General features: G+C 35.4%; 56 protein-coding genes, 1 tRNA gene, 1 other RNA gene and 1 riboswitch (2 of these 59 running past the window's edge). Of the genes, 18 read left to right on the top strand and 40 right to left on the bottom strand.

Annotated elements, in window-relative coordinates; translation table 11 throughout:
- Positions 1 to 898 carry the final stretch of a beta-galactosidase gene (locus ACGH46_RS00810; protein WP_411603490.1) on the top strand. It extends 2,192 nt beyond the left edge of the window, so only the last 898 of its 3,090 coding nucleotides appear in the window; the start codon falls outside the window, past its left edge; its stop codon occupies positions 896 to 898.
- Positions 899 to 1,034: 136 nt separating this feature from the next.
- Here the strand turns inward: ACGH46_RS00810 and recB are convergent, their stop codons facing one another.
- The 11 genes from recB to prmB all read right to left on the bottom strand — a co-directional run bounded on the left by recB (position 1,035) and on the right by prmB (position 15,651).
- Entirely contained in the window at positions 1,035 to 4,496 is a 3,462-nt protein-coding gene (gene recB, locus ACGH46_RS00805) for an exodeoxyribonuclease V subunit beta (RefSeq protein ID WP_411603487.1), read from the bottom strand.
- Positions 4,475 to 4,930 (bottom strand): phosphohistidine phosphatase SixA, encoded by a 456-nt coding sequence (gene sixA / locus ACGH46_RS00800; protein ID WP_411603484.1) that lies wholly within the window; start codon positions 4,928 to 4,930, stop codon positions 4,475 to 4,477. Before sixA ends, recB begins: the two co-directional genes overlap by 22 nt.
- Positions 4,931 to 4,940: 10 nt before the next feature.
- Positions 4,941 to 5,237, bottom strand: a complete 297-nt coding sequence (locus ACGH46_RS00795) for a YfcZ/YiiS family protein (protein WP_267350625.1) — start codon at positions 5,235 to 5,237, stop codon at positions 4,941 to 4,943.
- Positions 5,238 to 5,688: 451 nt separating this feature from the next.
- The gene (locus ACGH46_RS00790) at positions 5,689 to 7,455 is read right to left on the bottom strand and encodes a DEAD/DEAH family ATP-dependent RNA helicase (RefSeq protein ID WP_267379150.1); all 1,767 of its coding nucleotides are present in this window, start codon (positions 7,453 to 7,455) and stop codon (positions 5,689 to 5,691) included.
- Between the two features lie 376 nt (positions 7,456 to 7,831).
- A complete protein-coding gene (gene nlpI, locus ACGH46_RS00785) occupies positions 7,832 to 8,683 on the bottom strand; it encodes a lipoprotein NlpI (protein WP_267350629.1) in 852 nt (283 codons plus the stop codon).
- 25 nt (positions 8,684 to 8,708) lie between these two features.
- Positions 8,709 to 10,823, bottom strand: coding sequence for a polyribonucleotide nucleotidyltransferase (gene pnp, locus ACGH46_RS00780; protein WP_411597146.1), 2,115 nt, complete (start codon positions 10,821 to 10,823; stop codon positions 8,709 to 8,711).
- A gap of 307 nt (positions 10,824 to 11,130) precedes the next feature.
- Positions 11,131 to 11,400 carry a 30S ribosomal protein S15 gene (rpsO, locus tag ACGH46_RS00775; protein WP_065559597.1) on the bottom strand — a complete coding sequence of 90 codons (270 nt, stop codon included), beginning with the start codon at positions 11,398 to 11,400 and terminating at the stop codon, positions 11,131 to 11,133.
- Between the two features lie 140 nt (positions 11,401 to 11,540).
- A complete protein-coding gene (locus ACGH46_RS00770) occupies positions 11,541 to 12,464 on the bottom strand; it encodes a LysR family transcriptional regulator (RefSeq protein ID WP_065559598.1) in 924 nt (307 codons plus the stop codon).
- Between the two features lie 424 nt (positions 12,465 to 12,888).
- Complete coding sequence (locus tag ACGH46_RS00765; protein ID WP_411599129.1) at positions 12,889 to 13,644, bottom strand: TSUP family transporter; 756 nt, start codon at positions 13,642 to 13,644, stop codon at positions 12,889 to 12,891.
- Positions 13,645 to 13,657: 13 nt separating this feature from the next.
- The gene (gene aroC, locus ACGH46_RS00760; RefSeq protein ID WP_411603480.1) at positions 13,658 to 14,728 is read right to left on the bottom strand and encodes a chorismate synthase; all 1,071 of its coding nucleotides are present in this window, start codon (positions 14,726 to 14,728) and stop codon (positions 13,658 to 13,660) included.
- 29 nt (positions 14,729 to 14,757) lie between these two features.
- Entirely contained in the window at positions 14,758 to 15,651 is an 894-nt protein-coding gene (prmB, locus tag ACGH46_RS00755; RefSeq protein WP_411599127.1) for a 50S ribosomal protein L3 N(5)-glutamine methyltransferase, read from the bottom strand.
- A 386-nt stretch (positions 15,652 to 16,037) separates the two neighbouring features.
- Between prmB and ACGH46_RS00750 the strand changes: the two genes are divergently transcribed.
- Both ACGH46_RS00750 and ACGH46_RS00745 read left to right on the top strand, forming a co-directional pair.
- Entirely contained in the window at positions 16,038 to 16,193 is a 156-nt protein-coding gene (locus tag ACGH46_RS00750; protein ID WP_411603477.1) for a hypothetical protein, read from the top strand.
- Positions 16,194 to 16,922, top strand: coding sequence for a tyrosine-type recombinase/integrase (locus ACGH46_RS00745; protein WP_411603782.1), 729 nt, complete (start codon positions 16,194 to 16,196; stop codon positions 16,920 to 16,922).
- An 87-nt stretch (positions 16,923 to 17,009) separates the two neighbouring features.
- Here the strand turns inward: ACGH46_RS00745 and ACGH46_RS00740 are convergent, their stop codons facing one another.
- From ACGH46_RS00740 to ACGH46_RS00670, 15 genes are all read right to left on the bottom strand, one after another.
- On the bottom strand, positions 17,010 to 17,219 hold the full coding sequence (locus tag ACGH46_RS00740; protein WP_267361129.1) for a hypothetical protein: 210 nt from the start codon (positions 17,217 to 17,219) through the stop codon (positions 17,010 to 17,012).
- A gap of 133 nt (positions 17,220 to 17,352) precedes the next feature.
- Positions 17,353 to 21,087 carry a phage tail tip protein gene (locus ACGH46_RS00735; RefSeq protein ID WP_267361131.1) on the bottom strand — a complete coding sequence of 1,245 codons (3,735 nt, stop codon included), beginning with the start codon at positions 21,085 to 21,087 and terminating at the stop codon, positions 17,353 to 17,355.
- A gap of 7 nt (positions 21,088 to 21,094) precedes the next feature.
- The gene (locus ACGH46_RS00730) at positions 21,095 to 21,712 is read right to left on the bottom strand and encodes a tail assembly protein (protein WP_411603473.1); all 618 of its coding nucleotides are present in this window, start codon (positions 21,710 to 21,712) and stop codon (positions 21,095 to 21,097) included.
- Entirely contained in the window at positions 21,702 to 22,424 is a 723-nt protein-coding gene (locus ACGH46_RS00725) for a C40 family peptidase (protein ID WP_411603470.1), read from the bottom strand. Before ACGH46_RS00725 ends, ACGH46_RS00730 begins: the two co-directional genes overlap by 11 nt.
- Before the next feature lies 1 nt (position 22,425).
- Positions 22,426 to 23,160 (bottom strand): phage minor tail protein L, encoded by a 735-nt coding sequence (locus tag ACGH46_RS00720; RefSeq protein WP_267361137.1) that lies wholly within the window; start codon positions 23,158 to 23,160, stop codon positions 22,426 to 22,428.
- A 62-nt stretch (positions 23,161 to 23,222) separates the two neighbouring features.
- Positions 23,223 to 23,564, bottom strand: coding sequence for a phage tail protein (locus tag ACGH46_RS00715; RefSeq protein WP_220215504.1), 342 nt, complete (start codon positions 23,562 to 23,564; stop codon positions 23,223 to 23,225).
- A gap of 304 nt (positions 23,565 to 23,868) precedes the next feature.
- Positions 23,869 to 26,439: a phage tail tape measure protein gene (locus ACGH46_RS00710; RefSeq protein WP_267361139.1), complete on the bottom strand. Its 2,571-nt coding sequence runs from the start codon at positions 26,437 to 26,439 to the stop codon at positions 23,869 to 23,871.
- 35 nt (positions 26,440 to 26,474) lie between these two features.
- The gene (locus ACGH46_RS00705) at positions 26,475 to 26,780 is read right to left on the bottom strand and encodes a DUF1799 domain-containing protein (RefSeq protein WP_081299198.1); all 306 of its coding nucleotides are present in this window, start codon (positions 26,778 to 26,780) and stop codon (positions 26,475 to 26,477) included.
- Entirely contained in the window at positions 26,777 to 27,091 is a 315-nt protein-coding gene (locus ACGH46_RS00700) for a phage tail assembly chaperone (RefSeq protein WP_267350661.1), read from the bottom strand. Before ACGH46_RS00700 ends, ACGH46_RS00705 begins: the two co-directional genes overlap by 4 nt.
- Before the next feature lie 16 nt (positions 27,092 to 27,107).
- Positions 27,108 to 27,764 carry a phage tail protein gene (locus tag ACGH46_RS00695; protein WP_267361141.1) on the bottom strand — a complete coding sequence of 219 codons (657 nt, stop codon included), beginning with the start codon at positions 27,762 to 27,764 and terminating at the stop codon, positions 27,108 to 27,110.
- Between the two features lie 25 nt (positions 27,765 to 27,789).
- Positions 27,790 to 28,197, bottom strand: a complete 408-nt coding sequence (locus tag ACGH46_RS00690) for a phage tail terminator-like protein (RefSeq protein ID WP_081299199.1) — start codon at positions 28,195 to 28,197, stop codon at positions 27,790 to 27,792.
- A 150-nt stretch (positions 28,198 to 28,347) separates the two neighbouring features.
- Complete coding sequence (locus ACGH46_RS00685; protein ID WP_411603467.1) at positions 28,348 to 28,824, bottom strand: lysis system i-spanin subunit Rz; 477 nt, start codon at positions 28,822 to 28,824, stop codon at positions 28,348 to 28,350.
- Positions 28,824 to 29,264 carry a D-Ala-D-Ala carboxypeptidase family metallohydrolase gene (locus ACGH46_RS00680; RefSeq protein ID WP_411590077.1) on the bottom strand — a complete coding sequence of 147 codons (441 nt, stop codon included), beginning with the start codon at positions 29,262 to 29,264 and terminating at the stop codon, positions 28,824 to 28,826. Before ACGH46_RS00680 ends, ACGH46_RS00685 begins: the two co-directional genes overlap by 1 nt.
- Before the next feature lie 11 nt (positions 29,265 to 29,275).
- On the bottom strand, positions 29,276 to 29,602 hold the full coding sequence (locus tag ACGH46_RS00675; protein WP_411603464.1) for a phage holin family protein: 327 nt from the start codon (positions 29,600 to 29,602) through the stop codon (positions 29,276 to 29,278).
- A 358-nt stretch (positions 29,603 to 29,960) separates the two neighbouring features.
- The gene (locus ACGH46_RS00670) at positions 29,961 to 30,497 is read right to left on the bottom strand and encodes an antiterminator Q family protein (protein ID WP_267369569.1); all 537 of its coding nucleotides are present in this window, start codon (positions 30,495 to 30,497) and stop codon (positions 29,961 to 29,963) included.
- Positions 30,498 to 30,784: 287 nt separating this feature from the next.
- Here ACGH46_RS00670 and ACGH46_RS00665 point away from each other — a divergent pair, with 287 nt between their 5' ends.
- Together ACGH46_RS00665 and ACGH46_RS00660 are read left to right on the top strand one after the other, a co-directional pair.
- Complete coding sequence (locus tag ACGH46_RS00665) at positions 30,785 to 31,480, top strand: XRE family transcriptional regulator (RefSeq protein ID WP_411603463.1); 696 nt, start codon at positions 30,785 to 30,787, stop codon at positions 31,478 to 31,480.
- A gap of 522 nt (positions 31,481 to 32,002) precedes the next feature.
- Complete coding sequence (locus ACGH46_RS00660; RefSeq protein ID WP_267359487.1) at positions 32,003 to 32,284, top strand: hypothetical protein; 282 nt, start codon at positions 32,003 to 32,005, stop codon at positions 32,282 to 32,284.
- A 96-nt stretch (positions 32,285 to 32,380) separates the two neighbouring features.
- Here ACGH46_RS00660 and ACGH46_RS00655 read toward each other — a convergent pair.
- From ACGH46_RS00655 to ACGH46_RS00635, 5 genes are all read right to left on the bottom strand, one after another.
- Positions 32,381 to 32,468: transfer RNA gene (locus ACGH46_RS00655), tRNA-Ser, on the bottom strand.
- A gap of 71 nt (positions 32,469 to 32,539) precedes the next feature.
- Positions 32,540 to 32,629 (bottom strand): YnhF family membrane protein, encoded by a 90-nt coding sequence (locus tag ACGH46_RS00650; protein WP_143425968.1) that lies wholly within the window; start codon positions 32,627 to 32,629, stop codon positions 32,540 to 32,542.
- A gap of 25 nt (positions 32,630 to 32,654) precedes the next feature.
- On the bottom strand, positions 32,655 to 34,745 hold the full coding sequence (gene prc / locus ACGH46_RS00645; protein WP_267349685.1) for a carboxy terminal-processing peptidase: 2,091 nt from the start codon (positions 34,743 to 34,745) through the stop codon (positions 32,655 to 32,657).
- Between the two features lie 9 nt (positions 34,746 to 34,754).
- Positions 34,755 to 35,717: an RNA chaperone ProQ gene (proQ, locus tag ACGH46_RS00640; protein WP_267380782.1), complete on the bottom strand. Its 963-nt coding sequence runs from the start codon at positions 35,715 to 35,717 to the stop codon at positions 34,755 to 34,757.
- Between the two features lie 63 nt (positions 35,718 to 35,780).
- The gene (locus ACGH46_RS00635; RefSeq protein ID WP_065558735.1) at positions 35,781 to 36,137 is read right to left on the bottom strand and encodes a DNA-binding protein; all 357 of its coding nucleotides are present in this window, start codon (positions 36,135 to 36,137) and stop codon (positions 35,781 to 35,783) included.
- Between the two features lie 177 nt (positions 36,138 to 36,314).
- On the opposite strand from ACGH46_RS00635, the gene ACGH46_RS00630 reads away from it, so the two are divergent.
- Positions 36,315 to 36,656 carry a helix-turn-helix domain-containing protein gene (locus ACGH46_RS00630; RefSeq protein ID WP_411590973.1) on the top strand — a complete coding sequence of 114 codons (342 nt, stop codon included), beginning with the start codon at positions 36,315 to 36,317 and terminating at the stop codon, positions 36,654 to 36,656.
- Positions 36,657 to 37,012: 356 nt separating this feature from the next.
- Positions 37,013 to 37,401: RNase P RNA component class A (gene rnpB / locus ACGH46_RS00625), an RNA gene on the top strand.
- Here rnpB and ACGH46_RS00620 read toward each other — a convergent pair.
- The 6 genes from ACGH46_RS00620 to ACGH46_RS00595 all read right to left on the bottom strand — a co-directional run bounded on the left by ACGH46_RS00620 (position 37,396) and on the right by ACGH46_RS00595 (position 43,685).
- Positions 37,396 to 38,100 (bottom strand): DedA family protein, encoded by a 705-nt coding sequence (locus ACGH46_RS00620; protein WP_267349689.1) that lies wholly within the window; start codon positions 38,098 to 38,100, stop codon positions 37,396 to 37,398. The two genes, rnpB and ACGH46_RS00620, sit on opposite strands and share 6 nt — an antisense overlap.
- 26 nt (positions 38,101 to 38,126) lie before the next feature.
- A complete protein-coding gene (gene tldD, locus ACGH46_RS00615) occupies positions 38,127 to 39,587 on the bottom strand; it encodes a metalloprotease TldD (RefSeq protein WP_411603460.1) in 1,461 nt (486 codons plus the stop codon).
- A 94-nt stretch (positions 39,588 to 39,681) separates the two neighbouring features.
- Positions 39,682 to 41,157 (bottom strand): ribonuclease G, encoded by a 1,476-nt coding sequence (gene rng, locus ACGH46_RS00610; RefSeq protein WP_267349692.1) that lies wholly within the window; start codon positions 41,155 to 41,157, stop codon positions 39,682 to 39,684.
- A 27-nt stretch (positions 41,158 to 41,184) separates the two neighbouring features.
- Positions 41,185 to 41,670, bottom strand: a complete 486-nt coding sequence (gene mreD / locus ACGH46_RS00605) for a rod shape-determining protein MreD (RefSeq protein WP_267349693.1) — start codon at positions 41,668 to 41,670, stop codon at positions 41,185 to 41,187.
- Complete coding sequence (gene mreC / locus ACGH46_RS00600) at positions 41,657 to 42,499, bottom strand: rod shape-determining protein MreC (protein ID WP_411603458.1); 843 nt, start codon at positions 42,497 to 42,499, stop codon at positions 41,657 to 41,659. The genes mreD and mreC overlap by 14 nt, the downstream gene beginning before the upstream one ends.
- A 142-nt stretch (positions 42,500 to 42,641) precedes the next feature.
- Positions 42,642 to 43,685: a rod shape-determining protein gene (locus ACGH46_RS00595; RefSeq protein WP_065558742.1), complete on the bottom strand. Its 1,044-nt coding sequence runs from the start codon at positions 43,683 to 43,685 to the stop codon at positions 42,642 to 42,644.
- 363 nt (positions 43,686 to 44,048) lie between these two features.
- Here ACGH46_RS00595 and accB point away from each other — a divergent pair, with 363 nt between their 5' ends.
- Both accB and accC read left to right on the top strand, forming a co-directional pair.
- Positions 44,049 to 44,513: an acetyl-CoA carboxylase biotin carboxyl carrier protein gene (gene accB / locus ACGH46_RS00590; protein ID WP_065558743.1), complete on the top strand. Its 465-nt coding sequence runs from the start codon at positions 44,049 to 44,051 to the stop codon at positions 44,511 to 44,513.
- Between the two features lie 41 nt (positions 44,514 to 44,554).
- Positions 44,555 to 45,901 (top strand): acetyl-CoA carboxylase biotin carboxylase subunit, encoded by a 1,347-nt coding sequence (gene accC / locus ACGH46_RS00585; protein ID WP_065558744.1) that lies wholly within the window; start codon positions 44,555 to 44,557, stop codon positions 45,899 to 45,901.
- 132 nt (positions 45,902 to 46,033) lie between these two features.
- On the opposite strand, the gene ACGH46_RS00580 is transcribed toward accC, so the two are convergent.
- Both ACGH46_RS00580 and ACGH46_RS00575 read right to left on the bottom strand, forming a co-directional pair.
- Positions 46,034 to 46,804, bottom strand: coding sequence for an ABC transporter permease (locus ACGH46_RS00580; RefSeq protein WP_411603455.1), 771 nt, complete (start codon positions 46,802 to 46,804; stop codon positions 46,034 to 46,036).
- A complete protein-coding gene (locus ACGH46_RS00575) occupies positions 46,797 to 47,741 on the bottom strand; it encodes an ABC transporter ATP-binding protein (protein ID WP_267349700.1) in 945 nt (314 codons plus the stop codon). The genes ACGH46_RS00580 and ACGH46_RS00575 overlap by 8 nt, the downstream gene beginning before the upstream one ends.
- Positions 47,742 to 47,973: 232 nt before the next feature.
- On the opposite strand from ACGH46_RS00575, the gene mog reads away from it, so the two are divergent.
- From mog to cysS, 5 genes are all read left to right on the top strand, one after another.
- Positions 47,974 to 48,543: a molybdopterin adenylyltransferase gene (mog, locus tag ACGH46_RS00570; protein ID WP_267359471.1), complete on the top strand. Its 570-nt coding sequence runs from the start codon at positions 47,974 to 47,976 to the stop codon at positions 48,541 to 48,543.
- 205 nt (positions 48,544 to 48,748) lie between these two features.
- Positions 48,749 to 49,207 (top strand): transcriptional regulator ArgR, encoded by a 459-nt coding sequence (argR, locus tag ACGH46_RS00565; RefSeq protein WP_065558748.1) that lies wholly within the window; start codon positions 48,749 to 48,751, stop codon positions 49,205 to 49,207.
- 110 nt (positions 49,208 to 49,317) lie between these two features.
- A riboswitch (Lysine riboswitch) is annotated at positions 49,318 to 49,492 on the top strand.
- Between the two features lie 81 nt (positions 49,493 to 49,573).
- Positions 49,574 to 50,935, top strand: coding sequence for a lysine-sensitive aspartokinase 3 (lysC, locus tag ACGH46_RS00560; RefSeq protein ID WP_267359467.1), 1,362 nt, complete (start codon positions 49,574 to 49,576; stop codon positions 50,933 to 50,935).
- A gap of 310 nt (positions 50,936 to 51,245) precedes the next feature.
- The gene (locus tag ACGH46_RS00555) at positions 51,246 to 51,488 is read left to right on the top strand and encodes a GlsB/YeaQ/YmgE family stress response membrane protein (protein WP_065558750.1); all 243 of its coding nucleotides are present in this window, start codon (positions 51,246 to 51,248) and stop codon (positions 51,486 to 51,488) included.
- Between the two features lie 282 nt (positions 51,489 to 51,770).
- Positions 51,771 to 53,162: a cysteine--tRNA ligase gene (gene cysS, locus ACGH46_RS00550; protein WP_411603452.1), complete on the top strand. Its 1,392-nt coding sequence runs from the start codon at positions 51,771 to 51,773 to the stop codon at positions 53,160 to 53,162.
- Positions 53,163 to 53,208: 46 nt separating this feature from the next.
- Here cysS and trmJ read toward each other — a convergent pair whose 3' ends face one another.
- The gene (gene trmJ, locus ACGH46_RS00545; protein ID WP_411603780.1) at positions 53,209 to 53,895 is read right to left on the bottom strand and encodes a tRNA (cytosine(32)/uridine(32)-2'-O)-methyltransferase TrmJ; all 687 of its coding nucleotides are present in this window, start codon (positions 53,893 to 53,895) and stop codon (positions 53,209 to 53,211) included.
- A 332-nt stretch (positions 53,896 to 54,227) separates the two neighbouring features.
- Here trmJ and raiA point away from each other — a divergent pair, with 332 nt between their 5' ends.
- The 4 genes from raiA to ACGH46_RS00525 all read left to right on the top strand — a co-directional run.
- Positions 54,228 to 54,560: a ribosome-associated translation inhibitor RaiA gene (gene raiA / locus ACGH46_RS00540; protein ID WP_065558752.1), complete on the top strand. Its 333-nt coding sequence runs from the start codon at positions 54,228 to 54,230 to the stop codon at positions 54,558 to 54,560.
- A gap of 101 nt (positions 54,561 to 54,661) precedes the next feature.
- Positions 54,662 to 55,813 carry a bifunctional chorismate mutase/prephenate dehydratase gene (gene pheA, locus ACGH46_RS00535; protein WP_411603449.1) on the top strand — a complete coding sequence of 384 codons (1,152 nt, stop codon included), beginning with the start codon at positions 54,662 to 54,664 and terminating at the stop codon, positions 55,811 to 55,813.
- A gap of 15 nt (positions 55,814 to 55,828) precedes the next feature.
- The gene (gene mutY / locus ACGH46_RS00530; protein ID WP_411603446.1) at positions 55,829 to 56,866 is read left to right on the top strand and encodes an A/G-specific adenine glycosylase; all 1,038 of its coding nucleotides are present in this window, start codon (positions 55,829 to 55,831) and stop codon (positions 56,864 to 56,866) included.
- A gap of 125 nt (positions 56,867 to 56,991) precedes the next feature.
- Positions 56,992 to 57,671, top strand: partial view of an NADH:flavin oxidoreductase/NADH oxidase gene (locus tag ACGH46_RS00525; RefSeq protein ID WP_411603444.1) — the 5' portion only. It continues 361 nt past the right edge of the window; 680 of the gene's 1,041 nt are visible here — the first part of the coding sequence; its start codon is at positions 56,992 to 56,994; its stop codon lies beyond the right edge, outside the window.

Genomic DNA, 57,671 nt, shown 5'->3' with positions numbered 1-57,671 from the left:
TCTTAAGCTTAACAAGCTTAAAACCCCCATGACATTAAAGGAAAATAAAAATAATTATTTAATTTCTCATCAAAATCAAAATTGGTTATTTGATAAAACTACTGGTTTTCTAAATCAATGGACTAAAGAGGATAAACCATTATTGGCTTCGCCGTTTTGTGATCAATTTATTCGAGCGCCAATTGATAACGATATTGGAATTAGTGGTGACTATGATAGCAATAACAATCCATTTGCCTGGGTTGAACAGTGGAAAGCAGCAGGTTATTTTGATTTAACCCATAAATGTCTTGGAATACAAGCTTCACAATCATCCAGCACTATCATTATCGAAGCGTTGCATGGTTATTTTTATGAAGGTCAAAGAGTGATTCAAAGCAAATGGATTTATCAATTTGATCAGCAAGGCTATTTAACGCTAACGGTTGATGTTGATATTGCCAACAATATGCCAGCACCTGCGCGTATTGGTTTAACATATCAACTTAACGAAATCCCAGAAAAAGTTAAATGGCTAGGTTTAGGGCCGCACGAAAATTATCCAGACCGCAAACACTCTGCCATTTTTTGTAAATGGTCATTACCTTTTTCTGAACTCTATACACCTTATATCTATCCTTGTGAAAATGGTTTACGCTGTGATGTAAAGAAATTAATACTGGATGAAATGACGATCACCGGTCAGCAATTTCAATTTAACATCAACCAATATGGTACTCAACAGTTAATGGCGGTCACACATCGTCACCTTTTAGTGGCGGAACCTTGTGCTTATGTGAGTATTGATGCTTTCCATATGGGGATTGGTGGTGATGATTCATGGACACCAAATGTCCATTCTGAATTTTTATTAACTAAAAAACATTATCGTTATCAATTAACCTTCGAGGTTAACTAAAAGTTACGATGCTAAAAAAAGAACAACGATAAGGCATAATAAATTTATGCTTTATCGTAATTTGCTCAACATGCAATTAAAGTTATCGATTCAAATATCAAAAATTCAGTTTGAGGTACAACAACTAGCAATGTATTTAACTAACACCATCAAATAGCTTATCTAACTCTTCAATAAAAGCTTGTTTAGGAAGATGATAAAAAATACCATGGTCAGGCATACCTCGTAGAAAAAGATAATAAACTCCCCCAAAATGGGTTTGATATTGATAATTGGGTAAGCGGCTTTTCAAAAAACGATGTAACGCTAGACTATAAAGTTGATATTGCAATTCATAACGATGCTCACACATCACCTGTTCTAAGGCTTTTTGCCCATAATCTTCAGCTGAATAACCTAACCAATTTGATTTATAATCAACAATATAATACTTCCCTTGATATTCAAAAACCAAATCGATAAATCCTTTAAGCATGCCTTGTACTGTTTCAAAATCAAGTGTTGGACATTGATTAGATAAGCTGTCATAGGTTTTACAAATGCTATCAAGTTGTTCACAACGTATTGCTTCACGAATCGGAAAATAAAATTGTAATTCATTAATGCATCGTCCAGTTAATACCTGTGATAACACCAAACCTTGTTGATCAAGCGTTGTGGACAACACTTGTTGTAACCAATGCAATAAAATAGCTTGCCAGGTTGGATCTAAATTAAGTTTTGTTATTGTTTCATTACACAAGGTTTCGATATTCTTATTAGAAACATTTTCCATTATCTTATGCAGCAAAGTCCCCACATACGCCCCTTTGGGAAAATGGTGAATATCATAGGTTAATTCGTTCTGCAAAGCGGCTTGGGATTCTGGTGTCTGTTCATCCCAATCGCTGATAATTTCTGGATTGAACGTTAAAACAGCATGATGTTTTTGTAGTTCCGTATAACTGGTTACACGCCACTGATGACAAAGTTTCCGTTTAAATACATTAGCCGTTAAAGATTGATTTAGCTGACAATGAGCGGTGTAATTATCATTTTCAAGGGGTAGTTCCACATTAATAAGATCCGCCATTGCTGCTATATTGTTTAACTCACCCTTTAAAAGATAATGAATAGCTGATTGGTCTTTCTTCATAGTGGCAAGACCAATACTACAATGATAAACCGATCGTGTCATAGCAACATACAATAAACGTAAGTCTTCCGCCATGCGTTCATCTTCAATTTGCTGTTTTATTTCATCTGTTAACATCCATGCATAAGTTTGTTGAAAATCGTTATTTTTATCATGATAAAATTGTGTATCAGACACACGATATTGGCAAATAAAAGGTAACCAAACGATTGGAAACTCTAAACCTTTTGATTTATGAATGGTGATAATCTTGACTAGATTTTCATCACTTTCAAGACGCTGCTCATGATTTTCGATATTAAAATCAGGATTAACAATCTGTTTGGTTAACCAACGTATTAAAGCATGTGGACTATCTAAATCATCTGCCGCTTCTTGTAATAACTCACTTAAATGCATAAAGTTAGTTAAAATACGCTCTCCATCTTGTCGAGCAAGAATATTTTCCGCTAGCTGACGTTTTTTCATCATTCGACGTAACATCACCAATACGCCATAATATTGCCATATAACCTGATACTGCTTAAATTCTTCTACTAAGCTTTCCCATTTATCTTGATCATCAGTGATTTGTTCAAGTTCAGACATCGTCTGTCCTAATAACGCCGTCATCATAGCCAAACGTAAAGCGGCTTCATTTTCTGGCATCAATACCGCTTGCAGAAGACAAAGCACATCCTTAGCCTCATCTGATTCAAATACGCTATTACGATTGGATAAATAGACACTTTTGATACCACAAACGGCCAATTTTTGCTGAATAATTTCAGCTTCTCTACCTGTTCGTACTAAAATGGCTATATCTGACGTCGTTATTGCGCGACAACCCTTGCTATCATTAATTAATATTGAAGAGTCCGATAACCATTTGACTATTTGCTTGGCACAGCAATTTGCCATCTGCTCTTGATAATCAGCTTTGGTTGTTACTTCTTCTGGCAATAAATAAGCTGTTAAAGCATTGCTTTCTTGATCATTAATTAGCAATGATTTTTGCTTATTTTTTTCAGCGCAATTCATTGGTAAAAAGGGAATATCATTAAAAACAAACGGATTTTCATGATGGGCGAATAATTGATTTACCGCATTTACCATAGCTGATGAGGAACGGTGATTCACATCCATGGTAAAATAGTTATCACCGGTTGAACGTTTCGCCTTAAGATAAGTAAAAATATCGGCGCCACGAAAACTATAAATAGCTTGTTTCGGATCGCCGATAAATATTAGTCCGATATCAGATCGTTTGCTATCATAAATACGATCAAAGATTTGGTATTGAATCGGGTCAGTATCTTGAAATTCATCAATTAACGCAACCGGATATTTCGTTGATATACTTTGTGCTAATCGTTTTCCTGTTCGTGTCACTAACGCCCGATTAAGCTGCCAAAGCAAGTCATTAAAACTTATCTCAGTGCGTTTAATTTTTTCATCATAAATGCCTTTTTGGATTATGGTTACAATATCCATTAAAATATGGCTTCGCAAATCCAGTTTACACTTATAGAGTGTATCAATTTCAGTAAAAACAGAATGACTTGGAACGATTTTTCCTTCTTTTGTTTTGCTTGCCAGAACTGATTGACAAAATTTTTCAAGCTCATTAGGTAATGCAAACGTAAGCGTTGCACTGTTAGCCCATTGTGAAACTTTTGAAAGCCAATTAGGTAGATATCGGCTACTATAAGATTGTTTACTGACACCCGATTGATTAATAATATCCGCTAATTGATCAACATGCTTTAACCATGCTTTTTTTACCGTTTCAATCATGTTAAAATTTTGCTGATAAAACTCAGCTATTGCTTCGGTAATATTGGGGTTTAATTCAGTTTTCTCATTAAAGGTATTGGATAAATAAGGGGTAATATCGGCTAATAATTCTGCCGGCTCTTTCCAACAGTCTCGAACTAAATAAGCATACGATTTTTCAAGAGGTGTAAAATAGTATCGCCAGAAATCTTGCACGACTTGCAATTGCAATTGATACTCGTCAGTAATTAATTTTTGTTCGAACAACACGCCAGACTCAAACGCGTGACTAGTTAGTATTCTTTGACAGAAACTATGAATCGTGTAAATTGCTGCATCATCCATTGATTGTTGGGCTTCAGTAAGTCGTTGAATCGCTTGTCGACGATCAACAATCAATGCCATTAATTGCTGATAAATAGGATCATCATGTTCACCGTTTAATAATGCCAATCTTAATTCTTGTATGTTTTGTCGTATACGTGAACGTAACTCTTGAGTGGCCGCTTTGGTAAACGTCACCACTAAAATTTGGCTAACATCAAGCGGTGTAGAATAGCTATTTTCACCAATGCCAAGCAGTAACCTTAAATATATAAAGGCAAGCGAATAGGTTTTACCCGTACCTGCCGATGCTTCAATCAGTGTTCGGCCTGTTAACGGTAAATCAAAAAGATTGAGTTTTTTTATTCCGCCTGATGAAACCATTCAAGCTTACCAGTAGTTGATGTTAACTCAATGCATGCAATTGATGCAGTCGGAAACATAGGCGGAGAGATATCAGGACAAAGCTCATTTACCAAATATCCAACTAAAGGAAGATGCGAAACTATAATCACTTGCTCAATACCTTGAGAAGGATATGTCGATAACAAATTGGCAATATATTCAGGATTACCGCCAGGTACTAACAGTTTATCTGTTTCTACTGTTGAAACAGAAACTTGTGACGATAACTCTGCTAATGTTTGCTGAGCACGTAAATATGGGCTAACTAAACCAATATTAAATTGAAAATTTTGTTGTTTAAGCCACTGCCCAGCTTGAATTGCTTGTCGAATTCCGTAAGACGTAAGGGATCGACTTGAATCGGATGAAGCAGAAAAGCCTGCTTCACCATGCCTCATAATACAAACTTTCATTACTCTCCAATTAGCGTAATTTTAATTGAAAAATCAAGCATTCAGCGCCACAACAAAAGGTAAATTTTGCCGTTAATTTGAAACCACCGTCAACCTTATCAACACTGCTATTAATTTCGCAAGGCTCAGTTGCCACATCTTTTGCTGCTTGAGTTAAAGATGCTAATTTAGCTTGTGCTTCTGACTCTGTCGCAAAGACATGCTCGTACTCAGCGGTGCAATCTTCATTATCTATGATTGTGCCAACATCTACGCAACAACACGCCGGAGTATCATTTGCTTTACATTTATTTAAAGAATCTGTCATGCCATACCTCTGTTTTACCGATTAAATTGACAGTAGTATACTCTCAATCATATCTAAGGGCAAAATTCTCATCAGGATTTATTTAGAATAGCTTTACTTTGATAACATTCTTTGAAAGATAAAACGACATTGTTATTGACTAAACGGAATCAAGAATCCGAGTTGTAATTTGAGTTTTTTGAAATTGAGAAAATTAAAATAAATCTTGTCGATATGTCAGTAACGTTCACCAACAAATCAACGATTCAATTTGTAGTTAACTCAATGCCCCTTTTTCAGTTCTGTTAAGGTATTCTTTTATTATGAATCCAAATCCGTTTAACCAGAAAGTCGTTCAATTTAGGTTATTGCGATTGAATTTAATTGAGATAGTTAATGTTTTGGTAATCTTAAAAAGATTTAGATCACAAAAAAGTAAAAAAACCTCTACCAAATGGTAGAGGTTATATGATTAAAATTTAGGTGCAGATGAACGACCTCGTTTTTTTGCAAAACTTTTATCGTTCGATTCTGTTCGGTTACTTTTACGTCCCCGTTTAGCATCTGACTGAGCACCACTGACCAAGCTCATTTTCATTGGTTGATTCAGTACCCGTACTTTTTCTAAATGTTTAAGGATATTCTTTGGCATTCCTTTTGGTAACTCAACCGTTGAATGGGTTTCATAAAGTTTGATGTTACCAATATAACGACTACTAATATCCGCTTCATTAGCAATAGCACCAACAATATGCCGAACTTCAATACCGTTCTCTTTACCAATTTCAATACGATACATATCCATGTCACCCACATCACGACGTTCCCGACGTTTTGGCGACTCTCGATTATCGCCTCGTAGTCGACGTTCACCACCACGATTATCACGATCACGACCTTCACGAGATGGTTTGAATACTGGATCAGGCGGTAGAATTAATGGGCGCTCACCTTGTGCAAGTTTTAATAAAGCAGTTGCAATCGTTTCAAGATCCGCACCACTTTCAGTTTGGATTTGGCTCAGTATTGCTTGATATTGATCTAAATCATTACTTTCTAGCTGTTGTTGAACTTGCTGATTGAACTTAACTAAACGACGTTTTTCTAATAATTCTTTAGAAGGTAAGCCCACTTCTGGGATTGGTTTTTTAATTGTTTGTTCAATATTTTTTAGTAAACGACGTTCACGGCTATCAACAAATAAAATTGCACGACCTGCACGGCCTGCACGACCTGTTCGCCCAATACGGTGAACATAGGATTCTGAGTCTAAGGTAATATCATAGTTGATAACTAAACTAATACGTTCAACATCTAATCCGCGCGCTGCCACATCAGTTGCAATTAAAATATCTAAACGACCATTACGTAATCGATCAAGTGTTTGTTCTCTTAATTGCTGCGTCATATCTCCATTTAATGCAGCACAACTGTACCCGTGTTTTTCAAGCACTTCGGCAACATCAAGCGTTGCTGTTTTTGTTCGTACAAATATAATTGCAGCATCAAAATCTTCTGCTTCAAGAAAACGTATTATTGCCTCATTTTTACGCATTCCACGCACTAACCAATAACTTTGATCGATATCAGGCGCTGCTTGATTAGTCCCTTTTATCTGTACTTCTTTTGGATTATGCATAAATCGTTTAGTGATACGGCGAATTGGCGCAGGCATTGTTGCTGAAAATAGCGCTGTTTGATGATCTTCGGGAATGGCAGCCATAATATTTTCAACATCATCAATAAAGCCCATTCTTAGCATTTCATCGGCTTCATCAAGAACTAAACCTTTAAGATTTGAAAGATCTAATGTTTTACGATTTAAATGATCTAATAAACGTCCAGGCGTGCCAACTACAATTTGCGGTCCTTGTTTTAACGCTCGCAATTGCACATCATAACGCTGACCACCATATAGGGCTAATACATTCACCCCTTTCATATATTTCGAATATTCTGAACAGGCATCAGCAACTTGTATTGCAAGCTCACGTGTTGGTGCTAACACTAATAGTTGTGGCGCTTTTAAGCTGGCATCAATGTTCATTAAAAATGGAATGGAGAAAGCCGCTGTTTTTCCACTTCCAGTTTGCGCCATACCAAGCACATCTTTTCCATCTAATAATAGTGGAATACATTCAGCTTGAATGGGTGATGGTTTGCTAAAACCAAGATCATTTAATGCGTTAAGGATGTCCTCGGATAAACCAAGGTCAATAAAAGAAACTTCATTTGTCATGTAAACTCGCTTATAAATTTATCATATATATAAACTTTCTATTTTAATTGCTAAACAATTAAGCTTAATGAAATAAAGTAATTCATCTCAATATAGTTAAATGTTTAATTGCATTTCCTTGAAAAGAAAGCTATATATAAATTTATGCCAGCTCACTAAATTGAAAATTTACGATTCACATCAAAAATTAATTACTGATACTATAATTGATTATTGTTGTGAATGTTATATGGACAAATATCACATTTGCGCAATACTCTGATCCGATTAAGGATATAACTAATTAACGACTCATCAATAACTTGAACAAGTATTAATAGTCAATCAGAACTAAACTATAACAATATTTTCACTTTTAAAACTGGCATGACCCATGTTACTTTTCCTCAAGTAACTTCATTTCGTAGAGTGCCTGTTGATGTTCAACAAAGTTATAAATATTATTAGCTAAAGCATATTTAAATAACATTTTGGCACGCTCATTATCACCTTTATTCTGATAATATTTACCCAAATAAAAGTAGGTTTCACAAAGACGCTCAGCTAATTGCCGATTATTTTCAACGCCTTCTTGAAGATTTTGCATCAATTTAGATTCATTAATTTTACCTAAATAAAATGCAACAATATGGCTACTATAAATCGATTTATCATTTAACCGATTATAACGGTCTTGTAGCATATTTAATGCTGTTTTCTTATCAATCTCATTTTCAATTAGATAAAGCCATAATAATCTAATTGGCTCATTCACATCATATTGATAAAACTGAAGTGCATCTCGGTTAGCAGATTGATAATGACCTGTACGATACAACGTGATTGCTCGATTCAGATATGCATAAGCATAAGCTGGATCGATTTCTAAAGTTGTATTAAAAGACATTAAGGCAACATCAAAGTCACCTTCTCTTAAAGCATAAGTCCCTAAAAAGTTATAAATATCTGGAATGTCAGCGCTATAACCTAATAAGGTAGAAAAATCAATTTGCGCAAATGCTTTAAAACCTAATGAATCATAAACAATTCCCCTTTCAAAAATAAGCTGCATTCGGGTTACAGTATCAATATTTTTTTGGGATAATTGTTGGCTAATCTGAGCAATTTTCAATTCATCATTATACGAAACTTGCTCAGGAACAGCCAAAAGGAGCGGTGAACTTGAACAACCTGACAATAGAATAACAGCTATAAGTAAGCAGACAATCCTCAGGTTGAAAAGTTTCATTTTAAAACCCCTAATGATTAATTTTTTATTCAGTAATTGGTGAATGTTCCGTTGTTGGTTCAATTGCATCTTTCATACTTAAACGAATTCGACCTTGACGATCAATTTCAAGGACTTTCACATTGACTTCTTGTCCTACTTTTAAGTAATCAGCTACTTTTTCGACACGGTGATCAGCGATTTGAGAAACATGAACCAATCCTTCTTTACCACCAATAATAGAAACAAACGCACCAAAATCAACAATTCGAGTGACTTTACCAGTATAAATTTTACCAATTTCAACATCAGCAACTAAATTATTGATACGCTCCATAGCATCTTTAGCTTTGTTCGCATCTGATGCTGCAATTTTAACTGTGCCATCGTCAGAGATTTCAATGGTTGTGCCTGTTTCTTCAGTTAATGCACGAATCGTTGCGCCACCTTTACCGATAATATCACGGATTTTATCCGGATTAACGTTCATTGTATAAATACGTGGGGCAAACTCAGATATTTCTTGACGCGGTTTATTAATCGCTTGGTCCATTACCGTTAAAATATGCAATCTGGCACCTTTCGCTTGATTAAGGGCAACTTGCATGATTTCTTTGGTGATACCTTCAATTTTGATATCCATTTGTAATGCACTCACACCTTCACGAGTTCCGGCTACTTTAAAGTCCATATCGCCAAGATGATCTTCATCACCTAAAATATCTGATAATACGACAAATTTATCGCCTTCTTTAACTAATCCCATTGCAATACCTGCAACTGATGATTTGATTGGCACACCGGCAACCATTAAGGCAAGTGAAGCACCACAAACAGAAGCCATAGACGATGAACCATTTGATTCGGTAATTTCAGATACGACACGTACGGTATAAGGGAACTCTTCTTGGCTAGGCATGACCGCAGCTACACCACGTTTAGCTAAACGCCCATGACCAATTTCACGACGTTTAGGTGATCCAACCATACCTGTTTCACCGACAGAATATGGCGGAAAGTTATAATGCAATAAGAAACGTTCAGTATATTCGCCAGTTAATTCATCAATAATCTGAGCATCGCGTTCAGTCCCTAATGTTGCTGTGACTAACGCTTGAGTTTCACCACGTGTGAATAAGGCGCTACCATGTGCTCTTGGTAATAAATTGGTACGGATATCCAGTGCCCGAACCATATCTTTTTCACGACCATCAATACGCGGTTCACCAGCGATAACGCGCTGACGAACAATTTGGCTTTCCAAATCAATAATAATGTTCATCACTTCGTTTTCATCAAGTTCTTCATCTTGCGCTTTTAAAGAGGTTAGCACATCTTCTTTAATCAGATCAATTTGCGCATAACGAGCTTGTTTTTCTGTGATACGGTAAGCTTCACCTAGACGATCTTTCGCTAATTCAGAAACAGCATTATATAATGCTTCATTTTTAACTGGTGGAACCCAATCCCATTTTTCACGATTCGCTTTCGCCACAAATTCATTAATGTTATCAATGACCACTTGTTGTTGCTCATGACCTAATACGACTGCAGCTAACATTTGTTCTTCACTTAATAAATCAGCTTCCGACTCAACCATCAATACCGCACTTTTCGTACCAGCAACCACTAAATCCAAACGGCTATTTTGTAGTTCTTTTACTGAAGGGTTCAATACAAATTCATCGTTAATTAAACCAACTCGAGCAGCACCAATTGGACCATGAAAAGGCACACCTGATAAGCAAAGTGCAGCGGAAGCACCTATCATTGCAACTAAATCTGGACTAACATCCGGATTGACTGACACGACTGTTGCAATGATTTGAATTTCATTAACAAATCCTTCTGGAAATAATGGACGTAATGGACGGTCAATTAAACGTGCAATTAACGTTTCGCCTTCGCTTGGACGACCTTCACGTTTAAAAAATCCACCCGGAATACGACCGGCAGCATAAGTACGTTCTTGATAATTAACTGTTAATGGGAAAAAGTCTTGTCCTTCTTTGACTTTTTTATTAGCAACTACCGTAACAAATACAGCGGTATCGTCCATATTAACCATGACCGCAGCTGATGCTTGACGTGCTAAAATACCTGTTTCTAAAGTAACAGTGTGGCGTCCATATTGAAATTTTTGATATGTTGGATTAAACAAAATAATATCCTCTTGTTAATAATGCTGTTGAAATGAAAAGCTCGACAGGCAGTAGTTTTAAGTACAACTTATTGATTTTTTATTTCAACAATGTAGGGTCATCAACAAAAGATTATTTCACTGTCACGACTAATGACAGATCTATAAATTATAGAGCTCTCATTAGTCGCGCGAAACATGAGATACAATCTTTTAATGTGTTGATTTACAAAAACGAATTAATTTTACTTTCGAGCTGAGCATTATAGCAAAGCTCAAATTTTTAACAACGAAAAAGAGGCCTAAGCCTCTTTCAAGTAGATTTTGATTAGCGACGTAAGCCTAATTTTTGAATCAATTGGTTGTAACGTTCGATATCTTTACGGCGTAAATAGTCTAATAATTTACGACGGCTAGAGACCATGCGTAATAAACCACGACGGCTGTGGTGATCTTTTTTATGCTCAGAAAAATGACCTTGTAAATCATTAATACGCGCAGTTAAAAGAGCAACTTGAACTTCAGTTGAACCTGTATCGTTAGTTCCACGACCATATTCAGCTACGATTTTCGCTTTAGCTTCTACAGTTAGAGACATAATAAACCTCATAAAATTAGTATAAAACATGGCATGTCCGATCTCTAATTCAGACAACCTCGGTATTCATATAAATATGAATTGGGCGCAATTATACTGAATTTTATTAAAATAGCAATTTGATTTACGTAACTATAAGTTTACTTAAGTTCAAAGCCATACTCTTCTTGAATCAATTTTTTCAATGCTTCAATATAATTTTGTGCAGACAGGCTTAATTGGGCTTTTTGCGAAGTAATCCAACCTATCAAAATTTTTTCATTAACTTCAAGTGGTATGGATAAAATATCAGACCCATTTAAATCCGTACTTAATACGCCAGTACTAATCGTATAACCATTTAACCCATGCAACAAATTAAACAAGGTGGCTCTATCACTCACATGAATACTTTTTTTATGGTAAACAGTACTTAAAATCTCTTCAGAAAAATAAAATGAATTATATTCTCCCTGTTCGAAAGACAAATAAGGGTAATTTTCAAGATCACTTAACGTTAACGATTTCATTGATGATAAAGGATGATTGGTGCTGATAAATACGTGTGGGTGGGCTTCAAATAGCGGATGAAATGTCAATCGATGTTCTTTCAGTAAGCGTAGAATCACTTTTTGATTAAAATCTGTTAAATATAAAATCCCAACTTCACTTCGTAAATTAGCCACATCGGTAATGATATCGTAAGTTCTGGTTTCTCGGAGAGTAAACTCATATTCATCAGTATGATTTTTTTTGATGAGATTCACAAATGCATTGACAGCAAATGCATAGTGTTGAGTGGAAATGCTACAAAGTTGTTTTGAAGGGACTTTTTTTGAATAATGTTGTTCTAATAATTCAGCTTGATCTAAAACTTGTTTCGCATAGCCTAAAAATTCAACGCCATCAGTGGATAATGAAACTCCTTTAGACGTTCGTACAAAAATTTCAATACCAAATTCTGCTTCTAATTCTTTAACTGCTGTGGATAAGCTTGGTTGGGTAATATAGAGATTTTTTGCAGCTTCATTAATTGAACCTGAACGAGCAATTTCTAAAATATAGCGTAATTGTTGTAGTTTCATAGCGTCACTTATTTAGTCGTATAAGCCCATTACGGGATAATGTCTTATTAACTATATACCAAAAATTAGCAGATGTGCACTAACTGATTGTTTAAAATTAAATCTGACATACAGGCACAATACTATTTAATTTATTTGTTTACCAAATGAAATGTAATTGGGATAGTTAAATGAATGAGGAGTTGAAAATCTAGACTAACAGGTTTTATAAGTGATGGGTGAAAGGAGTAAATGAAAGGATTAATTTTGCAACGTAATTGCGTGTGTTAATGAATAGAGCCAATTGATTCTACCGATTTAAAATTGTCTAGCTGACCAGTTATAGCCTCTTTTTGATTCCATAAAGATGTATATGAATCATGATAATTACCTATTAATCGACCTTGAACAAAGTTGACTTATCCTTGTTCCTATCTATTTGCCATTAAATAAAAAAATTTTCGTAGATTAGTTTGATGCTCATAATGGTCGAAACGGTGATTAACATAGGTCTGATTAATTTGCGCCCTTTAGTGATTACCATTTTAGCGCCTACCCTTGCTCCAATAAATTGACCTAATAACATAATCAGACCAATTGACCAAACAACTTCGCCACCTAAAATAAAAAAGATTAGACCAGCTAAATTTGAGGTGAAGTTTAAAACTTTAGTATTTGCCGTTGCTTTTGTGAGATTAAAACCTGCAAGGGTGATATAAGCCACAGCGTAAAATGAACCAGCACCGGGGCCAAAAAATCCGTCATAAAAACCGATTCCCAAAGCAGGTATAAGTGCAAATTGAATAATAGAGAAACGACTTTTACGATCATCTTCGCCAACTTTTGGCGTAAGTAAAAAATAAATGCCTACGCTAATAGTTAGTATGGGTAGTAAAAGTTTTAAAAATTCAGCTTGAACATGGATGACTGAAATCGTACCTATAGCAGAACCAATAAAGGCAAATGCAATCGCCCACTTTTGCTGTTTTAAATCAACCATGCGTTGACGAATAAAATAGAGACTAGCTGAAAAAGATCCACCACAACTTTGTAACTTATTTGTTGCTAACGCACTAGCGGGTGGCAATCCAACAGCTAATAAAGCTGGCACAGTTAATAGGCCTCCACCACCAGCGATGGAATCAATAAAGCCAGCTACAACGGCGATAGCAAATAATAATACGAGTATTTCATCACTCATAAATGATTGCTCATCATAATTTCACATCGCTGCATTGAGCTCGATAACGAAGATAATGATCCATCAGCACTATAGCCACCATTGCCTCAGCTATCGGAACCGCACGAATCCCCACACATGGGTCATGTCGCCCATGCGTAGAGACGTCAACCGATTCACCAAATACATTTATCGAACGACCTGATATTTCAATACTTGGCGTGGGTTTAAGGGCAATATTGGCGATTATCGTTTGTCCGGAACTTATCCCGCCTAAGATACCACCAGCATGGTTAGATAAAAAACCATTTGGTGTGATTTCATCTCGATTTTCGCTTCCTCGTTTAGTGACAACCGCAAATCCGTCGCCAATCTCTACCCCTTTTACCGCATTAATGCTCATTAAAGCATGGGCGAGTTCAGCATCTAACTTATCAAAAACAGGTTCGCCCAATCCTACAGGAACATTTTCAGCCACAATGCAAACTTTAGCACCAATCGAATCTCCCTCTTTTCGTAACGATCTGAGTAGCTGATCGAGCGACGCGAGTTTTGATTCATCTGCACAAAAAAATGGATTTTGTTCAACTTGCTGCCAATCTTTTAATTCGCACTCAATATCCCCCATTTGTGCTAAATAACCACGAATTTGAATACCCAGTTTTTCGTGTAGATATTTTTTAGCTATTGCTCCTGCCGCTACGCGCATCGCAGTTTCACGAGCAGAAGAACGTCCTCCCCCTCGATAATCTCTTATCCCATATTTGTTGTGATAAGTGTAATCTGCATGGCTAGGTCGAAAAATATCTTTTATTTGGCTATAGTCTTGTGAACGTTGATCGGTATTTTCAATCATTAATCCAATACTGGTTCCGGTTGTTACCCCTTCAAATACTCCAGATAATATTTTAACTTGATCAGGTTCTCGGCGTTGGGTGGTATAACGAGAGGCGCCTGGGCGACGGCGATCTAAATCTATTTGTAAGTCTGATTCAGTTAATGCTAATCCCGGTGGTACACCGTCAACAATACATCCTAATGCAACACCATGCGATTCACCAAACGTTGTGACTTTAAATAATTTTCCGATTGAGTTTCCAGACATAATAACCTTATCCCGATTAATGCATAAATTTATTTAAAATAGTGATGATATTTCACCAAATCTTGCTGTGTGATTGAAAATACCCCGAATCCACCACGCTCAAAGTCAATCCAATTGAAAGGAACATCTGGATACTGTTCTTGCAAACTAACCCAACTATTTCCTACTTCACAAACAAGGACACCGTCGGGAGTTAAGTAATTAATCGCATCATGCAAAATTCGTTTTACTAAATCCAATCCATCAAATCCGGCTTCCAGCGCCAGTTTTGGTTCGTATAAATATTCTTCTGGTAAATCATTCATATCTTCTTCATCGACATAAGGCGGATTGGAGACAATAAGATCGTATTGTTTAACCGGCAAATCATTAAAGAGATCCGACAAGATAGGAGTAACTTGAAAGTTCATTTCATGCAAGTCGATATTAGTTTGAGCAACATCGATTGCCTCAAGCGAAATATCAGTGATATCAACATGCGCTTTAGGAAAAGCATAAGCACAAGCAATACCAATACAACCACTACCTGTACAAAGATCTAAAATATGTCCAGGCGGTGTGGTAAGTAGCGTTTTGAAATGATCATCAATTAATTCACCAATCGGTGAACGAGGTATTAAAACTCGTTCATCAACATAAAAACTATGTCCACAAAACCACGCTTGATTCGTTAAATAAGGAGTTGGAACCCGATCGTCAATTCGCTTTTGAATAATATCAAACAAAAACTGTCTTTCTTCTTCCGTCAGATTGGCCGCGTAAAATTCGGGAGGAATAGATAATGATAACCCCAAACTGGCTAAGATAAGTTGTTTTGATTCATCGATAGGATTATCCGTTCCATGTCCTAAATAAATATCTGATTGACTGAGTTGTGAAGTTGTCCAGCGAATAAAGTCCTGAACGGTACTTAAGTTTTCCATAATGGCTCCAAAAGATCGAGGAGAGGAAGATATCATTCGTCAATGAAGGTCATCTTATTCTCAATAAATATCGCAAATCGAGTGTTTAAACAAACCGTTAAAATTGTATCACTCATTTATTTCAACAATTTAATTATTCGCAATATAGGGTGAAGAAAGTAAGTTAAATAAATTAAATATATTCATTATGATAATCTATCATTTTAGAATTAATTTTAATTCATTTATGAATTTTTTAACTACGCGAAATATTATCAAAGTATTTTATTATATTCAATTATTCATTCTCAATCATAATAGTGAGTCATGGAGAGTATTTTTTAATAATGACTTGATAAATATAAATTTAACAGATATAAAAAACATTTTAGCTTAATGAGGCAATCATGTTTTTTCTTTCTAAATTATTTAAACCCCAAAATACTCATCCAAAATCCGTTAACAATTGGCTTGATGAATATATTACAATTCTTGCCGAACGTAATTTAAAACCCAAAACAATCGAAATAAAAACGTATTTGCTAAAAGTTATCCGTCAGTAAATAGGCGCTAAACCGATCTCCCAAATAACACCACCCGATATTGCAAAAATTATCAAAATCTATACAGATCAAGATAAAGCTCCGTCCGCTAAGTGCATGTACCACTTACTTAAAGATATCTTCCGAGAAGCATACGCACAGGGCTGGAATGACAGGAACCCCGCCGAACCAATAAAATGTCCTAAAGTTACTGTGAAACGTTCACGAATGACATTTGTTGAGTTTAAGAAAATTTTAAATGAGGCGGAAAAAACAGGAAATAAAATAATGCATGATGCTATGACGCTTGCGCTAGTTACAGGGCAACGCCGTTCTGATATAGTAGAAATGAAAAAATCAAATATTAAACGAAATTATTTATTAATAGATCAATATAAAAGAGGTGCAAAAATCGCACTACCGATAAAATTGGAATGTAAAAAAATAAGCACTAGTTTACGAGACATTATTGAATCAACTGATAATGACTATTTAATATGTCTCAACAATGAAAAAATAAAATTAGACGATATAACGCGTCAGTTTTCACGGTTACGTGATAGAGTTTATAGCCGAAATTACTGGAACGGAACACCTACCACATTTCACGAAATCAGATCACTATCAGAACGTTTATATAGAGAACAACGCATTGACACCATGACATTATTGGGTCACAAATCCCAGCAAATGACTGATAAATATAATGATAGTCGAGGTCGTGAGTATAAAAAACTGAGAATAAATTAAACCTATTCGACAAATAGGTAAGCCGTTCACATCTTTTTTAACAGCAGGAATAGTACCAATATCATCAGCCGTTGGTTTATTGTTAGGCTAGTAAACACAAACATCATTTTCTTTTAGCGTTTTAACATTAAATGAGCCATTAATTGACTGACTATCTACACCCAATTTTTTAATGAAAATTGTAGTATTTATTGAAGTTGTGGCATTTTTAGCGTCCTCTTCTGATTTTTTGGCATTTTGTTCAGCGTAGACCTTAATCTGTTCCAGTAGTTTGGTGAGTTCATTTGACCAGCACAAATATCAATTAATGAATTTGTCCATTTAGTACCAACTCCCGTTACTATTTTACCTCCATTTGTTACTGCTATCGTACCTGTATTATACCTCGACATAAATTCCCTCTAATTTGATTGAATACTTTGAGATTTTTTTATTGCAAATCGATTATAAAACCATCTGAGTTTTTCATTAAAAATACTAGCGTATTGAAACAAAACAAATATACTGGTTTACCTCCACCTGATTTATCAATTGTGATCGAAATATTCACTTTTTCACCATAAGTAAATGGCGGAATGTATAAACATAAATTTCGAAGCCTATTTTTAGTGTAAATTTTTTTTAAATCCATTGGGTATTGATTATTAAATAAAATTTTAGGATTACCTCGAAAATTTTCTAAAATTTCAAATGTTGCTGTAGTAAATCCTCTCCGATAATTAGATTTAACAATGATTTCATTAGCAAAACATAGTTTTTGCCATTGTCCATTTGCAATAACACTCATTATATGTACGTTTTGATTCGGATTTAACTCTTGCAATTTGACATCTTTCACAAATGAAACAGCCGAAAGCACATTTCCCTTGATTTGATTAACATTTAGAGTACCTTTAATTTCACAATTCTCATTGATAACGACATTATTCAACTCTCCTGATGTGGCACGCAATCTCCCTGAAATGTCAGCATTAATGGCTTTCAATGTTCCTGTATGCTTGGATAATTGCCAACCAGATACACCCTCTCTAAAATTATTTGATTCAATAACATTGCCAATTTTCGTGTTCGTTATTGAAGCATCACCAATAACTGCATCATTAATGACAACTTGATTACCCTGTGTCGTAAAGACTGTTTGAGGATTCCCATTGGCTGAGTTCATGATTGAAAAACGATCTTGAAGAAAAATGATATTACTTTGCATTCCTTGTTCAGTATTTTCAACACCCATTGTCATACCTGCAACATACTGTTGACCTTTGTCATCTACTTCAACTTTCATTGTACGATGAGCTGAAACTTTACCATTTAAATTATTTACCGTTTCACTGACATCTGAAATGGTGGTAGAAACATCTCCAACTTTTGTGTTAATTGCCTGTATTGATTTGGCAGTAGCGGCATTTTGTTCAGCTGTTGTCTGTTTTAATTCTGATAAATTGCTATTTATATTACCGTATTTAGCGTTCAACTCTTTTAAAGCAATGGCTGTTGCTGCTTTCTCAGTTAATAACGCTGAATGGGTTTCTTGAATCTCAGCGGATAAGTTGCCGTTTTCAACTCTGCGCTGTTTTGTCTCAGCGTCTATAGCCAGTGCATTTTCAATAATGGATTTTGCATTCGCTATTGAATTAATAGCAGCATTATCTGCAGAGTCGACAAGAGATTGCCAAGCGTCTGTTTCTTTTATTTCTTCAAAAATATGGTCTGTCAAATCGTTAGTATTGGTACTTGAAACACCTCTAACCCAATCTGTCCAATCACTGATGTTACCAATTTTATCGACAAGGCGAGCACGGTAGAAAAACTGTTGACCTATAGCTAACCCTGTCTGAGAATAATTGCAAGTTGGGTAACTAACATTGCTTAATAGCAGGGCATTTTCTTCATTTTCAGTCGTACTATATTGAATTTCTGTGTAACTACTATCTCCGCTTCCAATTGGAAACGACCAATTAAGGTCAATACCAAATACCACACTTTCGCTAGCAGTAAAGTCTACTGGTCTGTTAGGTTTACCAACTTTTCCTTTGATTGCTTTGGCTTGTGAATAAGCCCAGGGTGAAGATGCATCAATCGCATTTACTGCTCGTACTCGAACTTCATATACACCAGTATAAACACCTTCGACGGTAAAATTCGTTCCATTAGTTCGACCAATATTAATCCAAGACGAATTATCTTTTCTCCATTGAGCAATATAGTTTGTCGCACCTTCTACCACATCCCAAGAAGCTTGCAATGATGCCACCGACAGTCCCTGGGAGATATAACTGCTTTCTGATAAAACAATATTTTTGGGGGATGAAACTGAGCTTGGAGGAGTAACTGTTATTGGTTTTGGCTCTAATCGTATACCTTGATCTATATATTTGAATTTATTTGGATCATGATGAATAGCCGTAATTGTAAACTGACCCTCATTAGACGATGATATTGAGGTTACTCTATAATACTGAATAGCGATATTATCACTATCAATACACCATACTGCACCAGCAACTGGTGTCAGTTTATAATTAGCCGTAACAGTGAGTGTTTTTTTGTCTGTACTAATCGCTCTAATTGTTCGGCTTTGCGCAGAACCATCTGGTAAATTAAGGACTAACCGATCGCCCACATCATATTCAACGGCTCTATCTAATGTGATTTTTCGTCCTTCAACAGCGTGAATACGCCCGCCATTTTCTTTGCCAGAACGAGAAGGGTCAGCAATCCCAATAATTCGTGCAGGTAAAGGAATATAGCCATCGAGTCCTACCGAAAATGTGATCACTTCATCTTTTGCATTAGAAAGTAAAGCCCAACGTCCACGTCGTTGCGCTTCAGCTTGCGAAGTACAACCTATCGCTGTTAATTTCATGACATTGACATCATAACGACGCATCAAATCATGATCCCACACAGCCTCAACATCATCACAATAATGATTGTTAGGATCAGAATATGCAACTAAACAGGATGTATAACGATTTTTATATGAACCACCAGAATAGGTAAAATCACCGATAACATTAGAAGGATGATAGATAAAATCTGGTTCATCTTGTGGCATATCTGCGGTTAAACAGATCTGATCATTACCCCAAAATATAATACCCCGAAATGAAGCCACTAAATCTTTTAGAACGTTATAAGCCTCTTCTTGACTTTGTATATATTCGTTACAAGCAAAGCGAGGTTCCATGCCACCTCGACCATCAGGTACCATTTGATCACAATACTGACCTAATTGATAAATTGACCATTTATCGAGCATTGTTGAATCAATTCTGACCCCCATACCTGCTATCTCATCACGCATCAAATAATAAGAAAGCCAAGCAGGATTATTGGTATATGCCATTTTAAATCCGCCAGTCCAAGTGCCTGAATAGGTCCTGTTTACTGGATCATAATTGTCTGGTACTTGGACAATTTTTCCTTTCAGTTTACAACTAATTTTAGGAATAGAACCATTAAATTGGCTAGCATCTAACTCGATATAAAGTAGAGCGGTATTAGGATACCGTAATTTACTGTCAATAATTTCCGCATATGAAAAAACACTAAACGCATTAATCAATTTATTCGATTTCGAATCAGGTGTTAGTCGTCTAACACGTATACTCCACCCTTCTAATGCATTTGGTAAATTGATGCGATGATCTCGCTGATATTCTGAGGTAGTTTTTCCATTAAATTCACCATGAATAACCGTTTCAAACGCACTGCCATCTGTTGATAAGTCAATAGCATACTTGGTAACGGTTCCTATCATATCACCATTTTCTTTATACTCAATATGACTTGGTAAGCTTAATTTGATTCTAACTGCATCCAAGTTTAAATTATTAAATGAACGTATCCAAGGATTGTCAGATTTTACTGTAAAACCGATTTTTAACTCATTACTTATCTCAGGTATTCCTTGAATATAATCTTGCGTTTGAGCACCATTACGGAATTCCCATGCAACACCATTAAAATTACGTGTACCATCGAGATTGGCTAGTGGAGTATTATCAATGAATATATTTTGTTCTGTTAGATCGCCTTGAATTTCCCCTTCACTTAATGCTAAAAGCACTTTGAGCTTTGCTGTTGAAAGCAAATTATCGGGTTGTTCATAAGGTCTATGTTGCTTTTTTTTACCGCCCTTTTGACCTTCTATTAATTGCATAATCCACCTATTGTTGATCTTCTGAATAAATACCTGCGTTAATCACTGCGCCACCAATTTCACGGTTACCTAACAAAACAGGAACAGGATATCCTACCGCATTGGTATTAACGGGCGCCCCAAAACCATAATTAGGTTTATTTTCGGTATGTGATGCTCCTCCTGCATTAAATTTGGGTTGAGGAGTTAATAATTGAACAACCCCTCCTAACATCATATTAATACCAATACTGGTTAAAATAGACGTAACGGATAGTGTTCCCGCTGCCATCACTGCACTCCATGCGGCCAGTGATGCTCCAGCAGTGAAAAATGCAGCAACTAAAGCAACGGCTCCGATGACAACTTGTAATAAACCACCACTTTTTGCACCTTGAGCTATCGGCATAATCACATAATTTTTGCCATTAACATTAATATCAAACTCATCAATTCCAATATTTTTTCCATCCACAAAAAAGGCAAACTTAATGCCTTTTAAATGAGCAGTACTCATATATTTTTCAAATCCCTTTATTGTCGCACAAAGTGCGCGTAGCAATTCCCGGATATTGTTTACGTCATACGTATGCTTTTTTCCAAATTGCCTTGCCATTGCACCTTTCAATGTTAACTTACTGAGCATTAAATAACTCCTTATGCCGCACAATGCGAACAGTTCTATCTCTAAAATATTTACCGTAAGGTGTACGTGTAGATAATTGACCGTACAGGTGGTGTAAAATAAGATTATCACCCACATAAATAGCAGCATGATTTGTGACTTGCGAACCAATGCGCATCATAATTATGTCTCCGACTTTCATATCATTCAGACCGACTTCTACAAATCCTTCTGCTTGCCAATTATCATCATAAAGATGCTCTTTGCCACTATCCCACCATTCTCGTGGCACTGAATAATTGTTTAATTTAATCCCATATTCACGATCATAATAATTCATTATTAATGACCAACAATCAGCGTGACCAAGCAACCACTGCCGCCCTGTATAATCTCGATTTATTCGTGGTGATATTGTGCAAAAGTCACCATCAGGAGCAGACATTATTCCCCATTCAATACCTGTATAATCACATTGAATACGGTCAAACTCTGACGGAACCAGTGACGTAACATCAGGATGAGAATGAATAATCATGATAATTTCACCTTGTTTTTCTGCAGCTAACTGTTCTTCTGGTGATATTAAAAAATGCGCTTGTGGATTATCTGAAATGTTTTTACAAGGTAGATAGATCTGTTTTTTTCCCGTATCAATAATGAATCCACAAGCTTCATTTGGGTATTCGCTATCCACATGCTTTTTGATTGAATCTAGTAATTTTTGTCGCATATTACTTACCTTGAAGATTAGCCGCAGGAAAACCACCAAACGGAAGAGGTTTATTACCATGTCGGGCTTTACAATCTTTTAATAGTCCTCCACATTCATCTTTTGCCGGATCATCGACGGCAATTCCGTCTTTGGTGAAAAACTTATTTCCAGCATAATCACAGCCTGTACCTGAGCGGTACCATCCACGCATACACCAAGTACATATTGTTGTGATTTGCCTGGTAGGCAATTGTAAATTTTGAATATCAAATGGCGAACAAAGTTCAAATTCAACAATAGCTTTCGTTTCTTCGCGTTTATTATTAATAAAAAATAATTGAACTCTTTCTTGAGTTGGATCGGCTGTGGCATTACCTGCTAACCAGTTGTCTGAATCAAGGTATTTTGCCATTGTGGTATGAATTTTTACTCTCGCTTGAACTAAATCATCATAATCTATACACAATCTAGTCACTCTTCCGTCAATATTACCGATTGACAATTTAGGGGTAGGTTGTGCACCCGTACTACTTAATTCAAGATCGCTTAATTCATACGGATAAGGTAAATATTCTTTACCTTGCCATTTTATAGAAGGTAAATTTCCAACAGCAAAGGAAGCCCACCCTTCAGCAGAGATATTATGAGAGTGAAATCGTAAAACCTCATCAAGCCCAAATTTTGTACAATCAACTTCAATAAGTTGTATCAGCTCATTGCCTTCAATGGCTTGTAAATCTTGTGTTATTGACATGTTCTCTCCATCAATCCCCAAAACTTAATTAAGAAAATTTTTTGAGGTTTACATTTGAATAATTAAGGTGCATAAGATTGGACAAAAGTAAAACTTAGCTTTACCACATTCGAAGAGATAAATTCAGATTTGATTGATTCGTTTTGAACACGATATAATCTTTCTTCTCCCCAAGGGTTAACCCACTGAAAGGAATGAATAATATGGCTGTTAAGAAACTGACGGATTTCAGACAATTCGTTACAATGACCCGTATAGGACAAATCCCATGTTTCACCTGATTTATTGATTCCAGAACTCCAAATTTGCGAATATCCATCATTAAATTTTACTTCTGTGATACTCATTTTTTCCCCTCCATTGGGGGAATGCATTGTTTTCCATTTAAATTTATCTACTTTCATATACTCCTCAAACAAAATTTGGTTTTGAATATGTCTAGGTAATTTAGTTGAATTAAAAACATCAAAACGGATATTTATTTAAGTGATCAATTTTAACTTTAAACTTCATGTTTTTTTTGCAATAAAAAATTAAGTTAATTGTGTTGAAATGAATCCAGTTACGCGCTATAGACGACTAAAATACGATGATATTCCAAGAAATAGGGATGGTTAAAAATGAGTTGTTATTGTGTTTTAATATTCGAATAAGTATTAAAATTATGCTATTTAGAGGTTTTTAAAAGAATCTAAATGGTTAATATCATTACTTCATCGCATACATGACGTTGTATAACTCTCCTCCCGGTGAAACTGATTTTTTAAACATCTCATTCATTTGCCGTCTAATAACCGCATCTACTTGAGATTGAACTTGTTTTGGATCGGTATTATTGCCATGAGTAGAAGTACTATTTTCTGAAGACATATTTAATACAATATTGGGATTAACAGTGATTGCATTTGAAGAAGGTGTTGTGCGTTGGGCTAATGCTATCGGAGCCGTAATAGAGGTATGAACATAACCACCGCTATCATATCCTTTATGAGAATCATTCATCAGACTATAAAGATAGTCTACACCTAATCGTTTAGTTGCCTCTTTTGTAAAAACAAACTCGCCTTTATGAACAATTCCTGCTGGTTGGTACTTGTTACCTCGTCCGGTAAAACCGCCCGGTTCCAATGCATATCCCACACTTCCACCCGAAGCATATCCAAGAATTTCACCCCCTGTATAAGCTTGTTGAATCCCTCCGGTCGCTTTTCCTCCACCACCAAAACTCGTTAAAGCAGATTGAATAATCTGCGCTAAAATCAATTTATTAATAATTTCAATTAGATTAACTAAGATAGTTTTTGCAAACTCCTGAAAGTTTGCTTTGCCTGTTGTGACAAGCGTTGTCATCATTTGAGACATAGATCCAATTGAATTTTGCGCAAAATCTTTAGCAACACTAAAAACATCTTGAGATGTTTCAGCAAATTCTTTCAAACCGGTTGTTAAACCAGCTATCCAATCTCCTTTTTGTAAATCTTCTTGCACAAAACTTTCTTCTAAAAGTTGAGCTGCCTCAAGGTAGTTTTGGGTTATAGTGATGATGTTTTCTTGACTTAGGTTATTACTCGGATCTAAATCTTGTTCCTTGTTTCTTTCTAAATTAATTCGACTTTGATACCTTGACGATTGAGATGATGTCATTCCAAAGGTCGCTTTTTTATCTGCAATCTCATTTTGTAATTGAGTAGAATTGTGAGTAATATTTTGTAAAATCTGTTGGACTTTGATTCGACCATTGATTTCTTCAGAAATTGCCGCATTTTTTTCATATTGAGTAAGTAACGACGCTTTATTGGCTAGTAAATAACGTTCTTCTGCGGTTAGTCTACTTTTATTGTTTTCTTGTTCCAAGATGTTAATCTGAGCTTGCAAATCAAAGTATTTTTCACGTTCTGCCGTTATCGCACCGATCGTTGCATTCTGTTCTTTTAATGATTCTAGTTGAATTTGAAGATTTTTCTCATCACGTTGACTAGTTTTTAATAATGACGGCGCACTATTTTTTGAAGAAAATAAAGTATTTATTTTATTTCTATTGCCTTTATCGCCTTGAGGGTTGCCATTTAAATCATTTAATGACTCCAGTACTTTTTTAGAGTTATGGACTTTAATGATAATATCTTTCAATTTAATTATAAAATCGTCTAAATTATCATTTCCTACTCCCGTTTCCTTTGATATATTTCCTACATAAGTTGCAATCTCATTTAATTTATCAGCCAATTCAAATGAATCTGAGATTTTACTTATTTCATAAAGTTTATCATAAAAAACTGATGCATTTTCATTACTAATATTAAAAGACTTATTGGTTTTCTCAATTTGTTCACGAATATAACGTTGATGACCAGGTCTGCCATCAATATAGCTTGGATTATACTTTATTTGGGGATGTTCAGCTAAAATATCCCTGGTTAAAGATTCTTTTGAACTTATAACTCTTTTTGCATTTAAATCAAACTCTTCTAAAAGCTCATTAATTGCTTCTCTCGAATGAACAATTGTATTATCGGAGAGTCTTTTAGAAGTTTGAATAAATGCCGTCGCAAGGCTAGGATTTATATTTGCTAGCTCCTTCAATTCATCAGTAAATGACACTGTTCCATCTTTATTTAGTTTAACAATACCATACAATTTTTCTTGGGATTCTCTTAAACTATCAGTGGCAGATACAGCATTATCAAAATAGTCAAACAAATCCTTACCGACAACGGCACCCACTTTAACTATCGTACCAATAGCTTTCCCAACAGGACCAAACAATTCACCAATTTCTATTCCATGTTCAGCCAGTGTCATTAATGGATTTTTCTTTACATTCGCTTGTGCTGACATCTGTTTCATTTGATTTGAAATCTGACTTAATGCCGCACTCATTTTTTCACTTGTATTGGCAAATGTTTCTTGCGATTCAATTATCCCAATTAATTGATACTTAGAACTTTCAATTATTGAATTAAAAACTTGAAAAGCATGAGCATCAATAAATCCATTTCCATTAATGTCAGATAATTGTTGTTGCACATAAAGCAGATTATCCAATGCTTTGTTGACCGGATGAATGATTCCTAATAACTTATTATAGACACCAATTTGGTTATATAAAGATTCCAATTGACGTTTACTAATATTGTTATGCATTAGTTTAGATGTATTTAGTGTTCTCAAACTTTTATCAGTGGTTTTAAGCTTTACATCTAACTCGTTAATTCTTTTAATCTCTTTATCAAGATTACCTGTTTCAACTTTTAATGATAATGTAGTTGTTTTTGACATAGATTACCCATATTAAATAAACCGACTTTCGTCGGTTATTTTGATTTGTGTATGATTGTTAAGGCCTGACTTTCCATTAACCGAATATCATTAAAAATTTTTTGGTTTCCTTTAATATCAAGCATTTGCATTACCCAAGGCAAGCAATTATAGTCAAGACCTAAAATACCACTCATGCTTGTTCTCCACTGCGTTGACATGGCTTGGAATAACTGGAAAGCATCCCAGTTATCTGACCATATTTCTATATACTCATCTTCATAATCGACTTCCGATAGCCCAAAAGAATCAAGTTCAGCTTTTGAAGGCGTTGATGAATAAAGTGCAGTGGCAAGCTCTATGAGTTTTTTTCTCGTTGTCCCAACATCTCTTTATAATAAGTATTAGTTATTGCTTGCCAAGCAGCAGGATAGTTATTTAATAAGATATTTAAATTTTCTTGATTAAACTCTTCATCCAAATTCCAACCAGATACAATTTTTATCATAAATTCAATGATAGGTTTATCCTTAAGCTCGGTCTCAAACACGGTCAGTTTATCAACTGAATAATGTTTGAAATCAAAGCTAATTTGACCATCGTCCAATCCAGGACGCGGAATGGAAACTTCACATCTAAATGTCGGATCTGCAATAAGTTTAAATTTTGCCATGATTAAAATGTCCTAATTAATCTTTATAGAAAGTAATTGCTGGTGACTCAACTGTCGCACTTACTTTTACAGTTTCAATATCATTAATGGCTGTTGTTGGCGTCGGATCAAAAGCAATACGGACAGAGTCATAACGTGTTTCTTTAGCTTTAGGAACATACATTTTCATTGCAACAACATTATTGGTTAAATCCAACTGCTGTAACAATGTGTAGATAGGTAATGAGCTGTCATGAGCAATGGTAAAACTTTTACTTTTCGCTGATTTGATAGTCGGTAATTGACGTTCTGCATCATCATCAAGGAACTGAATTTGAATAAATTGCTGTTCACCACCTTCAGTAGCAACCTCTTTAATTTGAGGTAGTTGTTCCCATTCCGTTATTTTGGTAATAGTTCCTTGTCCTTCTCCTGCCGGGAATACCGTTGTATTACTAGTATTAATATTACCCAAAGTCACTTCATTGTTATTTACGTGAGAAATTTTTGCGACAATATTATTCAATTTAGTCCATGATGAAGTGAGCATGACTTCATCCCCGACCACTAGTCCATGCCCTGAATTTAACGTGACCACCGCTTCTTTAGCATTAGAAATTGAATTAAAGTTAGTTACTTCGTTGTGTGATTTTTGCACATACACACGAGAACCATTAGGTAAAGCAAAACCCATAATATATATCTCCCTTAAATTTTATTTAAAATATAGAATCAGCACGATAGTTAAAGCTGATCGGTAGTGTATAACAAGCATTATCCATTTTTGCTGGATAAACACTTGGTATAGAATTTACATAAAGTGAAAAGTTATGACTTGTTAACTCTAAATTGAGTGGAAAATGCTGAATAATTTCATCAGATATTTGTTGAGAACGTAACTTACCGCTATTAATAGGTGCGACAACAGAAATTTGATAAACACCTCGATAAACCTTCAATTTTCCTTCTGAATCAACGCTTGTTGTTACTTCTGGTAAAATATAAGTTCTGAGATAAATATCGGAATGAGAAAGAATTTCACTATTTTCATCGAAAACAGGTAAGTTTAGTTTTTTTGCAATAATATCAAGGTGAGATTCAAGCAATGCTGAGATTGTTGAAATCAAATTATCATCTCCTTAGCGACATTTTAAAAATAGATCTTGTTAATTATTGTTTGCTTATAAATTTCATAAAAACTTCAGAAATTAAGGAAGAGTTTTTAAATTTATTCAATAAATTCGATTAGAAAAAGCTATTTACACCTGATAAAACAATTATCTATTACACATAAACAGTGTGTTATTTTGAGGTGCAATGACCTGACAATAGTATTGCTGCCATCCTTCGATTAGGGCTTGGTTATAGCTGATTGCGTGGGTGAGACGGTAATAATCTTGTTGAGAAGATTTTGCAAGTCGTAAGGCTTTGTCAGCAATATCGCCGGTGGCGGCACTATTTCGTTCGAGGGTGGCGACTTTGATGCGCAACTCGACAAGACCATTATCCACATCATCACGTAAACTATCTGTTTTAACCTGTTCATCTTTTATTGTCTCAAGAATATTTGACTCAATTAATTTAATGGCATTGTTACCTTGTTTATACGCGTTAAATTGCGCTTCTAACGCCACCGTTTTAGCCATTGCCAGTTGTTCACCTTGCCAACAGTGATATGCAAAATAAATCGCTAAACCGGTTATTACAATGCCACCATACGGTAATAACTTAATCAACAATGTTAATTTATTCATCATGCTAATCCGTTTAAATACACCGTTTTACCACCATTTTTGACGGCGGTCAGCACTATTTGGCGATTATGAGTGGGACTGAATCCGATATGAACCCATTGATTATGCTCCTGAATAAGCTTATCAAACACGACTCCTGCATCTATCAATCGTTGACAGATTTGTTTCGGTGTGCCAAATGGCGAACGGAAGTCAACCGCCAAACCTTGAGTGTGTGCACTACTTGCCACCCCGCCTACCCGGGCATTTAATGCCGGACAACGGTAACCGGAAGTAATGATGATGGGGTGCTCAAGGGCTTTTCTGACCAGTTCAAGTTTTATTGCTGTTAATTGGATATTGGGCATCAGTGCTGCCGGTACGGAATTGTCAATTTTTAATCGACTGGCAGTCAATGAATAGGTAAACTCATCCAGTTTAAAATGTTCAGTCAGTTTCATTAGTTTTCCTTTTAATCATCATGTCCACGTGTTTTTTTTATTAATCGTTCTTCAAGCGCTTTAATTAAGGTTGCGCCCGACCACCCCGCTAAACCGGCAACACCGCCGGCCAGCTCAAACTGCCAGTTAAAATAACTGGCTGCCAACACCACCAGCGCGCCGGCAAAAGTAGAAATAAATATCTGAGCAATTAAAATCATCAGATTAAACTTATTCCCATTAATAATGTGATAGCAATAACTGGCTAATGACCCCAGTAAGGTGACAAAAAACAAATAAACGACAACATACCAATTGATATGGTCAGGCTCTTTGATTGGCATAGGTTTCATCTTCATCGTGAGCCTCCTGCTGAGGCAGTTAAAAATAAGAAAGGGTTACGCAGCACTTATGTATAAATTATTTTCTGAGATTGCTCTGCGAACCCGTTGAATTGTGATAACTGATAGTTAAATCGTAGACATAAAAAAACCGCAATAAAGCGGTTGAATAAAAGAGACTTATATTAAAGAAGTTTAATTAATTTAATTTATTTTGATTTAATTATTTTATATGAATAAACAGGATGTTAAATAATAAATTGCAAATTAAAGGCAATAAAAAAGCCCGCTTAGCGGGCTTAAGTAACAATTCTTGATTTTGAGATAATTATACATACATTAGCGTACGTTGTCAAGATTAACTGTCCCACTTTTTTTAAAACACTAAATGTTGCAATAACTCCAGTTCAGTGCCGGTTAACATCGTTTGCATCGATAATGCACCAATAATGTAACTTTCACCACTACTTTTTATTTTTCGGATATTGCCTTCACTACAGGCCAAATCCTGCGCTATTTCACGTAAATTTTTAGGTTTGATAATTAATGTCGACGATATTTGTGTTTTGCTTGGTTCAATATAAAGATGATCATCCACGATCATTTCGTCTCCATAATAAAATTTAATTAAGACTTTTGCTTCTTCTTTTATTTTCGTAATTTTACTGTTTTTCATCGTCGAAATAATGCCATCTATTATTAACCCGTCTTTATCTAAACAGACCTGTTTATATTCCTTTTTTTGGGATTGATATAAACTAAATACTTTGCGTTGTTGATAGGCTTCTTTTCGAGCCCAATTACCCCAACGGGTTAATACTTGAGTGATATCATAATCAGCATTCAAACTCACTTTATTAAGCCATTGTGTCGGGTTTTGATATTGTTCAACATTGATTTGTTTTGCTAGCATTATTCACCTCAAGTAGTTTCATTTTATTAACGTTAAATTAATAACTAGTAAAAGAATTAATTATCAACATGTTTTCATTCATGTTTTATCTCTCTTTCAGTATTAAAGTTATTTTTTATATCTCTATTAGCACTGATCATGACAAAGATATTCTTGAAAAATTCCTTTCAAATAACTATTATTATTAATAATAACAATAGTTATCATAAAAATCAATAACCAATGTTATTTGAATGATGATAACTTGAGTTATACAATAAAGTACTTCATTACAATGGGATAAAAAAATGACGACATTTACAGAAAGATTAAATTCAGCATTGAAACAATCTGGTATGTCTCAACATCAATTAGCTGAAAAGGTTAAAATTAGTCAGCCCGCCATTCAAAAATTACTGTCAGGAAAATCCAATACATCAAGAAAAATTGTTGAAATAGCCAACGCGTTAAATGTTGATTTATTGTGGCTGACAAAAGGCATTGGCAAAGCGAAATTAACTAAAAATAGTGCCAATGCGACAATGTTAGGTGCTATCGATGAATGGGATAGTAAAACACCACTTGATGAGGATGAAGTTGAAGTGCCATTTTACAAAGATGTTAGGCTTTCTGCAGGTAACGGATTTGCTGATGATATTGAAGATTATAACGGATACAAACTGCGATTATCACGGTCAACAATGCGAAAATATGGAATTGATAAAGACTGTGCCGTATGTTTAACTGTTTATGGAGATAGTATGGAACCTGTTTTTAGAGACGGGTCAACTGTCGGTATCAATCAAGCAGACACTAATATTCGAGATGGAAAAATATACGCAATTAATCATGACGGGTTATTAAGAATAAAAATATTGGAAAGATTGCCTGGTAATCAAGTCAAAATCCGAAGTTACAATTCAGATTATGATGATGAAACTATTTCTTTGGATGATATCACCATTCTAGGAAGAGTCTGGTGGCAATCATCGATATTGGATTGATCGACACATAACATTTACCGCTTCGGCGGTTTATGTTCCTACCATTATGCCCTAACATTTTAATTTTTTATCGTAACCTCATTTTTTATTACTTTTGTTATTGACTTTTTTGATAACTTATATTATCATTATGGTTATCAAAACTAATCAACTTACCATAAAGTTAGCAATACCACGAGTTACTAATGGGGTAACAAGATTCAAGTAGCTAGCAGGGGCTTACGAACATACTGCGGTTTTGATGAGATATTCAATACAAGTTTGTGTAAACCAATTTATTGAATATCTGACAACTGGAAAGACAGTAATATTCTACACCCTTTTGCCCCGAAATCGGGGCTTTTTTAGAGGTTAATATGACGAATAGAGATTTTGTTAAGATGAAAATAAAAGATCGTTTTCATCCTGATTATCAATTAACGAATACCGAGATCAAATTTTCATTATTTGGTATTTTTATTTTAATCTTGTTTGGATTATTGCTTTTTTAGTTGGAAGAGATAAACAGCAACGAGGTACGTGATGCATCAATTACACCGATTAGTTGAAAACGCCTATGAAGCTAATTTTTGCAAAATGCTTGATAGAATTGAAAAACAAGATGCAAGAGATGAGTGGATCGATAAACGGGCTAGCGAACTTATAAAAAACTTTAGCAATGAGAATGACTGGCAACTTCTAGAATTAATTAAACTGAAACTTGATAATCACGCAGTTGATGCTGAGATTTATGATCAGTTCGTTTCGGATATTTGCTATTCTCAAGCAAGAGAAGAATCAAAAGCACAATTTAGTAACGTATAGATAATAAAAATTGATACTTTATAATCAATATCCTAAAAACTAAAATGTTGGATAACGCTGTTTTAAACGTAAAGTCCAGCAAAAATCGGGAAGAGATGGCGGTGAGGAAGGGATTCGAACCCTTGATACGTTGCCGTATACACACTTTCCAGGCGTGCTCCTTCAACCACTCGGACACCTCACCTAAATTATAAAGCCTGCTTTTCAAAAGCAGGCGCATACTATAATCGTCACAAAACAATTTTTCAAGTATTTTTAATTCATACAAACAATCACACCAAATGCAGCAATTAAACTGAGTATGGCAACTGTACTAAATAATGCATATTTTAAATTTGAACACATATTTTTATCTCCAATTTTAATTATTCTATTGATCAACCGAAATGTTTAATGGAATGACATCACTGTTTACTTGTTCTTTCGCAATTTTGGAATATTTAGGCGCAAAATCAAGCAGTATTTCAACAGCTTCATCTAAATAAGCATCGGGTCGTTTATAATCTTTTGGTAAGTCTTCTAATTTCGCAATTGGAGCCAAACCAGCACGACTCAAACGCTCATTCATGCGTTTCAAATCTCGGTCATCATCGCTCTTTTGTTCATCTTCACGATATTGTTTATTTAAAGAAACAATATAACGACTATCCTTTTTATCATTGAACCGTTTAATATCATCTTGAATGTAGATAAACTCAGGATTTTTGGCAATTCGAGCTAAATGGTTGGCTTTAAGTTCTGAAAATAAAGGTGCGATATTTGCAACTTTTGAATATTGCGCTGAAGGTATTTTATCCCATGGCAAAGCATTATCTAAATATCTTTCACCGGTTTCGTCAACATATTTTTCATTGATCATATCAATGTCAGGATCAACCCCTTTAAGTTGCGTACTCCCACCATTGATTCGATAAAATTTTTGAACAGTATATTGCACACCGCCTAATTCAGGCCAATCCGGATGTAATCTTGCATCTACCGGATAAGCTATATTTCGTGAGGTTTGCACCGTTCCTTTACCATATGTCGTTTCTCCAACAATCAACGCTCGACCATAATCTTGCATTGCGGCAGAAAAAATTTCAGAAGCAGAGGCACTGTAGCGATTTATCATCACCACGATTGGCCCTGAATATTTGATACTTTCATTTTTATCATCATAAACATTGATTTTTTGTAGATTGTCACGCACTTGAACCACAGGCCCTGTATCAATAAATAGCCCAGTTAATGCAATAACTTCTGCTAAAGAACCACCGCCATTATCGCGTAAGTCGATAACAAGCCCTTGCAGATTATCTTGATTAGCTTGCGTTAATAGTGAATTGACTTTTTGAGTTAATCCTATATAAAAACTCGGAATTTCGATAACACCAACCTTCCCTCGTTGATTGTCAATAATTTTTAGTTTAGCTTCCCTGTCTTCAAAATGAATTTTATCACGTGTTAATTCAACAATTTTAGGTTTGCTACTATTGCCTGCCGGTAAAATTTCGAGTCGGACAACAGTTCCTTTTCGCCCCCGAATTTTTTCAACAACATCATCGAGACGCCAGCCAATAACATCTTCAATGGCTGAATTACCTTGTCCGACACCAATAATTTTATCACCAATGGTTAGTTGTTTACTTTTTTCAGCCGGTCCACCCGTTACAAAAGACATAATCTCGGTGTAATCATCTTTTTGACTTAAAGTGGCTCCAATACCTTCCATTGATAAATTCATCTCAGCATCGAAGTCTCGTTTCTTTCGTGGCGCCAAATAGCTGGTATGAGGATCAATTTCGCGTGCAAATGCATTCATAAACACTTGGAACGCATCTTCAGTTTTGGATTGTAACAATGTTTTTAACACACGATTGTAACGTTTAGTTAAAACTTCTCGTATTTCTTTCTCATTTTTACCGGATAATGAAAGACTTAACTCATCATATTTAACTCGTTTATCCCAATAATTATCAAGTTCTTCTTCGGTGCTTGCCCATGAAATATCTTCTCTTTTAAAATCAATATTTTCATTAGTTGAAAAATCCATAGGGCGTTGTAAAACTTTTAAAGCATATTGAAATCGGTTATATCTTTTTTGAATAGAAAGATTATAAATGTCATAGGCCATTTTCAAATCGCCATCTAACAACTCTTGACCTAACGACGCTTGTTTATCTCTAAAACTATCAATATCACGCTGAATAAAAAAAGATTTATTGCCATCTAATAGTTTAAAATAACGGTCAAAGATTTTGGCTGAAAATGCGCCATCTAAATCAAAATTACGGTAATGGGCTTGAGTAAAATAGTTAGTTACCCTATTTGCCACAATTTGATGAATTTGATCTTGTTTAAGCGTAGGTAATTGTTCTGTAACTGACGAATTAGTCTGAACTGCTTGGCAAACTATACTTGGACTAATAACACAAAGAACAAGTAACGATTTTCTTATACCTTTAAATAAATTACTCATTGCCATTCTCTATTGATTAATTATGTGCTCTGGTTTAACTGTTAGTTGCATACCTGAACCAACCTTCACTTTGATATGTTCTTTTTCAATATCAATGATCTGCACTTTTAATGGTTTATTGCCCATCGTAACCTTAACAAAATCACCAATTTTTAAAACTCTATTTTTTTTAGGTGGAGTATAAGCTCTTTTAGGTTTCGATTTGTTTTGTTTTTTAAAGTGCTCTTTAGCTTTACTTTTGCTCTCTTTAAGCTGTTGTTGTGCATAATCCATCTGTTCTTGGGTAATGACTTCATTGAGATTACCATCTAAATCAACACGATGCGAGCCAACTTTTATACTATATAAGTAACGCCAATTATTGGTATAAACACGTAAGGCAACACGTAGTTTCGTTTTGCTTAATTCTTGGTTTCCATCAAGACGTGAAAGTATGTCCTGAAATATGCCGATTTTCAAGGGTTTTGCTTCGCCCTCAATAGTAAAACAATTAGGAAATTGTTGGGCTAAATATACAATAATTTCTTTACTATTTGTCAATTGAAACTGTTTTTCCATCTGTTCTGCCGTAATAATTAAACTGTTGGGTTGTGAATGAATTGCGTTATTGTTTACTTTGGGTTGTTCTTTAAAGGATTCTATCGTTTTTTCTTTACTTTCTATTAGTTGTTGCTTAGCAAGATCCATCTGTTCCTGAGTTATGATTTCATGGGGATTACCGTCTAAATCGATCCGATAAACCCCAATTTTTATACTTTCTAAATAATGCTGACTATTCATGTAGAAATCTAACGCATCATTGAGTTTAGCTAAGCTTAATTTAGGGTTTTCATTTAATCGGGAAATAATGTCGTGAACAATGCCCTTTTTTAAAGGTTTGACATTACTCCCGAACGCAAAAGAATCTGGAAATTGCTTAACTAAATAAGCAATAATTTCGTCATTTGTTGTTAATTGAAATTGTTTTCCCATTTACTTTTCCGTAATAACTAAATTTTGTAAGCGCTAAAGTATATATCAGCTAAATTAATAACACTAATCTTCTTTATTTTGTTTATTGATGAAACTGATGAAATCTTTTATACCATTTCGCATTAGCCATGAAGAGACAATCGATTGCTCATCGGGTGTCAATTGTTCAAAAGCAGTCATCCAAAGTTGAAGAGGTTCAATGGGTGAAATTACATAGCTTGCACTCTCTTCCTCAATATATAATGCTTTTTTGACATCTGACGGTAAACTTCCAATATGATATTCGACAGCTTTACCTCGAACACCTGAACGTTTACGTGCAGTCCATTTTTCAGCTCTTGCTTTTCGATTAATACCTTGTATTGTTGTAGGCATCCCTGCAATGCTTGACAGCTCTTTAGATGAGAACCATTCTTTCATTTTAACCATCCTAATTTTAAATAACCAGAAAAAAATACAGAAATTAAAGAAATCTTGTTATACTAAATAAGAAACGAGTTATTATTGCAAATTAACTTGAATAATGAAATTACTCGTTTCAGTAATTTTAGAGCATAGCATAGATAAAATAAGTTATAAACTAAGAGGGAACAAAAAATGGAAATAAAATTCAGCGATTGGCATCACGCTGATATTATAGCTGCACTAAAAAAGAAAGGGACAACACTATCTGAATTATCACGCCGATCGGGTTTTAGTTCGTCAACTCTTGGTAATGCGCTTGTTCGACCATGGACAAAAGGGGAATTTATCATTGCTAAAGCCCTTGATTTAGATCCGGCCGAAATTTGGCCTAGTCGTTATATTGATGCAAAAACAAATCAGCCAATTAAGCGTGTTGTTTATGAAAAGAAATTAAATTTTGAATCATCCGGTTTAAATCAAGAAATGATAGAAGAAATGATAGAAAAAATAAATAAAAATAATCAGGAAACTTAAGAAATATTTCAATGAAATATATAAAGATTAAGTTCATTTGTTTCTAAATTTTATGTATTGACTGATATTTTCAACAAAATTAAATTATTAAACTATATTAATTTTAAGTGACTTCTTATTTTGTTTAAAAATAGTTTTTTAGTTTAATTAGTGAATGAATTAGGGAATATATGATTACTCAATCTTTTATTGTGACTTCGCAAGTTGCATCATTATTTTTAATTTAGTAAAACTAGAGATAAAAAATAGTTTAATTGAGTTTAAAAACCATTCTTTTAAACAGATATTCTTATTAGTGATGCTAAAATCATGATGCTGTGCTAGACAAAATGATACTTTACGCTATACTAATCTGCGAAATTAACCAGACAATCGCTGCTTTGTTGTAGTCCTTGTAAAAGAGGAGACAAACAGAGGGGAGGAAAGTCCGGGCTCCATAGGGCAGAGTGCCAGGTAACGCCTGGGGAATTTTGGCGTGAGCTAAAATTTACGACTAGTGCAACAGAGAGTATACCGCCGATGGCTTATAGTTAAGATCAGGTAAGGGTGAAAGGGTGCGGTAAGAGCGCACCGCGCAACTGGTAACAGTTGTGGCACGGTAAACTCCACTCGGAGCAAGGTCAAATAGGGATTCATTGGCGCGGCCCGCGTTGAATCCGGGTAGACTGCTTGAGCTAATGCGTGAGTATTAGCCTAGAGGAATGATTGTCCACGACAGAACCCGGCTTATCGGTTAATTTCAATTTTCTTCTTTTTGATTCTCAATTTCAGCGACATGCACTTGTTTCTTTTTGTTTAACCAACGTTTTAACGCCAGCCAAATAGAGAAGATCAAACCTAAAAGCAATAACAATACAGGAATTAACATTAAAAGTGACATGATCTGCTTCTCATAGGTTTTAAAAATCGGCGACAAACCGAATAGATAACCTAAAGTCACAATCAAGAAAATCCATAACGTTGCACTAATCCAATTATAAATATGAAATTTTCTACTATGTAGATTGGATAATCCAGCCATCATCGGTAATAATGTTCGTACAAAAGCAATAAATCGACCGATAAACAACGCTTGTAATCCATATTTATGGAATAAAACTTCGGATTTACGGTGATATTTTTCAGGCAGGTGTTCCATCCAACCTTTTACAATTTTGGTATTACCAAGCCAAAGCCCTTGTAAATAACCTAACCAAGTTCCCAGGGCTGCTGCTGCAATTAAGATGACATTGATTAACCCGAAATGGAAAACATCAAGACTAATTAGCACACCAGTTAAAAAGAGCAAGCTGTCACCCGGTAAAAAAGCTGCCGGTAAGACGCCATTTTCTAACAATATGATGACAAATAACATACCATATAATGTCCATAAGACATTTGGATTTGATAGTGTTGCAACATCCATATTAATAAAAGCTTGATAAAGAGTAATGATTGTTTCCATCTATTTTAAAATCCTATTCATCTAAGTTATTGGTGATTAATAGTACCACCTACAGTTAAATTATTCACTTTCAAAGTTGGTTGCCCAACACCTACCGGTACACTCTGCCCTGCTTTACCACAAGCACCCACACCAGAATCTAATTCAAGATTATTCCCGACCATTGATATTTGTTGCATGGTTTCGATACCGGAACCAATTAATGTTGCCCCTTTTACCGGCGTCGTTATTTTGCCTTTTTCGATTAAATACGCTTCTGATGTGGAGAAAACAAATTTACCAGAGGTTATATCAACTTGACCGCCAGCAAAATTTGGTGCATATAAACCATAATCAACACTACTGATAATTTCATCGAACGTTGACTTGCCTGATAACATATAGGTATTCGTCATTCGAGGCATCGGAAGACAATCATAGCTTTCACGGCGTCCATTACCTGTAGATTGAGTATTCATCAATTTTGCATTGAGTTTATCAAACATATAGCCTTTTAAAATGCCATTTTCTATCAGTACTGTTTTTTGACTTGGCGTTCCTTCGTCATCAATAGAAAGTGAACCGCGTCGATTTTCCATTGTACCGTCATCCACTATAGTACAAAGTTCTGAAGTGACTTTTTCACCTATTTTTCCTGAAAATACAGAGCTATTTTTACGATTAAAGTCACCTTCTAAGCCATGCCCCACCGCTTCATGTAATAAGACACCTGGCCAACCTGCGCCAAGAACAACTGGCATTGTTCCTGCTGGTGCTGGTTTAGCAGATAGTGAAACTAATGCTTGGCGTACGGCTTCACGTGTGTAGCTATCGGCAATGCTTTCCCCTGTTTTAGGGTGAATAGTTAAAAAGTAGTCATAACCAAAACGACCACCACCGCCACTACTACCACGTTCACGCTTGCCATCTTGCTCGACAAGAACAGAAACGGATAATCTGACTAATGGTCTGATATCGGCACAATAAGTCCCATCAGTAGCCGCAATAAGGATATCTTCATAACTGCCAGTCAAACTCGCCGAGACTTCTGTAACTCGTGAATCAAGCGCACGTGCTAACTGATCGACTTGCCTTAATAAGGCTATCTTTTGATCTTGATAAAAGCCATTAATTGGATTAATTGACGGATATTTTAAGCTATTTTCCAATGTTTTAAGGGGGGTAATTTTAATTGGCGTTTGTAAAGTTGTAATGGAATTTGCCGCCAAGACACTCTGCTCTAAGCGATTTAAAGTAAGTTGATCGGTATAGGCAAACCCTGTTTTTTCGCCAATGATAGCTCTAACCCCCACACCTTGATCACGATGATAAGAAGCATTTTTGATAATACCATCTTCGATTGCCCAACTTTCATAAAAGCCCGATAAAAAGTACAAATCGCCATAATCAATTTTTCTTGAACCTAACATATCCAATAAACGCATAATATCTGAATGATTTAGGTTATTTGGACAAAGTAGTCGTTCACTTACTTCAGTTACAATCATAGATTCCTTAATTAATATTTCAACTTTAATAATTTTTAAAGTTCACTTATTATCAATATATTGTTAATTTTTAATATCTCAAGGCTTTGAAGCTTTACATTAATACCACATCATATTGTTCTTGAATATAAAGCGGTTCAACTTTGACTTCAACACGTTTACCAACAAACACTTTCACTTCTGCTAAAGCATGTGATTCATCATTATTTAAAGCATTGGCAACCGCTGCAGACGCATAAACCAATAAGTATTCAGAACGATGTGCTTTATGAACACGGACAATTTCACGCAATATTTCATTGCATACGGTTTCTACGGATTTGACGATACCGCGACCTTTACAGGCTGGACACTCTTCACATAAAATGTGCCCCAAACTTTCACGAGTACGTTTACGCGTCATTTCCACTAAGCCTAAAGTCGAAAATGAATTTACGGTCGTTCTTGCTCTATCTTTGGCTAAAAAATCTTGTAGTGATTGGAGCACTCGTTCTCGATGGACATCTTCTTGCATATCGATAAAATCGATAATAATAATACCACCTAAATTACGTAATCGTAATTGACGCGCAATAGCAATAGTTGCTTCGATATTCGTATTAAAAATTGTCTCTTCAAGATTGCGATGCCCAACAAATGCGCCTGTATTAATATCAATTGTCGTCATGGCTTCGGTTTGATCGATAATTAAATAACCACCTGATTTTAATTTAACTTTACGATCCAGTGCTCGTTGAATTTCGTTTTCTGTATCATAGAGATCAAATATTGGCGCACTACCTCGATAGTGCGTTAGTTTATCAGTAACTTCAGGCATGAATTCTTGCGTAAATTCAACTAATAAATCATACGTTAATTTTGAATCAACCAAAATGCGCTCAATAGGATCGCCAACAAAATCACGTAATACACGCTGAGAAAGTTGTAATTCTCCGTAAACCAGATTTTTACTGATTGGCCTAGCCATACGCTCTTGTATTTTTGACCACAGTCGTTTTAGAAAATTAGCATCTTGTTCTAATTCATGCGCACTTGCACCTTCAGCTGCCGTACGAACAATAAAACCACCTTGATCGGTAACATACTGTTCAACAATTTTTTTAAGTCTATCTCGTTCTTCTTCACTTTCAATACGTTGAGAAGTCGCCACGTGAGCTGAGTTTGGACCGGGCATTAATACTAAATAACGAGAAGGCAATGTAATATCTGTAGTTAACCTTGCCCCTTTAGTTCCCAACGGATCTTTAACGACTTGTACCATCAAGTCTTGTCCTTGGCGAACAAGTTCAGAAATATCTTTAACTTGAAATTGCTCTTGCTCAGTATCCGATACACATTCCGTATGAGGCATAATGTCTGAAGCATGTAAAAAGGCTGCTTTTTCAAGACCAATATCAACAAATGCTGCTTGCATGCCAGGTAAAATGCGGATCACTTTACCTTTGTAGATATTTCCAACAATACCACGCCGAGATTCACGATCGACATGAATTTCTTGTAATACACCATCTTCAATATAAGCGACACGAGTTTCAGAAGGTGTTACGTTCATTAATAGTTCAACTGACATAAAGATTCCTGTTAAATAGATCGCTAATTAATTGATCGCAAAGCTCCGTCTCACTAGTCGTAAAAATAGGTAAATTACTATCCATAATACTCCGTCAACAAAGCTTGATAGTAAATTTAATGGGGACATTGTTATAGTATGATAAATACTGACCTGAAATAAAAACATCAATAAATTATAACAAATTGATATGCCAAAAATAATAAAGCATTGTTGCCATAATGCTAAATTACGTATCAACTGGTATTTAAAAATCAGTAAATAAGCAATAATAGAAAAAATAAATGCATGGATACCGATTATCGTACCGGAAAAGAGATCCATAATAATGCCTAGAATAAATGCTGTCCCTATACCAACACGATGCGGAAGCGCAATTAACCAATAAGCTAAAAAGAGCATTAGTACATGTGGCTTGTATATATTATAAGATGGCGTCCAAGGTATAATTTGTAAACATAAACCTAAAAATAACGTTATCCAAATAACCAGTATTCCTCTAGGGTTTTTCATGTTGTTCTCCTTGATCGCCCCATAATAGTAATAGATAACGTAGTCGTTTTAAATCAGCAGTCGGAGTAGCTGAAATAATGGGTGATGAATCACTGATATCAATTTTAACTGAACTTACTACCGCAACAGGATAGCCTTCTGGAAATCGACCATCTAGCCCCGATGTGACAAGAACATCACCAACTTTAATATCAACATTATTCGGTAAAAAATCGAGTGTTAAATCATTATTACATCCATTACCGACAGCAACCATAGCAATATCATTTCTTTGCACTTGAACAGGTATGGCATGTTGAAAATCACAAACTAAAATAGCTCGACTCGTGTTTTTAGCTGTCTCATAAATCTGTCCAACAATACCTTTTTCATCAATCACAGGTTGCCCAACATATACTCCTTCATGTTGCCCTTTATTGATAACGATCTGATAAGCGTAAGGATTAGTATCAGCTAATAAAACTTGAGCAGCCATTTTATGCTCTTCATGCCATAAAGGTGCTTTCAATAATTCCCGTAATCGATTATTTTCGTGTCTTAAATGTGCAAGTAGTAGCAGATCAGCTTTTTTATTTAATAATTCTTCAGATAATCTTTCGTTTTCATTGACTAATTCTTCTCTGGATTTCGACATTTCATAGAGTGAATCATACGATGCTGCCGGTGAATTAGAAATGTAATAAAGTGGCGAAATAATAGTATCAAGATAATATCGAATTTCTTTAAATGGACGATAATTAACATCAAAAACTATTAAAATTAAAGCAAGTGCCATAGAAATAAATAGTTGCACACTAAGCGGTGAACGATTAGAAAAAAGTAATTTCATTGTTCAATACTTACCTGTTATATACTTAAGCGCTATTGATACAAAGATGTGACTCCGTCGACAATGTCGACGGATAAGAAAGTATGATATTGAATAATTTACCACTTTATTGCACTAAATGAAATGGTAACTAAGACAAATCTTAATCTTCACTGAAAAGATCACCACCATGCATGTCAACCATATCCAGTGCTTTTCCTCCGCCTCGTGCTACACAAGTAAGCGGATCTTCAGCGACAACAACATGGATACCCGTTTCAGCGGCTAACAATTTATCGATATTACGTAATAACGCACCACCACCTGTTAATACCATACCATGTTCAGAAATATCAGAAGCAAGCTCTGGCGGACACTGCTCTAAAGCGACCTTGACAGCACTCACGATACCACTTAATGGTTCTTGTAACGCTTCTAAAATTTCATTCGAGTTCAACGTAAAGCTACGAGGAACACCTTCTGCTAAATTTCGACCACGAACTTCAATCTCAAGAACTTCATCGCCCGGATAAGCGCTACCAATGAAATGTTTAATTTTTTCGGCTGTTGCTTCTCCAATGAGAGCACCATAATTACGACGAACATAGTTGATAATAGCTTCATCAAATCGGTCACCACCTATTCGAGCAGAAGCAGAATAAACCACACCATTAAGGGAAATCACCGCAACTTCTGTTGTTCCGCCGCCGATATCAACCACCATCGATCCCGTTGGTGACGAGACGGGTAAGTCTGCACCGATAGCGGCTGCCATTGGTTCTTCAATTAAATAGACTTCACGGGCACCTGCCCCTAATGCCGATTCCCGAATAGCACGACGTTCAACCTGTGTTGCCCCAACAGGCACACAAACAAGAACACGCGGGCTAGGCCTTAAAAAGCTATGGCTGTGCACTTGGCGAATAAAATACTGTAACATTTTTTCTGTGACAGAAAAGTCAGCGATAACACCATCTTTCATTGGTCTAATAGCTGCAATATTACCTGGAGTACGCCCTAACATCTGTTTCGCAGCCTGTCCGACAGCAGCAACACTTTTCGGTGTTCCAGAACGATCTTGTCGAATGGCAACAACGGAAGGTTCGTTTAATACGATCCCTTGCCCTTTTACATAAATAAGTGTATTGGCTGTACCTAAATCAATAGATAAATCATTTGAAAACAAGCCGCGAACTTTTTTGAACATAATAAAAACTTTTCCTAGAATTAATCTTGTTTAAGTATATTTAGAGTTTGAAGCAAGCTAATTATAAAATATAATTTTCTTGTAAAATCGGTCAAAATAATATCTTATTTAGTCTGTCAATTCCATAGCAAGCCTCAATAATAATTGAGTTATAATATTGTATCGCAATTATAAAATAATACCTAGAAAATAGTATAGCAATAGATTGTAAAGGAGATATATAATGACAAATTATATTTTACAGTGTATCCTGCGGCGTTAATGTTGAGTTACTGCCTTATTATCACGTTAAAAGATTTCTTTTAAGATATTAAGGATGCATTAATTAATTGTTACTTATATCAAATAAACACGGTGTAATTCATGGATATACGCAAAATTAAAAAATTAATTGAGTTAGTTGAAGAGTCAGGTATTTCAGAACTTGAAATCTCTGAAGGTGAAGAATCAGTACGTATTAGCCGTTCAGTGGCAACAACAAGCTATTCTGCGCCTGTGCAAAATATTCAAATTCCTCAAGCTGCTCCTGTTGTAGTAACATCAGCTTCTTCTAATGGAGAAGTGGCTAATGAAGTCGAGCCTGTTGCTGTTTCTGGAACAACAATAAAATCCCCAATGGTTGGTACTTTTTATCGTACACCTAGCCCTGAATCAAAAGCGTTTGTTGAAGTTGGGCAAACAGTGAATGTGGGCGATGTACTTTGCATTGTCGAAGCGATGAAAATGATGAATCAAATTGAATCAGAAAAAGCTGGGACTATTAAAGCTATTTTAGTTGAAAATGGTCAACCCGTTGAATTTGATCAACCATTATTCATTATTGAATAATCAGAATTTATTAATTAATTTTTACGATTAAGAGATTGAATATGCTTGATAAAATTCTTATTGCTAATCGCGGTGAAATTGCGCTACGTATATTACGTGCATGTAAAGAACTTGGCATTAAAACTGTTGCTGTTCATTCTTTGGCAGATAAAGATTTAAAACATGTCTTACTTGCAGATGAAACTGTCTGTATCGGTCCTGCAGCGTCTGCCAAAAGCTATCTTAATATACCGGCATTAATTTCAGCGGCCGAAGTTACCGGTGCAGCTGCGATTCATCCTGGATATGGATTCTTATCAGAAAATGCTGATTTTGCAGAGCAAGTTGAACGTTCTGGTTTTATTTTTGTCGGTCCAAAACCAGACACGATTCGTTTAATGGGTGATAAAGTATCTGCGATTGAAGCCATGAAAAAAGCAGGTGTGCCTTGTGTACCTGGTTCTGATGGTCCATTGAGCAATAATATTGATACAAATAAACAGATAGCCAAAAAAATAGGTTATCCCGTCATTATTAAAGCCTCAGGTGGCGGTGGTGGTCGTGGTATGCGTATTGTTCGTGATGAAAAAGATCTAGAACAATCCATTAAAATGACCAAATTAGAAGCCAAAACAGCCTTCAATAATGATATGGTTTATATGGAAAAATTCCTTGAAAATCCACGTCATATTGAAATACAAGTGCTTTCTGATGGTCAAGGTAATGCAGTTTATTTAGGTGAGCGCGATTGTTCAATGCAAAGACGTCACCAAAAAGTGGTAGAAGAAGCTCCTGCTGTTGGTATTACGCCTAAAATGCGTAAATTTATCGGGGAACGTTGCGTTAATGCTTGTATTGAGATTGGTTATCGTGGCGCAGGTACATTTGAGTTTTTATTTGAAGATGGCGAGTTTTACTTCATTGAAATGAACACGCGTATTCAAGTAGAACATCCTGTAACTGAAATGATAACTGGCGTTGATTTGATTCGAGAACAAATTTTAATTGCCGCTGGCAAACCACTTTCAATCAAACAGAGTGATATTCATATTAAAGGTCACGCGATTGAGTGTAGAATTAACGCAGAAGATCCAAAAACATTTATGCCATCACCGGGTAAAATTACTCGTTTTCATGCGCCGGGTGGGTTTGGTATTCGTTGGGAATCTCATATCTACGCTGGTTATACCGTACCACCATATTATGATTCAATGATTGGTAAATTAATTGCCTATGGTGAAACTCGTGAAGTGGCGATCGCTCGTATGAAAAATGCGTTAGCTGAACTCGTTATCGATGGTATCAAAACCAATATTGATCTTCACATTGAAATTATGAATGATAAAAACTTCCAAAAAGGTGGAACAAATATCCATTACTTAGAGAAAAAACTAGGTATTTATGAGTAGTCCATTAATGTCTAATCTCGACAATAATATTGTTATTTTAGCGTGTTAATTGCTTGATTTGTCCAATCATTAACATAAACTTAACGGTTATACTTATCCGCCGACTTATGTCGGCGGTGTTATTTTTACTGCTTAACTTCTTAATCCTTTACCACTCTCAACCAAACGCCACACAGCGATATATAAAATCACCACAAACAAGATAAGCATTGAAAAAGTGATCCATAGTGATACATCTGTGGTACCAAGAAAACCATAACGAAAACCATTAATCATATAGACAATAGGATTTAATTTAGATACCCATTGCCAAAATGTTGGCAGTAACGTGATTGAATAAAATACCCCCCCAAGATAAGTTAACGGCGTTAACACAAATGTTGGCACAATACTAATATCATCAAATGTTTTAGCATAAACTGCATTTAACAGTCCAGCTAACGAGAATAGTATTGAAGTTAATAGTAGTGTGAAAATAACGAATACCCAAGAATGAACTTCATAAGTCACAAAAAAAAGGGATACCATTGTCACTAAAGCACCAGTTAAAATACCTCGAATAACGCCACCACCAACAAATCCCCAAATTAAGATATGTGTTGGAACAGGTGCAACTAAAAGTTCTTCGATATTACGTTGAAATTTAGCACTAAAAAATGATGAACAAACATTTGTATAAGAGTTGGTAATTACCGACATCATAATTAATCCCGGTACAATAAATGCCATATAACTATGACCACCCATATTGCCAACTCGTGACCCAATTAAATTGCCAAAGATAATAAAGTAAAGCGACATAGTTATAACAGGAGGAATTAAGGTTTGAATCCAAATTCTTAAAAATCGTATCACCTCTTTACGCCAGATACTTTTTAGGGCTATCCAGTATAAGTTATTCATTATCGGCTCCTTTTGTTTGAGTATCATTACGCACTAAATCAACAAATAACTCTTCAAGTCGATTGGTTTTATTGCGCATACTGATAACTTTGATTTGTTGTTGATTAAGTTGCTCAAACAATTGATTTAATCCATGCTGTTTATCGACTTTAACTTCCAACACGCCTGGCTCTACATTGGTAAATGCGTAATCGTTTAAAACTATAGGCTGACTGGTTGGTAAATAATCGATAATAATCGTTTCAGATTGACTATTCGCCAGTAAATCACGCATAGAGGAATTAGCAATGAGTTCACCATGTTGAATAATACCAATATGCCGACATAACATTTCTGCTTCTTCTAAATAATGTGTGGTCAAAATAATCGTAATACCCTGACGATTGATTTCTCTTAAAAAATCCCACATAGAACGTCGTAATTCAATATCAACCCCTGCCGTTGGTTCATCAAGAATTAATAATTTAGGTTCATGAACTAATGCTCTTGCTATCATGAGTCGTCTTTTCATGCCACCTGATAACATACCTGCTCGGCTATTACGCTTATCCCAAAGATCTAAAATACGTAAATATTTTTCAGCACGTTCAAGTGCTAATTTACGGGGTAATCCGTAATATCCACCTTGGTTTGCAACAATTTGCAGTACTTCTTCAAACTGATTGAAATTAAATTCTTGAGGCACTAACCCTAACTGCCTTTTGGCGTTGACAATATCTTTATCTAAATCAAATCCAAAAATTTTAACTTGACCCGATGTTTTGGTAACCAAAGAACTTATGATTCCAATCGTAGTGGATTTTCCAGCACCATTAGGCCCAAGCAGTGCATAAAAATCACCAGCTTGTACAGTTAAATTAATACCTTTTAATGCTTCTACACCATTTTTATAAATTTTTTTGAGTTCAATTAACTCAAGTGCAGGAATAGATGACATGGATGTATCCTAATTGAATATTTTATAATTAAATTGCTATAAAATCCTATTTGATGTGAATTAATATTGACAATATAATTATTCATTGTAAAGCGCTTTTTAGCATTATTTGAATTGATTATATGGCACCCCATTAACAAAACATAAAAAAGATTAATGTTTGTTAAAATCAACTCACAAACGCTTAAACTAAGTTAAGTTAAAATAAATCATTAAGTAAGGAAAGAATATTATGATTAAGATTGGGTTGGTTTCGGTATCAGACCGTGCATTTAATGGTGTATATGAAGATGAAGGAATTCCATCTTTGATTACCTGGTTAACAAAAACATTAAAAACCCCGTTTGAAACCCTACCGCGTATTATCCCTGATGAACAACCGTTAATTGAACAAACCTTATGCGATTTGGTGGATAAATTACATTGTGATTTAATACTGACAACTGGCGGAACAGGGCCAGCTTTAAGAGACGTCACACCCGATGCAACAATAGCGATAGCCGATCGTATTTTACCTGGCTTTGGTGAACAAATGCGTCAAATTAGTTTGCATTTTGTGCCCACTGCAATTCTATCCAGACAAATCGGTGCAATACGAAACAAATGTTTAATTCTGAATCTACCTGGCAGACCTAAATCTATTCAAGAAACATTAGAAGGTGTGAAAGATAATGCTGGGAATGTGATTGTAAATGGTATTTTTGCCAGTGTGCCTTACTGTATTGAGCTATTAGAAGGACCATACATCGAAACACATGAACATGTTGTTAAAGCTTTTCGACCGAATAAACCTGTAAAATAGAAACTTTAGTTTTATGCAACTTTGATGCATAATTATCTAATAAAATAAACTGCTTTTATTTCTCCATTCGATAAAAGTTTTTGTGCAATAAAAGATAACTTCTGACTTCTATATTGTTATATCTGATTGATTTTAAAATTTTAAGCAATGTTTATAAATAAAATTGAATGTCAAAACAGTAAAACATTTAATCCAAAGGAACACTATGAAACAAGATGATTTCACTCGCGTATTTAAAGAGATGCTAAGTCAAGAAAAATTCAGTTCACAAGTTGAAATTGTTCAAGCTCTTCAAGAGCAAGGTTTTGACAATATTAATCAATCTAAGGTATCAAGAATGTTAACTAAATTTGGCGCCGTGAGAACACGAAATGCCAAATCGGAAATGGTTTATTGTTTACCCGCTGAAATCAGTGTTCCAACGACAAGCAGCCCATTAAAAAATTTGGTTTTAGACATTGATTATAATAGTTCAATGGTCGTCATTCGAACTAGCCCAGGCGCTGCGCAACTTATCGCAAGATTACTTGATTCAATCGGAAAATCAGAAGGTATTTTAGGTTCCATTGCTGGCGATGATACAATTTTCAGTACACCAACGAAAGGATGTACGGTGAAAAAATTATATCAAATTATTCTTGAGCTATTTGAACAGGAATTATAAAAACTGATCAGTTAACTTTTTTGTTATTATTTGAATTTTTAATATTTAACCTATTGACACAATTAACAGAATCGTTAATTCTATACATACTGATTTTGTAATTTAAATCACAAGAACGAAGAGGCGCATTACTCAGGTAGATTATTTTAGGGGCTGGAACCGTTAATAAATGATTGAGGGGATGTAATGCCGAGATTTAATTGATAATCCAGAACTCAGTTAGATCGACTGCAAGGGCTGAATCCCTTGGGTTGTCACCCTAACAGGTGGAGCGCTTCAGGGTTTTACTCATTTTCCTTAACGGTAAATAAGTCATGACCTCGCTCTAACTCTGTTAAAAATAATAATTTTTAATATGAGGAATTCATGGAAACATCATTTGTAATTGCTAAATTTGGTGGTACCAGTGTTGCCGATTACCAATCTATGGTAAATAGTGCAAATATCGTTGTCACCAATCCGAATGTCAAAGTTGTGGTATTATCTGCCTCTGCAGGTATTACAAATTTATTAGTAGCTTTAGCTGAAGGGCGAGATGCGGAAGTAAGAGCACAACACATCGCGAAAATTCAATCTATTCAATATAGTATTTTAGAACAACTTCCTCAAAATCCTACATTACGTGCTGAGATAGATCAGATAATTGCTAATATTGCCTCTTTATCAGAAGCCGCTAGTCTCGCTACATCATCCGCCCTAACCGACGAACTTGTCAGTCATGGCGAAATTATGTCTTCTAAACTTTTTGTAGAAATATTGAAAGAAAAACAGAAAAATGTGTTATGGTTCGATGTGCGTAAAGTCATGCGGACGGATAATAAGTTTGGTAAAGCCACACCAATAATTGAAGATATTAAACAACTCTGTTGTGCACATTTAAAATCATTGTATGCCAATAACATTATTGTTACACAAGGATTTATTGGTTCTGAAAGCACCGGTAAAACCACTACCTTAGGTCGAGGAGGTAGCGATTATACTGCCGCTTTGCTTGGTGAAGCATTAAATGCAACACAAATCGATATTTGGACAGATGTTGCAGGTATCTATACTACTGATCCTCGAATTGCGCCATCCGCTAAACGCATTGACGAAATTTCTTTTGCTGAAGCGGCTGAAATGGCAACATTTGGCGCTAAAGTGTTACATCCTGCAACACTGGTGCCAGCTGTTCGAAGCAATATCCCAGTATTTGTCGGGTCGAGTAAAGCGCCACAAGCAGGCGGAACAATTGTTTATAATACCAACAGTATCAAATCCGATCTGCCATCATTTAGAGCATTAGCATTGCGCCGCAAACAAACCTTACTTACGTTAACTAGTTTAAATATGTTACATGCACAAGGCTTTTTAGCGAATGTGTTTACTATACTGGCTAAACATAATATTTCAGTTGATTTAGTCACAACGTCAGAAGTCAGCATTGCATTAACCATTGATACGACAGGAACCAACACCAATGGCACCAGTTTATTAACTAAAGCACTATTTGATGAGCTTTCCACACTTTGCCATGTCGATGTTGAAGAAGATTTAGCTCTAATTGCCATTATTGGTAATAAACTGACTTCAACCAAAGGTATAGCCAAAGAAGTTTTTGGTGTCTTAGATGATTTTATCATTCGACTTTGCTGTTACGGTGCTAGCACGCATAACCTTTGTTTATTATCAAGAAGTAATGATGCGGAAGACATCATTAAAATTCTCCACAAAACAATTTTTGAATAATATTCTCTATGAGGAAGATAATCTCTTCCTCTTTATCTGCTAGTTCAAGCTAAATTCCATACTAAGCTAAAAAATAAATTGTAAAGCTTAATAAAATATCTAAACATTTAATAAAAAAAATTATAGAATATAGTTAAATTATTTTATGCCGTACGTTCATAAAACTGTTCTCTATTTATCAATTGTCATCAATCTTCATCCAGTTTTGTTATTAGTAATTTATACGTTTAAAAAGTGTATTACTTTTTTTAATTCAATTTACTACATCTGTAAACTAACATTAAATACAACAAAATAAGGGTAAATTATCATGGGTATTATAAGTTGGATTATTCTAGGATTAATTGCCGGTTGGATTGCTAAATTTTTCATGCCTCTAGGCAGTGTTGGGGTGGTGAAAACCATTCTACTCGGTATCGCGGGAGCCTTGGTAGGAGGATATATAAGTACTTTCTTCGGCTGGGGAAGCGTCACTGGATTCAATTTCCCAAGTTTGTTTATCTCAGTATTAGGGGCGATTTTATTAATCTATCTTTATCGTCTTTTCAGATAAAAAATTCGTTTCAAATCAAAATTGGCGGATTTCTTCCGCCAATTAATTAATGCAATTATCAAAATAATTCTTATCGATAATTCAATGAATTTTATTTTTTGGTTTAGCATCAGTTACCATACTCACCACTTTTAAACCTATGCTTGTAGCATCAAAAAACCGAATGACATAAATTAGATTCCTTTCATTTTCGTTGTAAAGATGTTAATAAGTAATTTCGTCGTATGGCGATTTTTGTTATATTAATCTCCAAAATCACTTATTAATAAATAGTAAACTAGAATGCTTAAAATATTCAATACATTATCTCGAGAAAAAGAAGTATTTCATTCCATTACCCCCAATAAAATCGGACTTTATGTCTGTGGTGTGACGATTTACGATCTTTGTCATATTGGTCATGGGCGCACTTTTGTCGCATTTGATGTTGTTTCTCGTTATCTGCGTTTTTTAGGTTATGACTTAACTTATGTCCGTAACATTACCGATATTGATGATAAGATCATTAAAAGAGCCCTTGAAAATGGCGAAACCTGTGAACAATTGACCGAACGTATGTTACAAGAGATGTATGCTGATTTTGATGCATTGAATATTAAACGTCCTGACGTTGAACCTCGTGCAACTCAACATATGCAACAGATTATTGAATTGGTTGAAGAGTTAATAAAAAAAGACCATGCTTATATTGCTGATAATGGCGATGTAATGTTTTCCGTCGATAGTGATCCTAATTATGGTATTTTATCTCGTCAAAATTTAGAACAACTACAAGCGGGTGCCCGTGTTGATGTTGTTGATGTAAAACGCAATCCAATGGACTTTGTGTTATGGAAAATGTCTAAACCAAACGAACCAAGTTGGGATTCACCATGGGGTAAAGGTCGCCCTGGTTGGCATATAGAATGTTCAGCAATGAATAGCTACCAATTGGGTAATCATTTTGATATTCATGGTGGTGGGTCTGATTTGATGTTCCCACACCACGAAAATGAAATTGCTCAATCAACTTGTGCCCATGATGGACAATATGTAAATTATTGGATGCATTCGGGTATGGTAATGATTGACCAAGAAAAAATGTCAAAATCACTAAATAACTTTTTCACGATTCGTGATGTATTAAAGCATTATGATGCAGAAACAGTTCGCTATTTCTTATTGTCAGGTCACTATCGCAGTCAACTCAACTATAGTGAAGAAAATCTAAAACAAGCCAGAATGGCACTAGAGCGTTTATATACAGCTTTACGGGATACCGATCCTAATCATCCTCATACCACACCAGACAGTGATTATTACCGTCAGTTCTGTCAAGCAATGAATGATGACTTTAATACACCTGAAGCCTATTCCACACTATTTGATCTCGCGCGTGAAATTAATAAAGCAAAAGCGGAAAATGATATGGCGCATGCCAATGAATTGGCAGCCGAATTACGCCATTTATCTGCTGTTCTAGGTTTATTAGAACAAGATCCAGTCAAATTTTTACAAGGCGAATCACAAGACGATGTTGATAGCACCTTAATTGATGCTTTGATTCAACAACGTAATGAAGCCCGCGCCAGTAAAAATTGGGCGTTAGCCGATGAAGCCCGAGATAAACTAAATGCTATGAATATCGTGCTTGAAGATGGTGCGAATGGCACGACTTGGCGCAAAAAAAGTTGATGATATAAGTTAAAACACCCATTTAAAAATGGGTGTTGATAATCATCTATCTTAATTTTTTATCCACTGACGTTAAAATACCCCGTAAAATATTTAACTCTTGTTGTTCAATCCGTGCGCGAGTAAATAACCGACGTAAGCGCCCCATAATTTGACCGGGGTGATTAGCATTAATAAATTCAGTTTTCAACAAAGTTTGTTCTAAATGCTGATAGAAACGTTCGATGTCTTCATCTTTGGGAAACTCAATACTATTTATATCAGCCTCTTGTTCAGTTAAAACAGAATCAATATTTAACATCGACATTCGTATTTCATAACAAAGCACTTGTACTGACATCGCCAAATTCAATGAGCTATAAGCTGGATTTGCAGGAATCCCAACATGATAATGGCACTTTTGCAACTCCTCATTAGTTAATCCCACTCGTTCACGACCAAAAACCAAAGCAACATTTGCATCATTATTAGATGCTTCTTGAATAATTTTATCGCCACACTCTTTTGGTGTTAAATTCGGCCACTGTAAACTGCGAGGACGAGCACTAGTCCCGATCACTAACCGACAATCTGCAATCGCCTCATCCAAAGATGAAAAAATTTGGGCTTGTTTTATAATATCACTCGCTCCAGCTGCTAAAGAAATAGATTGAGAATCTGGTTTTATTACTGGGTTAACCAAACAAAGATGCGTTAATCCCATTGTTTTCATTGCTCTAGCGGCTGAACCCATATTACCAGTATGCGAAGTTTCAACTAAAACAATCTTCACGTTATCTAAATAATTCACAATATCCTCATTAAAAAGTATCGAGTTCCTATTAGAACCAAATAGTTAACAGTATATAGGAAAAAGATGGCAAAATGCAGATTTGAAATCTGATTGATTAAAATCAGCAGAAATTATTTTGAATGTTAATCACAAAATTTACAGAATAAATAAATAACTGATTGACGAAACTGCAATAATTTGCCAATGTAGAGGTAGAAATCCCCCATTGAGTTAGCTCAATTTGTTAGCGAATTTTTTAGTAAACTTTTTAGTAAACATAGTGGAGGTCAATCATGACGTTAAGTATTACCAGTAAACAAATGGACATTACTCCTGCAATTCGTCGTTATCTTGAAGATAAGTTTTCGAAACTAGATAAATGGAGAGCACTGTTAATCAACCCTCACTTTATATTATCGAAGGAACCTGATGGATTTATTATTGATGCCACCATTGCAACCAAAGGCACACCGTTAGTTGCTTCAGCTAAACACATTGATATGTATGCAGCAATTAATGATCTTATTGGAAAACTCGAAAAACAACTCAATAAGATTCAGCATAAAGGGGAATCTCGCCGAGCCTTTGATAGCATCAAAGGAGCCGTACTGGAAGAGCAAGTTTAGAAAATAGATGATCACAAATAAATTAAAAGGCACTTTGATAGTGCCTTTATTTTTTTGCTTGTTATAATATTACACATCTATTTTTTACTTAATTAAGCCAAATGACTGTTAATCCTTTACTACCCTTGCGAGATAAAATTAATGAAATTGATGCGAAATTATTAGAGCTTGTAGCTAAACGTCGCCAAATTTCAACACAAGTCATTCAAACAAAAATTGAAGCCAACATTCCTGTGCGTGATTTAGAACGTGAACGCTCATTAATCAATTCACTTATTCATCAAGGAAAAGACTATCATCTTGATGATATTTTAATAAAACGTCTATATCAGGTTATTATTGAAGATTCCGTTCTACTACAACAAAAGATCTTACAAGAAAAACTTAATCACAACACCATAGCGACGGCAAAAGTTGCTTTTTTAGGGCCCAAAGGCTCTTACTCCCACTCTGCTGCGCGACGTTATGCGAGTGCTCACTTTGAAGAAATGACGGAATCCAGTTGTTCAACCTTTAAAGATGTTTTTGAGCAAGTCGAAAAAGGAGTGGTGGATTTTGGTATTTTACCTATCGAAAATTCAAGCTCTGGTTCGATTAATGAAGTTTATGATCTTTTACAAAAAACCAATTTACATATCATTGGTGAACTTTCATTACCTATAGATCATTGCGTACTTGCTATTGCTAATGCCAAACTGGAGCAAATTGACACTATTTATAGTCATCCACAACCATTTCAACAATGCAGTAACTTTTTAGAAAAATCACCTCATTGGAAAATTGTCTATTGCGACAGTACCTCGTCAGCTATGGAGATGGTAGCAAGCCTCAATAAGCCAAATGTTGCAGCAATGGGTAACAAAGATGGCGGTGAATTATATGGACTACAAGTACTTAAACATGATTTTGCTAATCAAAAAGAAAATATCACTCGCTTTATTGTGTTAGCTCGACAACCTGTTGACGTTTCAAATCAGATACCTGCTAAAACAACTATCCTAATGAAAACAGGTCAACAAGCTGGGGCTTTAGTTGATGCATTACTAGTATTGCGCAATCACAACATTGTCATGACAAAGCTGGAGTCTCGACCAATCCATGGTACGCCATGGGAAGAGATGTTTTATATCGATCTACAAGGTAATCTAAATTCTCATGAAATGCAAACTGCGCTCAAGGAACTCTCAGCTATTACCTTATACACCAAAGTGCTTGGCTGCTATCCAAGTGATTCCGTTTCTTCTCTCATGTAATATATTATTAACACTATGCAAAAATTTTCAAATGCCGTGCTCAAGTGGTATGAACAGTACGGCAGAAAAACGTTACCATGGCAAATTGAAAAAAGTTCTTACCATGTTTGGTTGTCTGAAGTGATGCTCCAACAAACTCAAGTTGCAACTGTCATCCCCTACTTCAATCGTTTTATTGAGCATTTTCCGAAGATAACCGATTTAGCACACGCCCCGATTGATGATGTGTTACATTTGTGGACTGGATTGGGTTACTATGCTCGAGCCCGTAATTTACATAAAGCGGCGAAAATGGTTACTGACAAGTTTAAAGGTCACTTCCCTACTTTATTTGATGATGTCGTTGCCTTACCCGGTGTTGGGCGGTCAACTGCTGGCGCAATTTTGTCGCTATCTCAAAACCAACATTACCCTATTTTAGATGGTAATGTAAAACGGGTTTTAACACGCTTTTTTGCTGTTGAAGGTTGGACTGGCAATAAAAGCATTGAAAACAGACTTTGGCAATTGAGCGAACAGGTCACACCAAAGCATGATGTAGCAAAATTTAATCAAGCGATGATGGATATAGGCGCAATGGTTTGCACTCGCACTAAACCTAAATGTAACTTATGCCCACTACAAAGTGATTGTATCGCTTATCAAACAAACAGTTGGCAACAATATCCTACCAAAAAACCGAAAATAACAACTCCTGAAAAATCAGCTTATTTTTTGATGCTAGAATACAACCAGAGTATATGGCTTGAAAAACGACCGCCATCGGGTATCTGGGGCGGTTTATATTGCCCACCACAATTTGCTACAAAGCAAGCATTAATCAATTGGCTAAACGATTATGGAATTCAAACAACTCCACCACAACAATTGATTTCTTTTCGCCATACTTTTAGCCATTTTCATTTAGATATCATACCGATTCATTGCATCATGGTTAACAACACGAAATGTTTAGATGAAAGTAATGGCTATTGGTATAACTTAACAACAGAAAATGCGAAAATTGGCTTAGCAACACCCATTTACAATTTATTGAAGCAATTGAATTCATGATTGATTAAATGAGCTTAAAATTGATCGGTTGGTTAACTATCGGTTAAATTAGCGATATTATAGCTTAATTATTCTTCACAAAAAGTTGAGAATCTATTGTTCACCAATAATTTAAGGAATTCTATATGGCTAAAATATCTTATTTAAATACACCTTTTACGATTAAAAAATTATCATTAAAAAATCGTATTGTTATGCCTCCAATGTGTCAATATCAAGCTAAAGATGGTTTACCAAATGATTGGCATTTTATTCATTATGTTTCAAGAGCTGTTGGGGGCGTTGGTTTAATTATTGTTGAAATGACGAATGTTGCACCAAATGGACGAATCTCGCCAAATTGTCTAGGCTTATGGAATGATGAACAACGTGATCAGTTTAAACGCATTGTTGATGCCGTTCACGCCCAAAATGGCAAAATAGCCATTCAAATTGCCCATGCAGGGCGTAAAGCTTTAGGAGCTGATGATGTGGTATCTTGCTCTCCTCTTCTTTATGACGGCACTAACGAAGCCAATAAACAGTGGCAATATCAAATGCCAAGAGAATTATCAAAAAATGAAATCGCTGACATTATTCAAAAATTTAAAGAATCAACCCGTCGGGCCGTTGAAGCTGGTTTCGATGCAATTGAAATCCATGGCGCACATGGTTACTTAATACATCAATTCAGTTCACCTAAAACCAATTTACGAACCGATGAATATGGTCAAGATAAGTTACTCTTTGGAGAACAAGTTATTAAAGCCGCTAAATCGGTTATGCCACCTGACATGCCGTTAATTATTCGGTTTTCAGCGCAAGA

The sequence above is a fragment of the Gilliamella sp. CG22 genome (assembly GCF_046635725.1).
Lineage (GTDB): Bacteria > Pseudomonadota > Gammaproteobacteria > Enterobacterales > Orbaceae > Gilliamella > Gilliamella apicola_I.
This window is presented reverse-complemented; position numbering and strand designations above follow the sequence as displayed.

Excerpts from the sequence above, each read along its gene's own strand:
- tldD (WP_411603460.1), bottom strand. The coding sequence starts at position 39,587 with ATGATTGTAACTGAAGTAAGTGAACGACTACTTTGTCCAAATAACCTA.
- ACGH46_RS00730 (WP_411603473.1), bottom strand. The coding sequence starts at position 21,712 with ATGCTCAGTAAGTTAACATTGAAAGGTGCAATGGCAAGGCAATTTGGA.
- ACGH46_RS00580 (WP_411603455.1), bottom strand. The coding sequence starts at position 46,804 with ATGAATAACTTATACTGGATAGCCCTAAAAAGTATCTGGCGTAAAGAG.
- cysS (WP_411603452.1), top strand. The coding sequence starts at position 51,771 with ATGCTTAAAATATTCAATACATTATCTCGAGAAAAAGAAGTATTTCAT.
- proQ (WP_267380782.1), bottom strand. The coding sequence starts at position 35,717 with ATGGGAAAACAATTTCAATTAACAACAAATGACGAAATTATTGCTTAT.
- ACGH46_RS00680 (WP_411590077.1), bottom strand. The coding sequence starts at position 29,264 with ATGAAACTGACTGAACATTTTAAACTGGATGAGTTTACCTATTCATTG.
- trmJ (WP_411603780.1), bottom strand. The coding sequence starts at position 53,895 with ATGGGTTCAGCCGCTAGAGCAATGAAAACAATGGGATTAACGCATCTT.
- ACGH46_RS00710 (WP_267361139.1), bottom strand. The coding sequence starts at position 26,439 with ATGTCAAAAACAACTACATTATCATTAAAAGTTGAAACAGGTAATCTT.
- ACGH46_RS00685 (WP_411603467.1), bottom strand. The coding sequence starts at position 28,824 with ATGAATAAATTAACATTGTTGATTAAGTTATTACCGTATGGTGGCATT.
- lysC (WP_267359467.1), top strand. The coding sequence starts at position 49,574 with ATGGAAACATCATTTGTAATTGCTAAATTTGGTGGTACCAGTGTTGCC.
- ACGH46_RS00715 (WP_220215504.1), bottom strand. The coding sequence starts at position 23,564 with ATGAAAGTAGATAAATTTAAATGGAAAACAATGCATTCCCCCAATGGA.
- ACGH46_RS00750 (WP_411603477.1), top strand. The coding sequence starts at position 16,038 with ATGTTTTTTCTTTCTAAATTATTTAAACCCCAAAATACTCATCCAAAA.
- ACGH46_RS00735 (WP_267361131.1), bottom strand. The coding sequence starts at position 21,087 with ATGCAATTAATAGAAGGTCAAAAGGGCGGTAAAAAAAAGCAACATAGA.
- ACGH46_RS00595 (WP_065558742.1), bottom strand. The coding sequence starts at position 43,685 with ATGTTCAAAAAAGTTCGCGGCTTGTTTTCAAATGATTTATCTATTGAT.
- mreD (WP_267349693.1), bottom strand. The coding sequence starts at position 41,670 with ATGAAAAACCCTAGAGGAATACTGGTTATTTGGATAACGTTATTTTTA.
- argR (WP_065558748.1), top strand. The coding sequence starts at position 48,749 with ATGAAACAAGATGATTTCACTCGCGTATTTAAAGAGATGCTAAGTCAA.
- ACGH46_RS00725 (WP_411603470.1), bottom strand. The coding sequence starts at position 22,424 with ATGCGACAAAAATTACTAGATTCAATCAAAAAGCATGTGGATAGCGAA.
- prmB (WP_411599127.1), bottom strand. The coding sequence starts at position 15,651 with ATGGAAAACTTAAGTACCGTTCAGGACTTTATTCGCTGGACAACTTCA.
- ACGH46_RS00700 (WP_267350661.1), bottom strand. The coding sequence starts at position 27,091 with ATGGCAAAATTTAAACTTATTGCAGATCCGACATTTAGATGTGAAGTT.
- mreC (WP_411603458.1), bottom strand. The coding sequence starts at position 42,499 with ATGAAATTACTTTTTTCTAATCGTTCACCGCTTAGTGTGCAACTATTT.
- pheA (WP_411603449.1), top strand. The coding sequence starts at position 54,662 with ATGACTGTTAATCCTTTACTACCCTTGCGAGATAAAATTAATGAAATT.
- accC (WP_065558744.1), top strand. The coding sequence starts at position 44,555 with ATGCTTGATAAAATTCTTATTGCTAATCGCGGTGAAATTGCGCTACGT.
- recB (WP_411603487.1), bottom strand. The coding sequence starts at position 4,496 with ATGGTTTCATCAGGCGGAATAAAAAAACTCAATCTTTTTGATTTACCG.
- aroC (WP_411603480.1), bottom strand. The coding sequence starts at position 14,728 with ATGTCTGGAAACTCAATCGGAAAATTATTTAAAGTCACAACGTTTGGT.
- ACGH46_RS00670 (WP_267369569.1), bottom strand. The coding sequence starts at position 30,497 with ATGCTAGCAAAACAAATCAATGTTGAACAATATCAAAACCCGACACAA.
- ACGH46_RS00555 (WP_065558750.1), top strand. The coding sequence starts at position 51,246 with ATGGGTATTATAAGTTGGATTATTCTAGGATTAATTGCCGGTTGGATT.
- ACGH46_RS00770 (WP_065559598.1), bottom strand. The coding sequence starts at position 12,464 with ATGAAACTACAACAATTACGCTATATTTTAGAAATTGCTCGTTCAGGT.
- mog (WP_267359471.1), top strand. The coding sequence starts at position 47,974 with ATGATTAAGATTGGGTTGGTTTCGGTATCAGACCGTGCATTTAATGGT.
- ACGH46_RS00620 (WP_267349689.1), bottom strand. The coding sequence starts at position 38,100 with ATGGAAACAATCATTACTCTTTATCAAGCTTTTATTAATATGGATGTT.
- prc (WP_267349685.1), bottom strand. The coding sequence starts at position 34,745 with ATGAGTAATTTATTTAAAGGTATAAGAAAATCGTTACTTGTTCTTTGT.
- ACGH46_RS00650 (WP_143425968.1), bottom strand. The coding sequence starts at position 32,629 with ATGTGTTCAAATTTAAAATATGCATTATTTAGTACAGTTGCCATACTC.
- ACGH46_RS00665 (WP_411603463.1), top strand. The coding sequence starts at position 30,785 with ATGACGACATTTACAGAAAGATTAAATTCAGCATTGAAACAATCTGGT.
- ACGH46_RS00660 (WP_267359487.1), top strand. The coding sequence starts at position 32,003 with ATGCATCAATTACACCGATTAGTTGAAAACGCCTATGAAGCTAATTTT.
- ACGH46_RS00720 (WP_267361137.1), bottom strand. The coding sequence starts at position 23,160 with ATGTCAATAACACAAGATTTACAAGCCATTGAAGGCAATGAGCTGATA.
- rng (WP_267349692.1), bottom strand. The coding sequence starts at position 41,157 with ATGTCAGTTGAACTATTAATGAACGTAACACCTTCTGAAACTCGTGTC.
- ACGH46_RS00790 (WP_267379150.1), bottom strand. The coding sequence starts at position 7,455 with ATGACAAATGAAGTTTCTTTTATTGACCTTGGTTTATCCGAGGACATC.
- ACGH46_RS00575 (WP_267349700.1), bottom strand. The coding sequence starts at position 47,741 with ATGTCATCTATTCCTGCACTTGAGTTAATTGAACTCAAAAAAATTTAT.
- ACGH46_RS00630 (WP_411590973.1), top strand. The coding sequence starts at position 36,315 with ATGGAAATAAAATTCAGCGATTGGCATCACGCTGATATTATAGCTGCA.
- mutY (WP_411603446.1), top strand. The coding sequence starts at position 55,829 with ATGCAAAAATTTTCAAATGCCGTGCTCAAGTGGTATGAACAGTACGGC.
- rpsO (WP_065559597.1), bottom strand. The coding sequence starts at position 11,400 with ATGTCTCTAACTGTAGAAGCTAAAGCGAAAATCGTAGCTGAATATGGT.
- ACGH46_RS00695 (WP_267361141.1), bottom strand. The coding sequence starts at position 27,764 with ATGGGTTTTGCTTTACCTAATGGTTCTCGTGTGTATGTGCAAAAATCA.
- ACGH46_RS00765 (WP_411599129.1), bottom strand. The coding sequence starts at position 13,644 with ATGAGTGATGAAATACTCGTATTATTATTTGCTATCGCCGTTGTAGCT.
- nlpI (WP_267350629.1), bottom strand. The coding sequence starts at position 8,683 with ATGAAACTTTTCAACCTGAGGATTGTCTGCTTACTTATAGCTGTTATT.
- ACGH46_RS00795 (WP_267350625.1), bottom strand. The coding sequence starts at position 5,237 with ATGACAGATTCTTTAAATAAATGTAAAGCAAATGATACTCCGGCGTGT.
- raiA (WP_065558752.1), top strand. The coding sequence starts at position 54,228 with ATGACGTTAAGTATTACCAGTAAACAAATGGACATTACTCCTGCAATT.
- ACGH46_RS00675 (WP_411603464.1), bottom strand. The coding sequence starts at position 29,602 with ATGAAGATGAAACCTATGCCAATCAAAGAGCCTGACCATATCAATTGG.
- sixA (WP_411603484.1), bottom strand. The coding sequence starts at position 4,930 with ATGAAAGTTTGTATTATGAGGCATGGTGAAGCAGGCTTTTCTGCTTCA.
- accB (WP_065558743.1), top strand. The coding sequence starts at position 44,049 with ATGGATATACGCAAAATTAAAAAATTAATTGAGTTAGTTGAAGAGTCA.
- ACGH46_RS00635 (WP_065558735.1), bottom strand. The coding sequence starts at position 36,137 with ATGAAAGAATGGTTCTCATCTAAAGAGCTGTCAAGCATTGCAGGGATG.